At 61.2% G+C, this 55,850-nt stretch carries 57 protein-coding genes and 1 tRNA gene (1 of these 58 running past the window's edge); 24 read left to right on the top strand and 34 right to left on the bottom strand.

Features of this window, described 5'->3' with window-relative positions; genetic code table 11:
* Positions 1 to 725 carry the 5' end (the start) of an amidohydrolase gene (locus AB3N21_RS04360; protein ID WP_367934054.1) on the bottom strand. It extends 904 nt beyond the left edge of the window, so 725 of the gene's 1,629 nt are visible here — the first part of the coding sequence; the start codon lies at positions 723 to 725; its stop codon lies off the left edge, out of view.
* Between the two features lie 96 nt (positions 726 to 821).
* Between AB3N21_RS04360 and AB3N21_RS04355 the strand changes: the two genes are divergently transcribed.
* The 9 genes from AB3N21_RS04355 (at position 822) to AB3N21_RS04315 (ending at position 11,354) form a co-directional block, all read left to right on the top strand.
* On the top strand, positions 822 to 1,745 hold the full coding sequence (locus AB3N21_RS04355; RefSeq protein ID WP_367934053.1) for a LysR family transcriptional regulator: 924 nt from the start codon (positions 822 to 824) through the stop codon (positions 1,743 to 1,745).
* A 179-nt stretch (positions 1,746 to 1,924) separates the two neighbouring features.
* Positions 1,925 to 2,932, top strand: a complete 1,008-nt coding sequence (locus AB3N21_RS04350; protein ID WP_367934052.1) for a TRAP transporter substrate-binding protein — start codon at positions 1,925 to 1,927, stop codon at positions 2,930 to 2,932.
* Between the two features lie 68 nt (positions 2,933 to 3,000).
* Positions 3,001 to 3,540, top strand: coding sequence for a TRAP transporter small permease (locus tag AB3N21_RS04345; protein ID WP_367934051.1), 540 nt, complete (start codon positions 3,001 to 3,003; stop codon positions 3,538 to 3,540).
* Positions 3,537 to 4,826 (top strand): TRAP transporter large permease, encoded by a 1,290-nt coding sequence (locus AB3N21_RS04340; protein WP_367934050.1) that lies wholly within the window; start codon positions 3,537 to 3,539, stop codon positions 4,824 to 4,826. The genes AB3N21_RS04345 and AB3N21_RS04340 overlap by 4 nt, the downstream gene beginning before the upstream one ends.
* Positions 4,827 to 4,835: 9 nt before the next feature.
* Positions 4,836 to 6,434: an amidohydrolase family protein gene (locus AB3N21_RS04335; RefSeq protein ID WP_367934049.1), complete on the top strand. Its 1,599-nt coding sequence runs from the start codon at positions 4,836 to 4,838 to the stop codon at positions 6,432 to 6,434.
* Between the two features lie 149 nt (positions 6,435 to 6,583).
* Positions 6,584 to 8,101 (top strand): 2,3-bisphosphoglycerate-independent phosphoglycerate mutase, encoded by a 1,518-nt coding sequence (gpmI, locus tag AB3N21_RS04330; RefSeq protein WP_367934048.1) that lies wholly within the window; start codon positions 6,584 to 6,586, stop codon positions 8,099 to 8,101.
* A 2-nt stretch (positions 8,102 to 8,103) separates the two neighbouring features.
* A complete protein-coding gene (locus AB3N21_RS04325; protein ID WP_367934488.1) occupies positions 8,104 to 9,231 on the top strand; it encodes a murein hydrolase activator EnvC in 1,128 nt (375 codons plus the stop codon).
* A gap of 6 nt (positions 9,232 to 9,237) precedes the next feature.
* Complete coding sequence (locus AB3N21_RS04320; RefSeq protein ID WP_367934047.1) at positions 9,238 to 10,572, top strand: S41 family peptidase; 1,335 nt, start codon at positions 9,238 to 9,240, stop codon at positions 10,570 to 10,572.
* A gap of 383 nt (positions 10,573 to 10,955) precedes the next feature.
* Positions 10,956 to 11,354 carry an SRPBCC domain-containing protein gene (locus tag AB3N21_RS04315; RefSeq protein ID WP_367934046.1) on the top strand — a complete coding sequence of 133 codons (399 nt, stop codon included), beginning with the start codon at positions 10,956 to 10,958 and terminating at the stop codon, positions 11,352 to 11,354.
* Between the two features lie 4 nt (positions 11,355 to 11,358).
* On the opposite strand, the gene smpB is transcribed toward AB3N21_RS04315, so the two are convergent.
* From smpB to AB3N21_RS04300, 3 genes are all read right to left on the bottom strand, one after another.
* Entirely contained in the window at positions 11,359 to 11,832 is a 474-nt protein-coding gene (gene smpB / locus AB3N21_RS04310) for an SsrA-binding protein SmpB (RefSeq protein WP_171173427.1), read from the bottom strand.
* Between the two features lie 99 nt (positions 11,833 to 11,931).
* Positions 11,932 to 12,201 carry a hypothetical protein gene (locus tag AB3N21_RS04305; RefSeq protein ID WP_171173038.1) on the bottom strand — a complete coding sequence of 90 codons (270 nt, stop codon included), beginning with the start codon at positions 12,199 to 12,201 and terminating at the stop codon, positions 11,932 to 11,934.
* Positions 12,202 to 12,275: 74 nt separating this feature from the next.
* A complete protein-coding gene (locus tag AB3N21_RS04300) occupies positions 12,276 to 12,842 on the bottom strand; it encodes a helix-turn-helix domain-containing protein (protein WP_367934045.1) in 567 nt (188 codons plus the stop codon).
* 113 nt (positions 12,843 to 12,955) lie between these two features.
* On the opposite strand from AB3N21_RS04300, the gene ilvD reads away from it, so the two are divergent.
* Positions 12,956 to 14,788, top strand: coding sequence for a dihydroxy-acid dehydratase (ilvD, locus tag AB3N21_RS04295; RefSeq protein WP_367934044.1), 1,833 nt, complete (start codon positions 12,956 to 12,958; stop codon positions 14,786 to 14,788).
* Between the two features lie 271 nt (positions 14,789 to 15,059).
* Here ilvD and AB3N21_RS04290 read toward each other — a convergent pair whose 3' ends face one another.
* On the bottom strand, positions 15,060 to 15,878 hold the full coding sequence (locus tag AB3N21_RS04290; RefSeq protein ID WP_367934043.1) for a sulfotransferase family protein: 819 nt from the start codon (positions 15,876 to 15,878) through the stop codon (positions 15,060 to 15,062).
* Between the two features lie 146 nt (positions 15,879 to 16,024).
* Here AB3N21_RS04290 and AB3N21_RS04285 point away from each other — a divergent pair, with 146 nt between their 5' ends.
* Complete coding sequence (locus AB3N21_RS04285) at positions 16,025 to 17,602, top strand: DUF5928 domain-containing protein (RefSeq protein WP_367934042.1); 1,578 nt, start codon at positions 16,025 to 16,027, stop codon at positions 17,600 to 17,602.
* 6 nt (positions 17,603 to 17,608) lie between these two features.
* Here the strand turns inward: AB3N21_RS04285 and AB3N21_RS04280 are convergent, their stop codons facing one another.
* The 12 genes from AB3N21_RS04280 to AB3N21_RS04225 form a co-directional block, all read right to left on the bottom strand.
* Positions 17,609 to 18,466: a CopD family protein gene (locus AB3N21_RS04280; protein ID WP_367934041.1), complete on the bottom strand. Its 858-nt coding sequence runs from the start codon at positions 18,464 to 18,466 to the stop codon at positions 17,609 to 17,611.
* A gap of 7 nt (positions 18,467 to 18,473) precedes the next feature.
* Positions 18,474 to 18,812, bottom strand: coding sequence for a copper resistance protein CopC (locus AB3N21_RS04275; protein WP_367934040.1), 339 nt, complete (start codon positions 18,810 to 18,812; stop codon positions 18,474 to 18,476).
* Between the two features lie 9 nt (positions 18,813 to 18,821).
* Positions 18,822 to 19,247 carry a cytochrome c gene (locus AB3N21_RS04270; protein ID WP_367934039.1) on the bottom strand — a complete coding sequence of 142 codons (426 nt, stop codon included), beginning with the start codon at positions 19,245 to 19,247 and terminating at the stop codon, positions 18,822 to 18,824.
* Between the two features lie 63 nt (positions 19,248 to 19,310).
* Positions 19,311 to 19,955, bottom strand: coding sequence for a DUF1523 family protein (locus AB3N21_RS04265; RefSeq protein WP_367934038.1), 645 nt, complete (start codon positions 19,953 to 19,955; stop codon positions 19,311 to 19,313).
* A gap of 11 nt (positions 19,956 to 19,966) precedes the next feature.
* The gene (locus AB3N21_RS04260) at positions 19,967 to 20,233 is read right to left on the bottom strand and encodes a hypothetical protein (RefSeq protein ID WP_367934037.1); all 267 of its coding nucleotides are present in this window, start codon (positions 20,231 to 20,233) and stop codon (positions 19,967 to 19,969) included.
* A 1-nt stretch (position 20,234) separates the two neighbouring features.
* Positions 20,235 to 21,575: a DUF6638 family protein gene (locus AB3N21_RS04255; protein WP_367934036.1), complete on the bottom strand. Its 1,341-nt coding sequence runs from the start codon at positions 21,573 to 21,575 to the stop codon at positions 20,235 to 20,237.
* Positions 21,572 to 22,063 carry a hypothetical protein gene (locus AB3N21_RS04250; RefSeq protein ID WP_367934035.1) on the bottom strand — a complete coding sequence of 164 codons (492 nt, stop codon included), beginning with the start codon at positions 22,061 to 22,063 and terminating at the stop codon, positions 21,572 to 21,574. Before AB3N21_RS04250 ends, AB3N21_RS04255 begins: the two co-directional genes overlap by 4 nt.
* A complete protein-coding gene (locus AB3N21_RS04245; protein WP_367934034.1) occupies positions 22,060 to 23,991 on the bottom strand; it encodes an ATP-binding protein in 1,932 nt (643 codons plus the stop codon). Before AB3N21_RS04245 ends, AB3N21_RS04250 begins: the two co-directional genes overlap by 4 nt.
* Positions 23,992 to 24,047: 56 nt before the next feature.
* On the bottom strand, positions 24,048 to 25,166 hold the full coding sequence (locus AB3N21_RS04240) for a hypothetical protein (RefSeq protein WP_367934033.1): 1,119 nt from the start codon (positions 25,164 to 25,166) through the stop codon (positions 24,048 to 24,050).
* Positions 25,167 to 25,199: 33 nt separating this feature from the next.
* Positions 25,200 to 25,574, bottom strand: a complete 375-nt coding sequence (locus AB3N21_RS04235; protein ID WP_367934032.1) for a hypothetical protein — start codon at positions 25,572 to 25,574, stop codon at positions 25,200 to 25,202.
* 6 nt (positions 25,575 to 25,580) lie between these two features.
* A complete protein-coding gene (locus AB3N21_RS04230; protein ID WP_367934031.1) occupies positions 25,581 to 26,660 on the bottom strand; it encodes a hypothetical protein in 1,080 nt (359 codons plus the stop codon).
* 235 nt (positions 26,661 to 26,895) lie between these two features.
* Positions 26,896 to 28,104, bottom strand: a complete 1,209-nt coding sequence (locus tag AB3N21_RS04225; RefSeq protein ID WP_367934030.1) for an aminopeptidase P family protein — start codon at positions 28,102 to 28,104, stop codon at positions 26,896 to 26,898.
* A gap of 262 nt (positions 28,105 to 28,366) precedes the next feature.
* On the opposite strand from AB3N21_RS04225, the gene AB3N21_RS04220 reads away from it, so the two are divergent.
* Complete coding sequence (locus tag AB3N21_RS04220) at positions 28,367 to 29,842, top strand: NAD-dependent succinate-semialdehyde dehydrogenase (RefSeq protein WP_367934029.1); 1,476 nt, start codon at positions 28,367 to 28,369, stop codon at positions 29,840 to 29,842.
* On the opposite strand, the gene AB3N21_RS04215 is transcribed toward AB3N21_RS04220, so the two are convergent.
* On the bottom strand, positions 29,839 to 30,240 hold the full coding sequence (locus AB3N21_RS04215; protein ID WP_367934028.1) for a globin domain-containing protein: 402 nt from the start codon (positions 30,238 to 30,240) through the stop codon (positions 29,839 to 29,841). The two genes, AB3N21_RS04220 and AB3N21_RS04215, sit on opposite strands and share 4 nt — an antisense overlap.
* A gap of 300 nt (positions 30,241 to 30,540) precedes the next feature.
* Between AB3N21_RS04215 and AB3N21_RS04210 the strand changes: the two genes are divergently transcribed.
* Positions 30,541 to 31,791 carry an Hsp70 family protein gene (locus tag AB3N21_RS04210; RefSeq protein WP_367934027.1) on the top strand — a complete coding sequence of 417 codons (1,251 nt, stop codon included), beginning with the start codon at positions 30,541 to 30,543 and terminating at the stop codon, positions 31,789 to 31,791.
* A gap of 112 nt (positions 31,792 to 31,903) precedes the next feature.
* Here AB3N21_RS04210 and AB3N21_RS04205 read toward each other — a convergent pair whose 3' ends face one another.
* The 6 genes from AB3N21_RS04205 to AB3N21_RS04180 form a co-directional block, all read right to left on the bottom strand.
* Positions 31,904 to 32,371: an Hsp20 family protein gene (locus tag AB3N21_RS04205; RefSeq protein WP_367934026.1), complete on the bottom strand. Its 468-nt coding sequence runs from the start codon at positions 32,369 to 32,371 to the stop codon at positions 31,904 to 31,906.
* 128 nt (positions 32,372 to 32,499) lie between these two features.
* A complete protein-coding gene (locus AB3N21_RS04200) occupies positions 32,500 to 33,309 on the bottom strand; it encodes a serine protease (RefSeq protein WP_367934025.1) in 810 nt (269 codons plus the stop codon).
* The gene (locus tag AB3N21_RS04195) at positions 33,306 to 34,118 is read right to left on the bottom strand and encodes a serine protease (protein ID WP_367934024.1); all 813 of its coding nucleotides are present in this window, start codon (positions 34,116 to 34,118) and stop codon (positions 33,306 to 33,308) included. Before AB3N21_RS04195 ends, AB3N21_RS04200 begins: the two co-directional genes overlap by 4 nt.
* 120 nt (positions 34,119 to 34,238) lie before the next feature.
* On the bottom strand, positions 34,239 to 35,561 hold the full coding sequence (glcF, locus tag AB3N21_RS04190; RefSeq protein ID WP_367934023.1) for a glycolate oxidase subunit GlcF: 1,323 nt from the start codon (positions 35,559 to 35,561) through the stop codon (positions 34,239 to 34,241).
* 3 nt (positions 35,562 to 35,564) lie between these two features.
* A complete protein-coding gene (locus tag AB3N21_RS04185) occupies positions 35,565 to 36,665 on the bottom strand; it encodes an FAD-binding protein (protein ID WP_367934022.1) in 1,101 nt (366 codons plus the stop codon).
* A 69-nt stretch (positions 36,666 to 36,734) separates the two neighbouring features.
* The gene (locus tag AB3N21_RS04180) at positions 36,735 to 38,183 is read right to left on the bottom strand and encodes an FAD-linked oxidase C-terminal domain-containing protein (protein ID WP_367934021.1); all 1,449 of its coding nucleotides are present in this window, start codon (positions 38,181 to 38,183) and stop codon (positions 36,735 to 36,737) included.
* A gap of 81 nt (positions 38,184 to 38,264) precedes the next feature.
* On the opposite strand from AB3N21_RS04180, the gene AB3N21_RS04175 reads away from it, so the two are divergent.
* Together AB3N21_RS04175 and AB3N21_RS04170 are read left to right on the top strand one after the other, a co-directional pair.
* Positions 38,265 to 38,975, top strand: coding sequence for a DUF599 domain-containing protein (locus tag AB3N21_RS04175; protein ID WP_367934020.1), 711 nt, complete (start codon positions 38,265 to 38,267; stop codon positions 38,973 to 38,975).
* A 35-nt stretch (positions 38,976 to 39,010) separates the two neighbouring features.
* Positions 39,011 to 39,358: a hypothetical protein gene (locus AB3N21_RS04170; protein ID WP_367934019.1), complete on the top strand. Its 348-nt coding sequence runs from the start codon at positions 39,011 to 39,013 to the stop codon at positions 39,356 to 39,358.
* A 15-nt stretch (positions 39,359 to 39,373) separates the two neighbouring features.
* Here AB3N21_RS04170 and AB3N21_RS04165 read toward each other — a convergent pair whose 3' ends face one another.
* The 4 genes from AB3N21_RS04165 to AB3N21_RS04150 form a co-directional block, all read right to left on the bottom strand.
* Entirely contained in the window at positions 39,374 to 39,859 is a 486-nt protein-coding gene (locus AB3N21_RS04165; RefSeq protein ID WP_367934018.1) for a flavodoxin family protein, read from the bottom strand.
* Between the two features lie 43 nt (positions 39,860 to 39,902).
* Positions 39,903 to 40,373, bottom strand: a complete 471-nt coding sequence (gene rlmH, locus AB3N21_RS04160; protein WP_367934017.1) for a 23S rRNA (pseudouridine(1915)-N(3))-methyltransferase RlmH — start codon at positions 40,371 to 40,373, stop codon at positions 39,903 to 39,905.
* A gap of 44 nt (positions 40,374 to 40,417) precedes the next feature.
* Positions 40,418 to 40,777, bottom strand: coding sequence for a ribosome silencing factor (gene rsfS / locus AB3N21_RS04155; RefSeq protein WP_171173007.1), 360 nt, complete (start codon positions 40,775 to 40,777; stop codon positions 40,418 to 40,420).
* 165 nt (positions 40,778 to 40,942) lie between these two features.
* Entirely contained in the window at positions 40,943 to 42,292 is a 1,350-nt protein-coding gene (locus AB3N21_RS04150) for a mechanosensitive ion channel family protein (protein ID WP_367934016.1), read from the bottom strand.
* A 266-nt stretch (positions 42,293 to 42,558) separates the two neighbouring features.
* Here AB3N21_RS04150 and leuC point away from each other — a divergent pair, with 266 nt between their 5' ends.
* The 4 genes from leuC to AB3N21_RS04130 all read left to right on the top strand — a co-directional run bounded on the left by leuC (position 42,559) and on the right by AB3N21_RS04130 (position 46,790).
* Entirely contained in the window at positions 42,559 to 43,962 is a 1,404-nt protein-coding gene (gene leuC, locus AB3N21_RS04145) for a 3-isopropylmalate dehydratase large subunit (RefSeq protein ID WP_367934015.1), read from the top strand.
* Between the two features lie 12 nt (positions 43,963 to 43,974).
* Positions 43,975 to 44,580, top strand: a complete 606-nt coding sequence (gene leuD, locus AB3N21_RS04140) for a 3-isopropylmalate dehydratase small subunit (RefSeq protein ID WP_367934014.1) — start codon at positions 43,975 to 43,977, stop codon at positions 44,578 to 44,580.
* Positions 44,581 to 44,895: 315 nt separating this feature from the next.
* Positions 44,896 to 45,729, top strand: coding sequence for a hypothetical protein (locus AB3N21_RS04135; RefSeq protein ID WP_171173003.1), 834 nt, complete (start codon positions 44,896 to 44,898; stop codon positions 45,727 to 45,729).
* Entirely contained in the window at positions 45,726 to 46,790 is a 1,065-nt protein-coding gene (locus AB3N21_RS04130) for an endonuclease/exonuclease/phosphatase family protein (RefSeq protein ID WP_367934013.1), read from the top strand. The genes AB3N21_RS04135 and AB3N21_RS04130 overlap by 4 nt, the downstream gene beginning before the upstream one ends.
* On the opposite strand, the gene AB3N21_RS04125 is transcribed toward AB3N21_RS04130, so the two are convergent.
* Positions 46,740 to 47,648: a sugar nucleotide-binding protein gene (locus AB3N21_RS04125; protein ID WP_367934012.1), complete on the bottom strand. Its 909-nt coding sequence runs from the start codon at positions 47,646 to 47,648 to the stop codon at positions 46,740 to 46,742. The genes AB3N21_RS04130 and AB3N21_RS04125 overlap by 51 nt on opposite strands.
* Positions 47,649 to 47,738: 90 nt before the next feature.
* On the opposite strand from AB3N21_RS04125, the gene AB3N21_RS04120 reads away from it, so the two are divergent.
* Positions 47,739 to 48,635, top strand: coding sequence for a LysR family transcriptional regulator (locus AB3N21_RS04120; protein WP_367934011.1), 897 nt, complete (start codon positions 47,739 to 47,741; stop codon positions 48,633 to 48,635).
* Here AB3N21_RS04120 and AB3N21_RS04115 read toward each other — a convergent pair.
* A complete protein-coding gene (locus AB3N21_RS04115; RefSeq protein WP_367934010.1) occupies positions 48,632 to 49,165 on the bottom strand; it encodes a redoxin domain-containing protein in 534 nt (177 codons plus the stop codon). The genes AB3N21_RS04120 and AB3N21_RS04115 overlap by 4 nt on opposite strands.
* A 91-nt stretch (positions 49,166 to 49,256) precedes the next feature.
* Between AB3N21_RS04115 and leuB the strand changes: the two genes are divergently transcribed.
* On the top strand, positions 49,257 to 50,360 hold the full coding sequence (leuB, locus tag AB3N21_RS04110; RefSeq protein WP_367934009.1) for a 3-isopropylmalate dehydrogenase: 1,104 nt from the start codon (positions 49,257 to 49,259) through the stop codon (positions 50,358 to 50,360).
* Positions 50,361 to 50,582: 222 nt separating this feature from the next.
* Positions 50,583 to 50,659: transfer RNA gene (locus AB3N21_RS04105), tRNA-Pro, on the top strand.
* Positions 50,660 to 50,895: 236 nt separating this feature from the next.
* On the opposite strand, the gene AB3N21_RS04100 is transcribed toward AB3N21_RS04105, so the two are convergent.
* The 3 genes from AB3N21_RS04100 to AB3N21_RS04090 are packed head-to-tail and all read right to left on the bottom strand — an operon-like array spanning position 50,896 to position 53,175.
* On the bottom strand, positions 50,896 to 51,348 hold the full coding sequence (locus AB3N21_RS04100; RefSeq protein ID WP_367934008.1) for a DUF6527 family protein: 453 nt from the start codon (positions 51,346 to 51,348) through the stop codon (positions 50,896 to 50,898).
* Positions 51,327 to 52,523 (bottom strand): ThiF family adenylyltransferase, encoded by a 1,197-nt coding sequence (locus tag AB3N21_RS04095; RefSeq protein WP_367934007.1) that lies wholly within the window; start codon positions 52,521 to 52,523, stop codon positions 51,327 to 51,329. The genes AB3N21_RS04100 and AB3N21_RS04095 overlap by 22 nt, the downstream gene beginning before the upstream one ends.
* The gene (locus AB3N21_RS04090; RefSeq protein WP_367934006.1) at positions 52,498 to 53,175 is read right to left on the bottom strand and encodes a multiubiquitin domain-containing protein; all 678 of its coding nucleotides are present in this window, start codon (positions 53,173 to 53,175) and stop codon (positions 52,498 to 52,500) included. The genes AB3N21_RS04095 and AB3N21_RS04090 overlap by 26 nt, the downstream gene beginning before the upstream one ends.
* Before the next feature lie 169 nt (positions 53,176 to 53,344).
* Here AB3N21_RS04090 and AB3N21_RS04085 point away from each other — a divergent pair, with 169 nt between their 5' ends.
* Both AB3N21_RS04085 and AB3N21_RS04080 read left to right on the top strand, forming a co-directional pair.
* Entirely contained in the window at positions 53,345 to 53,734 is a 390-nt protein-coding gene (locus AB3N21_RS04085) for an antitoxin Xre/MbcA/ParS toxin-binding domain-containing protein (RefSeq protein ID WP_282027640.1), read from the top strand.
* Positions 53,715 to 54,431 (top strand): RES family NAD+ phosphorylase, encoded by a 717-nt coding sequence (locus tag AB3N21_RS04080; RefSeq protein WP_367934005.1) that lies wholly within the window; start codon positions 53,715 to 53,717, stop codon positions 54,429 to 54,431. The genes AB3N21_RS04085 and AB3N21_RS04080 overlap by 20 nt, the downstream gene beginning before the upstream one ends.
* Before the next feature lie 23 nt (positions 54,432 to 54,454).
* On the opposite strand, the gene AB3N21_RS04075 is transcribed toward AB3N21_RS04080, so the two are convergent.
* A partial coding sequence (locus tag AB3N21_RS04075) for a S8 family serine peptidase (protein ID WP_367934004.1) occupies positions 54,455 to 55,850 on the bottom strand: 1,396 nt, incomplete at its 5' end.

The following is a 55,850-nucleotide window of genomic DNA, read 5'->3' as shown; positions in this document are numbered from 1 at the left end:
TCCTCCATCTCGGCAAACAGATCGGTCGCCGTGGTCACCCCGGCCCGGCGGCAGACCTCGGCATAGGTCTCGATCACGTCCGGGCGCTGGGTCAGCGCGCGGAAATCTATGCCGGTGCGCCGCATCACCGGGAACATGGCGGCCATCTCCTGCAGCTCGCCCGTCGGCGCGCCGTCCGACCCTTTGACCACGCCCTCGATGTTGCTGTGCCGGTCGTAACCCGCAAGCGCCAGCGCCGCCGAGTTCGCGCACATCAGGTGAAAATTGGAAAACAGCACCACGATGGGCCGGGTGGCCGAGATCCGGTCAAGATGGGCACGACCCAGCCGATCCCCCTCGATGAAGATCGGATCGAACCCCCAGGCCACCAGCGGCTGGCCCTCGGGCAAACCGGCCTCATGGCCGCGCAGCCGCTCGATCACATCCGCGATGTCGGTCATACCCTTGTGCAGCACCCCCTCGGGATCGATCCGGTCATGATACCCGACATAGGCATAGCGCCACATGGCCCCTGCCATCATATGCGCATGGCCCTCGACAAATCCCGGCATCAGCACGGTATCGGCCAGCCGGTCGTCAAGCACCACCTCCTGATCCGGCCAGACACAATCCGCATCGCCCACGGCCAGAATCCGGCCCTCGCGCACCGCGACATGGGTCGCCTCGGGGCGGTTGGGGTCCATGGTGATGATCCTGCGACAGCGGAAAAGCGTGGTCGATGCCATGAGATCCTCCCGGGTTGACCCCCGGCGTAACGCAACTTCATTCCGCTGCAAAATGGATTTACTGTCTGATTAAGGCTTAGGAAATGTGGTAATCAGATGAACTTCACGCTCAAACAGCTGCGATATTTCGATGCCGCCCTGCGCAGCGGCTCGATCGCCCGCGCCGCCACCGAGATGAATATCTCGCAATCCTCGATCACCGCGGCCATCGACCAGATCGAACAGACCATCGGCGCGGAACTGTTCCGCCGCATACCCGCAAAAGGGCTGATCGCAACCGAGCTGGGGCGCGCCGCAGGCAAACATATCGCCGCCTTTCTCGACCAGTCGCGGGTGTTCGAATCCGATCTGCTGTCTCTGGTGGGCGATCCGACCGGCACATTGCGGCTGGCCTGTTACGAACCCACCGCGCCCTATGTCCTGCCGCCCCTGCTCCGCAAGATCGCCGACAGCTACCCCGAGGTGCGCATCGACGTCATGGAGGGCGACATGCTGGTGGTCAACGACCTCTTGCGCTCGGGCTCGGTCGATGCGGTGCTGACCTATCGGCGCTACACGCACCCGGATAACCGCTTCGTGCCGCTCTTCCGCGCCCGGCCCTGGGCGCTGATACCAGAACATTCGCCGCTGTCGGGACAGGCCTCGGTCACGCTCAGGGATCTGGCCGCACAACCGCTGATCATGCTCGACGTGCACGGCACCCGCGACTATTTCCTGACCATGTTCCAGCACCAGAGCCTGACACCCGACATCGTGCACTCCACCAAATCCGGCGCGGTGCTGCGCGGGCTGGTGGGGGCACAGTTCGGCCACGCGATCCTGAACATCTGCGGACCCAATGACCGGGACCGGCAGGGCGGATACATCGCCACGCCCATCGCCGGAGAGGTGGACGTACCGCTCTACGGCATCGCCTATGCGCCGCAGCTTGAAAACTCGGCCGTCGTGCGCGCGATCATCGACACCGGCACGGCGCTGGCGCGTCAGGGCACGTTCGAGCACCTGCTGATGGAGCCTTGAGGACCGGCCTTAACCACAAAAAATAGACCTTTACGCAACAGAAAACCCTGTTTTCTAGCGGTATGCCCATCGGTTACCGTCTGATCAAAGCTGATCGGCCTCCGGTAACGAACAAGCCTGCCCAACCAAAAAAGTGCTCTCCGGCCGATGGGCGAACCGTGCTGCCAGGGAGGAATGACATGCACAGACGAACCCTACTCAAGTTTGCAACCTCGGTGTCGCTTGCCGCCGGGCTGACGCTCTCGGCCCTGCCGGCGGCGGCGGCGGACGTGACGATGAACCTCGGCTTCGGCGCGCCGGAGGCGTCGATCTACGGGCGTTTCGGCACCATCTTCAAGGACAAGCTCGAGGCCCTGTCGGACGGCACGATCGAGGTCAAACTGCGCTGCTGCAACCAGATCTCGTCCGAGGACGAGGCGTTCAAGGCCATGCAACTCGGCACGGTCGACGGTTTCTTCATCACCGCCAACAACGTCTCGCCGCACTGGCCGCTGATGGACGTGACCGTGCTGCCTTACATCTTCCAGGACACCGCGCATCTGGAAAAGGTGGTCGATGGTGAGGTCGGCCAGTTGATGAAGGACAAGCTGCAGGCGGAAACCAGCGTGCACCTGCTCAGCTTCGGCCCGGCGCTCTATCGCGACTTCTACAATTCCAAACGCGCGATCAACACGATGGCGGATATGGAAGGCCTGAAAATCCGGGTGCCCAAGAACGAGGTGATGATCGCCACGTTCGAGGCCTTCGGGGCCGAGCCGGTGCCGCTCGCGTGGTCGGAAACGCCAACCGCCCTACAGACCGGCACCGTGGATGGCGGCGACAACGGCACCTCGTTCATCCGCGACATGAAATTCTATGAGTTCGAACCGCATCTGGTGATCCTCGAACATTTCGTGGCGATGGCACCGCTCTTTGCCTCGGACGCGTTCATGAAACGGCTCAGCGACGAGCAGCGGGCGCAGGTGCAGCAGGCCGCCGACGAGGCCGGCGCGGAACTGCGCCGCCAGGTCCAGAACGAGACCGAGGAAATCCGCGACTGGCTGGTGGCCGAAGGCGGCATGGCGATGACCCGCCCGGACAAGGCGGATTTCATCACCGCTTCGCAGGCGATCCAGCAATCCTTTGCCGAAGAGCGCGGACAGGAATTCATCGATCTGGTGAACGCCATCCAGGCCGCCGCCAACTGATCGCCAAACACCCGGCGGGGCGCCCACCGGCGCCCCTCACATGCCCACATCTGAACAGGTAAACCCCCATGTCTGCCCTGAAATGGCTTGAGCGGCATTTCGAGGAAGTGATCTGCTGCAGCGCGCTGGTGGTGATCTCGGTCTGCGTCTTCGCGCAGGTGGTCGCCCGCTACATGTTCCAGACCGCCCTGCACTGGTCGGAAGAGATCGCCTCGATCAGCATGGTCTGGGCCGTCTATATGGGTGCCGCACTCTGCGTGCGCGAACGCTTCCACATCCGCATCCTCGTCGGCATCAAGGCACTGCCGGAACGCGCGGGCCGGATCGTGATCTTCGGCGCCGACCTGATCTGGGCGCTGTTCTCGATCTTCATGATCAAGGTCAGCTGGGACTACCTGGCGGTACTGTGGAAATTCACCTCGCGCAGCCCCAGCCTCGGCATCGACCAGTTCTACCCGCAATCCATCCTGGTGATCGGCTACGCGCTGATGCTGGTGCGGCTGATCCAGACCTATATCGCCTGGTACCGGGACGGCGGTGAAGGCATTCCCGGCATGCTGCACGAGGAATGGGATGAAACCGTCAAGGACCAGGAGCATCAGCTATGAGCGCGCTGCTGATCCTCGCCATCGCCTTTGTCGCCCTGACCGTCATCGGCACCCCGCTCTTTGTCGCGGTCGGGGTGACCACCGCGCTGGCGCTCTACCTGATCGAGATCCCCTACACCCTGATGGCGCAGACCGGCTATTCCAGCCTGACGCCCTTTCCACTGCTGACCATCCCGCTCTTCGTTCTGGCCGGGCGGCTGATGGAGGTCGGCGGCATGGCCAACCGCATGATCGCCATCGCAACCAAACTGGTCGGCGCCTATCGCGGCTCGATGGGGCTGGTGACGGTCTTTGCCTGCATGCTGTTCGCCGCGCTCTCGGGATCGGGGCCCGCCACCACGGCGGCCATCGGCTCGGTCACCGTCCCGGCGATGCGCAAGGACGGCTATGACGTCCCCTTCGCCGCCGCGATCACCGCCAGCGCCGGCGCGCTGGGCAGCCTGATCCCGCCCTCCAACCTGATGATCATTTACGGGCTGGTCTCGGAAACCTCGATCCCGCGCCTGTTCCTGGCGGGCCTCATTCCGGGGTTCCTGGTCACCGTGCTGCTGATGATCACCACCTACATCATCGCCCGCAAACGCGGCTATGGCGGCACCGGACACCCGTTCTCGTGGAAACCTTTCCTGAATGCGGCGTGGGAGGGGAAATGGTCGATCGGCGCGCCGGTCCTGATCCTCGGCGGTATCTATGGCGGCGCCTTCACCCCGACCGAGGCGGCGGGCGTCGCGGTGTTTTACGCGCTCTTTGTGGGCCTCTTCATCTATCGCGAGCTGACGGTGGAAAAGATCGTCGATGCGCTGCGCTTCACCGCGCTCTTGACCGGCATCCTGATCCTCCTCACCCCGACGCTCGCCTTCGGGCAACTGACCGCGTTCTACGACGTGCCGACGGCGGTGCAGCAGGGCATCACCTCGATCACCGAAAACCCGATCCTGGTCATGCTGCTGATCGGCGTCTTCTACATCTTCATCGGCACCTTCATGGAGTCGCTGGCCCAGATCGTGCTTTTCACCGCCGTCTTCCTGCCGCTGGCGGTCTCGCTCGGGATCGACCCGGTGCTGTTCGGCGTCTTCACGGTGATCACCTGCGAGATCGGCTTTCTCACCCCGCCGCTGGGGGCCAACCTGACGGTCGCGGCCCGCATTTCCGGCGTGTCGATGGAGCGGATCTCGGTCGCGGTCCTGCCGTTCATCCTGGCCTATATCATCGGCATGGTGATCCTGATCCTCATCCCCGACCTGACCCTGTTCCTGCCCGACTGGGTCTATGGGGCAGCCAAATAGAGGTGCCACATGTTCGATCTGATCCTCAAAGGCGGCGATGTCGTGGACGGAACGGGGGACAAGGCCCATACGGGCGACATCGGCATCACCGGCGACCGCATCGCCGCGATTGGCGAGCTTGAGGTCAACGAGGCCGCGCAGATCGTCGATGTGACCGGCCTGACCGTGTCGCCCGGCTTCATCGACATGCACACCCATTCCGATTTCACCCTGCTCGCCGATGGCCGCGCCGAAAGCCAGGTCCACCAAGGGGTGACCACCGAGGTTGTCGGACAATGCGGCATCAGCTGCGCCCCGGTCTGCGATCACCACGCGATCCCGTCGGTCTCTCCCTGGTACACCGACAAGGCCGACCACCCGCACTGGCACAGCTTCGGCGAATATCTCGACGCGCTCGACCGCACCGAGCTGGGCGTGAACGTGATGGCCTTTGTCGGCCATGGCAGCATCCACCGCGCGGTTCTGGGCGAAGCGCTGCGCGCGGGCGAACCCGATGAGATCGCCCAGATGAGCAAGATGGTCGATCAGGCGCTGGAGGAAGGCGCCGGAGGCTTTTCGACCGGGCTGGAATACTGGCCCGGCATCCTCGCCGCGCCCGAACATATCGTGCCGATGTGTGAACAGGCCGCCCGACGCGGGCGGCTCTATGCCACCCATGTGCGCAACCGCGACACCCAGTACGACCTGGGCTTTGCCGAGGCCATCGCCACCGCCCGACAGGCGGGCGCCAAGCTGCAGATCTCTCACATCCAACCGAAATTCGGCGCCCCCGACTATGCGATGGATCATACGCTCGACATGATCGAGGCGGCCCGCCGCCACGACGTCGATATCGCCTTCGACGTCATCCCCCATGACTGGAACCACACGCTGATGGCCGCCATCCTGCCCAAATGGGCGCAGGCGGGCGGGCTGGACGAGGTGCTGAAACGGCTGGCCGACCCCGAACAGCGCGAAAAGATCAAGGCCAACCCGCAGCCGATGTGGCTGATCGTCAAGGCCCGGCACTGGGGCGACATCGTGCTTTTGAACGCCACCGTAAACAAGGATCTCGTCGGCGCCGACTTTGCCGAGATCGGCCGGATGCGGGGCGTCGATCCCTACGATGCCGTCCTCGATATCCTGCTGGAAGAGGGCGAAAACCTGATGAGCGTGTTCTGGTCCTCCAAATCCTTCCGCGATCAGGACATCGACCTCTGCCTGCAACAACCCGAATGCGCGGTGATCTCGGACACCGTCGCGGTGGCACCCGATGGCATCCTCAAGGACCATGTCGGATCGCTCAGCGGCTACGGCTGGGCCGCGCGGTTCCTTCAGTATTATGTCCGCGACCGCGCCGTGCTGTCCCTGCCCGACGCGATCCGCCGGATCACCTCGGTCCCCGCCGACCGGCTGGGCCTGAAGAACCGCGGACGGCTCAAGCGCGGACACAGGGCCGATATCTGCGTGTTCGACCCGGCCAACATCGCCAGCAACTGCTCGGCCCGCCACCCCAGACGCTACGCCTCGGGCATCGCGCATGTTCTGGTCAACGGACGCTTCGCCATGCGCAACGGCACCCGGACCGGCCAGAACGCAGGCGAGGTCCTGCGCGACTTCGCCGGATAAAAAACTCCGGGCAATTGGCGCAGGGCGGGCGCATCGGGAAGGGTGTACAAACCGGAAGATCCGCCATTTGAACCCTGTACAAAAAAGAAGGTTCACGCCTGCGCGGGCACGGGGTAGAAGGCGGGCAGAGCAGTTTCCGGAGACCGATCATGACCGCCCCCAAGCCCGTTGTCCTGTGCATTCTCGATGGTTGGGGTCTGTCCGACGGAACCGAGGCAAACGCCCCCCACCTGGCCAACACCCCCACCTTCGATGCGATCATGGCCAAAGGTCCGCACGCACAACTGATCACCCATGGCCCGGACGTGGGTCTGCCCAGCGGTCAGATGGGCAATTCCGAGGTTGGTCACACCAATATCGGCGCCGGCCGGGTGGTGGCGATGGATCTGGGCCAGATCGATCTGGCCATTGAGGACGGCTCGTTCTTCGAGAACAAGGCGCTCAGGGATTTCATTGCGAAAACAAAGACTTCCGGGGGCACCGCGCATCTGATGGGGCTGGTCTCGGACGGCGGAGTGCACGGGCATCTCAACCATATCGTCGCCGCCGCAAAGGCCATTACCGGGGCTGGCGTGCCGGTGGCCCTGCACGCCATCACCGATGGCCGCGACGTGGCACCGAAATCGGCCTACGGCTATATCGGTGAACTACAGGACCGCCTGCCCGACGGCGCCCGTATCGTGACGGTATCCGGGCGCTACTTCGCCATGGACCGCGACAACCGCTGGGAGCGTGTCGAAGAAGCCTACAACGTCATGGTCAAAGGCGCCGGCCGCCATGAATCCAACGCCCATTACGCCGTCGACCACGCCTATAACCAGTCCGAAACCGATGAGTTCATAGCACCAACAATCCTTGCCGATTACGCCGGAATCAAAGACGGCGACAGCTTTTTCTGCCTCAATTTCCGCGCCGACCGGGCGCGCGAAATCCTCCGCGCCATCGGCGAGCCGGGCTTTGGTGATTTCGACACCGGCACACGGCCCAAACTCGCGGCACTTCTGGGCATGGTCGAATATTCCGACGGGCACAACGCCTATATGACGACCGTGTTTCCCAAACGGGATATCGTCAATACGCTAGGGGAATGGGTCGCCAAGCAGGGCCTGCGCCAGTTCCGCCTGGCCGAGACCGAGAAGTATCCGCATGTGACGTTTTTCCTCAACGGCGGCAAGGAAACGCCCGAGGCGGGAGAAGACCGCTACATGCCGAAATCGCCCAAGGTGGCGACCTATGATCTGCAGCCCGAGATGTCGGCGGGTGAGGTGACAGCGAAATTCGTCGAGGCCATCGAGGCAGGCTATGACCTGATCGTTACCAACTATGCCAACCCGGACATGGTGGGCCATACCGGCGATCTGAACGCAGCGATCAAGGCCTGTGAGGCGGTGGATCAGGGGCTCGCGCAGGTCGTGGCCGCGCTGGAACAGGCCGGCGGCGCGATGATTGTGACGGCGGATCACGGCAATTGCGAGGTGATGGTGGACCCCGAAACCGGCGGACCCCACACCGCACATACGCTCAACCCGGTGCCCGTGGCGCTTGTCGGTGGTCCTGACGGGGCCAAGCTGCGCAATGGGCGGCTGTCCGATCTGGCCCCCACTCTGCTGGCACTGATGGGCCTTCCCAATCCGCCCGAGATGACCGGCGAGAGCCTGCTGGCATGAGGATGCGCGCCGCCCTGCTTGCGGCGGGCCTTTGGGCTGGCGCCGCGAGCGCACAGACCGATCCGGGTGAGGCCGCGCGGGCCGCGGCGCAGATGCTGGAACAGGCGGCAATCGGGCTGAGCGAGGCCGACAGCGCCCGCGACCGGGTGCGCGCGCTGACCACCACGGTCCGCGCCTATGAGGCCGGTCTGGCCGCCATGCGCGACGGCCTGCGCAAGGCCGCGACCCGTGAGGCGCAACTGACCGCCGAATTGCGGGCGCATGAAGGTGAGGTCTCGCAGCTATTGGGTATCCTGCAAACCATCGAGACCTCATCTCCACCGATCCTGATGCTGCATCCGTCGGGCCCCCTGGGCGCAGCGCGGTCGGGCATGATGCTGGCCGAGGTCACACCTGGGCTGAACGCGCAGGTGCAGAGCCTTGCCCGGGATCTCGAAGAGGTGCGCACCCTGCGCCAGCTTCAGCAGAGCGCGGCGGAAAAACTGGAAGAGGGGCTGTCGGGGGTGCAGACGGCGCGCACCGAGCTGAGCAAGGCCATTGCCGACCGTACCGACCTGCCGCGCCGTTTTACCGAAGACCCGGTGCGCACGGCGATCCTGATCTCGTCCACCGAAACGCTGGACGGGTTTGCCAGCGGCCTCTCTGAGACCGCAGACGGCGAGATCGCGGCGACCAATGCGGACGTCTCTGCGAAGAAGGGGCAGATCGAGCTGCCGGTGCAGGGCGTGCTGCTGCACCGCGCCGGTGAGGCCGACGCCGCCGGGATCACCCGGCAAGGCCTGATCCTCGCCACACGACCCCGCGCGCTGGTGACCTCGCCCACCGCCGCCACGATCCGATATCGCGGGCCGCTCTTGGATCTGGGCAATGTGGTGATCCTTGAACCCCAGCCCGATCTGCTGTTCGTCCTGTCCGGCCTGCAAGAAGTGTTCGGCGACCCCGGACAGGTCATCCCGGCGGGCAGCCCGGTGGGTCTGATGGGAGGTGCCGCGCGGGAAATCGGCGCAATTCTGTCAACAAGCGGTGATGGCACTGGAACTGGCCAGTCAGAAACGCTCTATATAGAGGTCAGAGAGGGCGGCAGCCCGGTGGACCCCGAAACGTGGTTCCGAACCGATAAGGATGGATAAACGAGCATGAAGAAATTCGTGATGGCCGGACTGGCCGGAACACTGGCGGGGATCATCGCCACAACGCAAGTGGCAGGACCGCTTGTGGCGCAGGAAGCCAAGGCCAATGCCGGGGTCTATGAACAACTTGATCTGTTCGGCGATATTTTCGAGCGCATCCGCGCGCAATATGTGGAAGAGGTCGGCGCGGATGAGCTGATCGAGGCGGCCATCGACGGAATGCTGACCTCGCTCGATCCGCATTCGAGCTACCTCTCGCCGGACGATGCCGAGCAGATGCGGGTGCAGACGCGCGGCGAGTTCGGCGGTCTGGGCATCGAGGTCACGCAGGAAGAGGGCTTCGTCAAGGTGGTCTCGCCCATCGACGGCACCCCTGCCGATGAGGCCGGGATCGAGGCCGGGGACTTCATCACCCATGTGGACGGCGAAAGCGTTCTGGGCCTGACGCTGGACAAGGCGGTTGAACTGATGCGCGGTCCGGTCGGGTCCGAGATCATCATCACCGTGGTCCGCGAGGGCGAGCAGGAGCCGTTCGACGTCTCGATCATCCGCGATACCATCAAGCTGACCGCCGTGCGCGTGCGCACCGAAGGCACCAGCGTTGTGCTGCGCGTCACCACATTCAACGACCAGACCTATCCCAACCTGAAAGAAGGGCTGGACAAGCAGATCGAAGAGGCCGGTGGCATCGACAAGATCAACGGCGTGGTGCTGGATCTGCGCAACAATCCGGGCGGTCTGCTGACCCAGGCGATCAAGGTTTCGGATGCGTTTCTTGAGGAAGGCGAGATCGTCTCGACCCGGGGCCGCAACCCGGCGGATGGTGAGCGCTTCAATGCCGAGCCGGGCGATCTGGCGCAGGGCAAGCCGGTCGTGGTGCTGATCAATGGCGGGTCCGCCTCGGCCTCCGAGATCGTGGCCGGCGCGCTGCAGGACCACCGCCGCGCGATCGTTGTGGGCACCAAGAGCTTTGGCAAGGGGTCGGTTCAGACCGTGATGCCGTTGCGGGGCGAAGGCGCGATGCGTCTGACCACCGCGCGCTATTACACGCCGTCGGGCCGGTCGATCCAGGCGCTGGGTGTCAGCCCCGATATCGTGGTGGAACAGCCGCGCCGCCGTCCCGAGGAGGAGGAAGAGGAGGCAAACTCACCCCGCACCCGCTCCGAGGCCGATCTGCGCGGGCGTCTGAACAATGACAGCCTCAGCGAGGATGAAATCCGCCAGATCGAAGAGGACCGCGCCAAGGCCGAAGCCACCGCCGAGCTACGCGAAGAGGATTATCAGCTGGCCTATGCTATCGACATCCTCAAGGGTCTTTCGGCCTTTGGTACACCGGAGTAAATCCACAGTCGAACCGAGTTGAGGCAAGGGCCGCGTGCGACGCGGCCCTTTTCTTGTGCAGGCCGGTTGTCGCCAACGAGCGTTCAAACCCCTCGCCTAACGGAGCCTCGGGTGGGCGCTCACAACGCATGCGGTCAGCGCTTTATCAAAAAGCCCCGGACGACAGCCAAGCGACGCGCGACATCGCCAATGCGCCCTCCGTCACGCCGGAGGCGTGCCAATCATAATGTGGCGCACCTCCGGTGCGACGGGAAGGGAGGGCGCGGCCCGGCGGCACTGCTACCTTGATTCCGGGCCATCGGCATGGCCGCAGAACCGCGCGAGTATTGACCCAACGCGGCGCGGTACCTGACAATAGGGTCATCCCATTCTCCGGTGCCCGCATGAACATCGACAAGGAATACGAACTGCCCTTCCCGGTTTCCGAGGTCTTCACGGCCTGGGTTTCATCCGAAACCATAATCCCTCCGGCCAGCCGCATGAACATCGAACCGGTTCCGGGCGGGTGCTATGAGCTGTTCATGGATGGACCCGATGGCGGGGCCAGCAATCGTGGCCGGTTTCATCTGGTCCAACCAAACGAGCGGCTGGTCTATACATGGGAATGGAACGGTGACGGCGAAGTGACCGTCATTGATGTCACGTTCCAAAGTGACGGCCCGCAAACCCGACTGCGCCTGTCTCACCGGGGCTTTCTGTCCGAAGACAGCGCCAAGATGCACGATGCCGGGTGGGACAGCTATATCCAAGGCCTGACGGATCACATCCGGCGCCAGCGCTGAAAGGTCAGTGATCCTTCAACAGCCGCTGTTTCTGCCGCGACCAGTCGCGTTTGGCCTGAGTCTCGCGCTTGTCATGAGTCTTCTTACCCTTGGCGATGCCGATCTTCACCTTGGCCAGACCCTTGTGGTTGAAATACAGAACCAGCGGCACCAACGTCATGCCCTTGCGTTGGGTCGCATTCCACAGGTTGGACATTTCCTTGCGCGAGACCAGCAGCTTGCGCCGCCGCCGTTCCTCGTGCTTGAAGACCTTGGCCTGCTCATAGGGCGGAATGTAGGAGTTCACAAGCCACAGCTCGCCCTCTTCGACCGCCGCATAGCTGTCGGCGATGTTCGAGCCTCCGGCGCGCAGGGCCTTGACCTCGGACCCGTGCAGCACGATGCCGCATTCGAGGTCCTCCTCGATCGCGTAATCGAAACGGGCCCGCCGGTTTTCGGCGATCACTTTATAGTTCGGGTCTGTCTTCTGCTTGGCCATGGGGCGCAGATGTATGCGCCCTTTGGGGGCCATGCAAGCGGGCGTTGGCGCTTTCGGCAGGCAATGCGGGCCGGACGTGGTGTGCCGGCATGCCACGGATCATCGGGCGCGGCGTGCCCGGACATGCTGGACGATCCCCAGCAGGCTGATCGCGATCCAGAAGCTTTCGATCAGCATCGATGCCAGATTGAAGTTCTGTAGCAGAGAATAGACGATCAGCACCGAGCCCAGCAGGTTCAGGACCGGAAAGGCCAGATCCTCGGAATTCATGATCCGCATTTGCGTCGCAAAGTAAGCCGCCACAACGATCAGCGCACCAAAGGAACCCACGGCATCGGCCAGTGTGAGGGTGTCAATAAAGGCGGCCATTTCAGAGCTCCGGCATAATGAATTCAGAGGCCCCGGATACCGGTCCTTTTTGTCCTGAGCAACCGGTGCTGGCCTCAGGCCTCGGCCACCGCCCGCACCTGCTGCGGATAGTGATGCATGTTGAGGAAAGCCGCACCAGCTTCGCCCGCGCGGTAGCCGTGCGGCAGGTCGGCGGAAAACCGCAATCCCTGCCCCGCCTGCAGAGGCGTCCATTCCCCATCCCGCAGAATGTCCAGCGCTCCGTTGAGCACAAAGACCTCCTCAGTCACACCGGCAGCATGGGCGGCGGACTCGTGGCTCTGGTTCGGGGCAAGCTCGACGTGAAACGTCTCGGCCCCCAAGGCCGGGTCGAAGGGAAAGACAATCTTGACTTCGATGCTGCCGGGAAAAGTCACGGTGCGAAACACGGATGCATCAGCCGGATCGCGCATCGCTGACGTACCGATCAGAGCGCTCAGCGGCAATTGGAACCCTTTTGCGATCTTCCACAGGGTGGCAATCGTCGGGCTCGATTCGCCGCGTTCGATCTGGCCCAGCATGGCTTTGCTGACACCGGTCAGTTCGGCGACCTTCGACAGGCTCAGCCCCGAGGCTGCCCTTACATCCCTTAGTTTCAGTGTAATGTCGCCCGTATCCGTCATGTTTCCATGCCTGCGCTTGCAAATTCTCCTGTACGTTATAACGCACATGTGCTACGTGCGCTATAACGTCCGCATCCCGAATATCGCAACCGGGGCAAAAGGGAAACAGCATCATGCCATTGTACCGATCCAGAACCTCTACCCATGGCCGCAACATGGCCGGTGCCCGTGGCCTGTGGCGCGCCACCGGCATGGGCGACGACGATTTCGGCAAACCGATCATCGCCATCGTCAACTCGTTCACCCAATTCGTGCCCGGCCACGTTCACCTGAAGGATCTGGGCCAAATGGTCGCCCGCGAGGTTGAGGCCGCTGGCGGCGTCGCCAAAGAGTTCAACACCATCGCGGTGGATGACGGGATTGCAATGGGTCATGACGGAATGCTGTATTCCCTGCCCTCGCGCGAAGTGATCGCGGATTCGGTCGAATATATGGTCAACGCACACTGCGCCGACGCGATGGTCTGTATCTCGAACTGCGACAAGATCACCCCCGGCATGCTGATGGCCGCCATGCGCCTGAACATCCCGGCCATCTTTGTCTCAGGCGGACCGATGGAGGCCGGTAAGATCGACATCGCCGATCTGGATGCCAAGAAGATCGACCTTGTGGATGCAATGGTGGCTGCCGCGGACGACAAATACACCGATGAACAAGTCCAGCACATCGAGGAAAACGCCTGCCCCACCTGCGGGTCGTGCTCGGGCATGTTCACCGCGAACTCGATGAATTGCTTGGCCGAAGCGCTGGGTCTGGCGCTGCCGGGCAACGGCTCGACCTTGGCCACGCACGCGGACCGCAAAGAGCTGTTCCTGGAGGCCGGCCGCCGGATCGTCGAGATCACCAAACGTCATTACGATCTGGACGAGAAAGGCTTTCTGCCGCGCGAGATCGCGACCTTCGACGCGTTTGAGAACGCCATGAGCCTGGACATCGCCATGGGTGGGTCGACCAACACGGTGCTGCACCTGCTGGCCATCGCCCACGAAGGCAGCGTTGATTTCACCATGAGTGACATGGATCGCCTCAGCCGCCGTGTGCCCTGCCTGTGCAAGGTCGCGCCCAACACCGAGAACGTGCATATGGAAGACGTCCACCGCGCCGGTGGCATCTTCTCGATCCTCGGCGAGCTCAGCCGCGCGGGGCTGCTGCATGAAGAGTGCAGCACGGTGCATTCGGCCACAATGGGCGAGGCGATTGCCAACTGGGATATCAAAATCGCCAACAACCCCAAAGCGCAGGAGCTGTTCAAGGCCGCCCCCGGCGGAGTGCGGACGACGCAAGCGTTCAGCCAGTCGAACCGGTACAAAGAGCTGGACACCGACCGCGAAGGTGGCGTGATCCGCTCCAAGGAGCACGCCTTCAGCCGGGATGGCGGTCTGGCGGTTCTGTTCGGCAATATCGCGCGCGATGGCTGCATCGTGAAAACAGCGGGCGTGGATGAAAACATCCTGAAATTCACCGGCTCGGCCTATGTCTGCGAAAGCCAGGATCAGGCCGTCAGCGACATCCTGACCGGCAAGGTCAAGACGGGCGATGTGGTCGTGATCCGCTATGAGGGGCCGCGCGGCGGTCCGGGGATGCAAGAGATGCTCTATCCCACCAGCTATCTGAAATCCAAAGGCCTGGGCAAAGCCTGCGCACTTCTGACCGATGGGCGCTTTTCGGGTGGCACATCGGGCCTGTCGATCGGCCATGTCTCTCCCGAGGCGGCCGAAGGTGGCCTGATCGGGCTGGTTCTGCACGGCGACACGATCGAAATCGACATTCCGAACCGGTCCATTCACCTGGCCGTGGATGACGCCGAGCTTGAGGCGCGCCGCAAGGCTCAGGACGAAAAGGGCTGGCACCCGGCTGCGCCGCGCAAACGCAAGGTATCCACTGCGCTCAAGGCCTACGCCAAACTGGCCACCAGCGCGGCAAAAGGGGCCGTGCGTCAGGTCTGACCTCGGATACCGGCCCGCCCAAGCCGCGGGCCGACTTCGCTTCACCAACCCGGCGATTCTTTCAAGGGCCATCGCCCTCCCGCGCCCGCTGCATGTCGTCGGCTGACGCCGACACCCCTTGCGGACTTGGGCCCGGCACCGCGCTTTTGCGCGGTGCCGGGCCCAACGGGAGGAGGGTATCGCAAGATACCTGACGACGGGCGGGAGCCCCCCGGGACCCCGGTCTCACCAACAATTACCTGAATGCTCAACAATGCGGCGGAGCGGGGTGCTATTCGCCCAGCTTCGCGTGCACTTCGTCCAAGTCAATCTCGTCGATGGGCATCTTGTTCCCGGGATTCTCGAAATCGTATTTGAACAACTCGAAGTCGCGTTTGTAGATCTCATAGACCAGATGCATCGACAGATCGTCGAAATAATCCTCGACCGGATGCGCGCGCGTGGGACCGTGGCCTTCTGATTCGTTGAAGCGGGGGATCTCTTTCAGGTCCACCGAGTGCGGCGTCTGGATGTGATCAAGGACATCCTGCATGCCGTCGTTGAACGCCTCGGTCCAGAAAATCCGGTCATACTGTCCACCATTGGCGATAAAGGTCGCAACATGGCCCGACATGGCCGACCAGTGGATATCCGGATCCATGGGACGCCGCCACCGGATGGTGTCGCGGGCAAACAGCAAAAACCGCCGGAAGCTCTTGATCTGATCGAACTCCTGCTTGCCATCGTCTCCACCGACCTCGATCCCGTAATTGTAGATCAGCGTCGGCACCAGATTGCCCCGGTACCGCTTGCCGTTGCGCTGAATGCCACAGATCTTGTCGAAGAAGGAGCTGAGGATGCGGGTATACGGGTTGCGCACGCAGGTGAACGCATAAGACTTGTGCGACTGCACATTCCGGGTGATCAGATCCTGGCTGTTCTCCAGCGCCCATTTATGCATCCCCGACTGCGCGTCGTGAATGTCGCCGTCAAAGAACGTGCCATGGTCCGAGTAAAACATGATCTGACCGATGGTCGAGCAGGCACATTTCGGCACCACGCGGTACACCACGCTTTCGCTTTCCGTCATCCAGGTGCCGGGAAACCCCATGCGCCGCGCCTCCTCAATCTTTTTTGCTCTCGAACCGAGCCACAGACCTGCCCGCATCAAAAAACCAAAGAAATCCTGTTTATTCAATTGCTGATCGGCTTTATCAAAGCCATTCAGGAGCAGAAACAGGGGCCATCGTTTCGAGAATGGCGAAAGTTGCCTATATCCTTTTGTGCCACAAGGACCCGGAAGCGATCATAACGCAGGCCGAGCAGCTTACGGCCGTGGGCGATTGCATGTCGATCCATTTCGACGCGCGGGCGCGCTCTGCCGACTACAAGCGCATCGTCGATGCGCTGGCGGACAATCCGAACGTCACCTTTGCCCGCAAGCAGATCAAATGCGGCTGGGGCGAGTGGTCGCTGGTCGAAGCGACACTTTATGCGATCGAAGCGGCGGTTGACGCGTTTCCAAGGGTTACGCATTTCTACATGCTCTCCGGCGATTGCATGGCCATCAAGACCGCCGAGTACACGCACAACTTCCTTGATGCCCAGGACAAGGATTTCATCGAAAGCTACGATTTCTTTGAAAGCAACTGGATCAAGACCGGCATGAAGGAAGACCGGCTGATCTATCGCCACTATTTCAATGAACGCACTCAGAAGTGGTGGTTCTACACCGCCTATAACCTGCAGAGGCGGTTCGGCCTGACCCGCGACGTGCCTGCCGACATCCAGGTCATGATCGGCAGCCAGTGGTGGTGTCTGCGCCGCCGCACCATCGAGCAGATACTGGATTTCACCCGCGACCGGCGTGACGTGATGCGGTTCTTTGCCAGCACCTGGATTCCGGACGAGACGTTTTTCCAGACCCTCGTGCGTCACCTGATCCCCGAACGCGAGGTTGAAAGCAGGACGCTAACCTTCCTGATGTTCTCGGACTACGGAATGCCCCTGACCTTCTACAACGATCACTACGATCTGCTGCTCAGTCAGGACTTTCTGTTTGCCCGCAAGATCAGCCCCGAGGCGCTGGAGTTGAAGACGCGGCTGGGTCATCTGTATGCCTCCGAAGGCGTCGAGTTTCAGATTTCGAACGAGGGGCGCAAGCTCTATGCGTTTCTGGCCGGCCGGGGCCGGATCGGGCGTCGTTTCGCGCAGAGATTCTGGGAGACCGAGAATACACTGGGCCCGGAACGCGAATTGATGATCGTAATCTGCAAGAAATGGCACGTAGCCAAGCGGCTGCTGGATCAGATCACGCAGGTCAGCAACGTGCCGGCGATCGAATATCTCTTCAACGAAGAGGATACCGCGCTGCCCGATCTGGGCGGTATTCAGACCACCCTGCAAAAGCGCCAGCGCCATCGCAGATCACTGCTGCGGATGCTTTTCGACTATTTCAACACGGACCGGATGATCATCTGCCTCGACCCGTCCAGCACCGATTTGATGCACGATTTCTGCTCGGACGCCGCGACGACCCGGCTGCTCGAGATCGAATGCGAATATTCCGACGACTATCTCGCCGGGCACGCCCAGCGGGTCGGGCTGGCCGGAGAGCAGACGGCCCCGGCGGCGCTCGAGCGGCTGCTGCCCACCATTCGCAACGATATTGCCTATGAATCCGACCAGATCCGCAGCGGAGGCTTTGCCAATGTCGGCCGGATCAGTGAAACCCGCTCGCGTGAGGAAAACGCCGAACAGTTGGCGGAGTTCCTGTCGATCACCGAGGAACACGCCATGCAGGTGATGCAGATAGACTACCTGTTCAGCGACTAGCTGGCCTCAGATCGGCTCTGGCAGGCTGGGCCCGCCGGTCAGGATTGCCGTCACCAGCAGAACGGCTGCGGCAATAAACATCTCTAGCCGCACTGAGCTGACGAGATGCCGCGCCGCCTGCCGCTCTCCCCGGCGCATGGCAGGTACAAAGCGCAGCTTGTTGGCGGCGCCGAGGCCGAGCAGCACGGACACCAGCACTAGCTTGCCGATCAGAACCAGCCCATAGGCCGAGGTCAGGGCCGACAGCGATCCGAGCAGGCCCCACGCCATGACCAGCCCGGCCAGCAGCAACAACGGCACAACCACCGCAGCGATCTGACCGAACAGGTGGCCAACGCGGGCGGCTTCCTCGAAATAGGCCTCTTCCCGTGCAAGGCGGAACAGCGGCGGCAGAACCCCGATCCAGAACGCGATTCCCGCAAGATGGAGCCCCAGCACTACCCGCAAACCCGGCCAGTCTGAGCTGGCAACGTGGCCCGACTGCGTGAAGGCGGCGATCAGGATGGCAGCCCCGATCAGGTCCAGACCCCGACCCGTTATCAACCCGATCAGGATCAGCGCCAGACCAGCAACCCGCAGCACCAACTCGGTGCCAACCGGAGTTTGCCACAACAGCATGAGCATTTCCGGATCGGTCAGGCCCGAGGCGTCTCCGGTCAGCGCCGCTGCCCGCAGAGCGAAGCCTAAGGCAGTCAGGACCAGGGCCAGCACGGCGCATACCGCGATCTGTCGGGCGGTCGCAGCCTGCACCTGCGCCGGAAACGGCCCAAGAAACGCGCCCACGACAACGAGCCCCATCGCCAATAGCGCCGAGGCATAGAACAGAAAACCGACAGCTATTGCGCTGAGTGCCCAGACATCCATTCCGGTCTTACTTCACTTCGAACCCGAACTCGCCCTGCATGACGTGCCCATCCTCGCCCAAGCCCCGCCAGTCCACCTGGAACAGCCCGGTGCCGGACACATCGACCGGCAGCATGAATTCGGTGCCAAACCCCTTGTGTTCGCTCAAATCCAGCGACGTGCCGCTGTCCCCGAGCGTCAGTTCCACACGGGTCAGGCGGATCTTCTTGGTGAAGGTCAGCACCACTTGCGACGGCATCTCGGCCAGCACGTCCCCATCGGCTGGGGCGCTTTGTTTGATCACTGAATGCGCCAGCGCCGGCATTGCAATCAGTACCATCAGAGCGGCAATCAGAACCTGTTTCATAGCGACCCCCTATTGGATGCCATTGGCCTGTTGGGTCTCCCGAATATAGGCGACGATCATGGCGACGTCGCCCCGGGAAAGCCCCTCGACCGGGGGCATGTTGCCAAAGGGCCAGTGATGCGCCTGCACACCAAGTGCTACGGCCCGCTGGAATGCCTCGTCCCCGTGATGAGATGGCTCGTAGATCTTGTGGATCAACGGCGGTGCCACACCCTGCTGCCCCTGCGCATTCTCGCCGTGACAGGAGGCGCACTTGGCCTCGTACACGCGGGCGCCAATCTGCGCATTCCCCGAATAGCTGCCCGGCGGGCTGACCGATGCCATCGGGCCCTCATCAGCGGTTGCCACATCTGAACCAGTCGGCTGTGCCCTGTTCCACAGATAGGCCCCGGCCAGACCGGCCAGAACCACGACGATCACTGCGATTCTCTTCACGCTGCACTCCTCACATCTGCTGACCCCGGTTCTCGGCGTTCCAGCAGGGGGAGGGTCAAGAGCCTATTTCGACTTCCAGCTATCCAGCCAGCGACGAAAGCGGCCGCGGCGCTCGTCGATCGCCTCACCGGCAGCATAGAACCCGTCTTCGACATTTTCGATCATCGGGTCGATCCGCGCCACGCGGAACCGGCGCCAGCGGACCCAGATGGCCCAGAGGATGGCAAAGAAGATGATCAGGAAGATGATGTTAAACCACGGGATGATGCGCGCATCCGGCCCCTCGACCGGCTTGATCGACACAGCATTGGGGAAGATCGACAAGAACTCGTTGCGCCAGCCGTAATGCGTGACTGAAACCCATTCCGGCGCATCCTTGGTCGAGATCGCATCGTTGGCCTCGGTATACAGGTTGGCGGTGTCGAACTTGAAATAGGGCGGCCAGCTCCAGCCTGTATCCTCGTTGCGGTAGACGATGGGGCGCCCGTTGGCCCGCACCGCTTGAATGAACTGCACATCCCGGTTGATCAGGTTTGCCGACTGATCGTCCGGCACCGCCCAAAAGATGCGGGTCCAGTCGTTCAATTCCTGCCGTTCCTCATAGGTGTTGACGATCCGCACCACGTCATGCTGCGGCAGCGTGTATTGCAGGAACGCGCCAAGCGTGATCCAGAAGATCAGGATGAACGCCCATTTGACATAGCCCATGGTCCGGGTCCTCACATGAAATTCACAACATAGATCAGGGCCGCGATCGCAACCCACGGCACGATAAAGACCCCGAGGATCAGCTTGCGGCGGAACGAGCTGTCATAGGCCTTGAGCCCGCGCACCACAAATGCCTCCTCATCCCCGGTCCGGCCTTTCTCCCGCCAGCGCGCCCTCAGCTTGCTGCGCCGCACAGCGCGGGAATAGAGCGACAGGGCCACATAGGCAATCGTCTGCAGCACCAGCAGAACCAGAACCAGCCGCATCACTCCGAACATATCAGCCCCTCCTTACCGCGCCCCAGGGGCCGACACGGCGGATGACCTGCTCGGACGCGCGGTCATCGCCGCTCATATCCTGCTCGTGCCCGAACAGTGCGGCCCGGGCACCTGCCTTGTCCACCTGATACTCGCGCGCAAGGAAATCAGCAACGAAGGCCTTCTTGGCCTCGGGCCAGGCGGCGTAGGTGCGATAGAACAGCTCCTTGTGGCAGATGAACAGCTGGCGCACGTCCAGCGGCGCCAGTTCCGCCAGCAGCATGTTGACCAGATCGCGCTGAGGCGTGTCGGCGGCGCGCAGCGTGTAGAAATAGGCCGGATGGTCCGAGGTGATGCGCGGCCATGCCCCGCCGTCGCTGGCCCAGCGCAAGAGCTGCGCCAGCCCGTGATACGCCTCGGGCAACCGGTCCGCATGGTTGCGGGCCAGCCGCCGCATGTCACTGCGGTCGAGCCCGGTCAGGTCCAGCCCCGCATTGGCGGCGGTGTCGATGGTGATGAAATCCATCTTCTGCTGCAGGATCGCCACCGCGTCGATCCCGCGCGCCTTGACGATGGGTTCCACCAGATCGTTGTAGTCGAAGAACTTGGCGATACGGTTCCGCTGCGAGAGGTCAAAGACATATTTGACCGGCATCTCGCCCTCGGGCTTTTCGCCGGAACAGATCATCGCCGGGTGGTCGAGATCGGGGAACAGGTACAACCCGCCATAATGCGCGGTCCAGAAACTGCGCTGCTCGAACACGGTGTGTTTCAGCCGCACCGGGTTGCGGGTCACGTCTCCGGTTTGTTTCGCCGTGTCGATCATCTGCGCGATCAGCACGTCGTCGAACCAGGCATCCTCTTCGGTTTTGAACCGCTCGACCATACCCGCCAGTTGCTCGGCCTTGCGCAGGGTGCCGCCAGCGGTGTCGGCCTCGATCTCGATCTTTTGCAGGTTGAACAGATCGCGGGCCGACGTGAGTTTGATGACCGAGTTCACCAACTCGCCGGCCACCGCATCGGTGGCGGTCAGGGCAAAGAGCTGCGCCTCGTTCATCTCGATGAATTCGCGCAGGATATCGCGCGAGGTCGAGAATTTGACGTTCAGCAGAGGCGCCCGTTTCTGCTCGGTCGTCAGCAGGATGAACTGCCGGTTGACCCCGTTGGGGTTGAGGTAGAGCTCATCCTCCAGCTCAATCCCCACCTCCGGCGAATAGCCCGAGATATCGACGTGGAAATCCGTCAGCGCCGTGGTTTTGCCCGACAGATGCTGCAGCGCTCGGTTATAGCGCTCGACCAGAGCCGGGCTGGAGATGTGGACGAGGTTGCCGAACATCAGGCCTTTTTCGATGAGGCGGATCATTTGACCTCTGCCATCGAGATTTCCTGCTTCACTTTTTGCCATTCCTTTCGAAGGAACTTCTGCATAATTTTGGTTAGTTCTGAAAAGTCGAACTCTTTGCCTTCGGACAAACAATCAAACATATTTATTAGCGTTTTCAAAAGTGGGGCGAAGTCCTCGTCCTCTTGGTTTATGAGCAACATTATACGACAGATTTTCCTAGACATTTCTTCAACGCGCTCTTTTTCAACTGGGTGAGTTGCCCTTGCTATCGAAAGAACTTCGGCGAATTCGTCTCGCAGAGACTCTATCCAGTCTCTGCGAAATTCGGACATCTTCAACGCTTTTTGCAGTTCTCTTTGTTCTTGTCTGTCTTTGGCAGTTCGCTTTTCGGAAGCTAAGGTCGTCAACCAAGTCACAATTAGAGTCAGGACAGGTATACCTACGGTTACAACCAGGGCCTGATGGCTGATGATCCAATTGTTTACTTGCTCCAACCCTCCGATCACTCCTTCCCCTCCAGATACCGCCGCTTGGCCTCTTCCATCCGGCCCATCTCACGGACGGCGTTTTCGATGGCGACCTCGTCGCTCTTGTCGGCATAGCGGAACTCGCTGTCGGCGTAGCGGTTGATCTCTTGCATCACCATCTCGACCGTGATCGGCTGGCGCAGGTCGTCGATCATCGCCTTCTTGGTGTCGTAATCGCGGAACAGGAACAGGTCGGGGTTTTCCATCCATTCGTCGGGCAGTTCGAAATCCATCGCACGGACCTTGACTGCGTCGGTGATGTTCTTGATCGCACGGCCAGTGAAGCGCTCATCCGCCTGTTGGATCGCCTTGAGGTAGGTGCCCAGCTTGGCGATGGTGTCCATCTGGCCAATCTCGCCCGAGACCCGGTCATAGACCTGCAACAAAGCGTCCTCATGCGGGCGGGCGTGGCTTTCGAAACTGGCGGCGACGGCTTTCTTGATCTCCTGCGCGGCATAGGCTTCGTGTTCGCCCAGCGGGATGTCGTGGTTGCGGCCCATCAGCAGGTGCAGGATGTCGATGTAATCCTCGCGCGTCTGCGGCCCGTCCACCAGAAACCGCGCGCCCGCCCGCTGGCGCAGGGCGTCGTCAACATTTTCGGGGTAGTTCGAGAACATGCCAAAGGTGCAGTTGCCGCGCACGACGGTGTTGGCGCCCGCAAAGCTCTCCATCAGCACAGCGGTGATTTCCAGCTGCCCGGCCGAGGACTGCCGGTCGCCACGTTTGCCCGCCAGCTGGTCGATATCGTCAATGGTGCCAAAGCCGATGACCGAGGGGTCGATGATCGTGTTGATAAAGGCCTTGGCATTCTGGCCGGATTTGCCCTGATAGCTGTCGATATTGTCGGTGCTCAGGTTCTGATAGCGGAACGGATAGCCTGCGTTCTGACAATAGTCGTTGATCAGTCCGGCCATCATCTGGATCAGCGTGGTCTTGCCGGTGCCGGGTTTGCCGTCGCCCATGAAAGTGAAGATGAACCCGCCGAGTTCCGCGAAAGGATTCAGGCGGCGGTCGAAATCATAGGCCATCACCATCTTGGCCAGCTTCATCGCCTGATATTTCGCGATATGGTTGCCGACCACCTCATTCGGTTTCTTGAACGTCATGGTCAGCGTGGTGGATTTCGCCTTTGACGCCGGTTCAAAGCCCCGGATCGTCAGATCATCGGCCTCGATATGCCAAGCGGCGTTTTGGAACGGGGCCAGATGGCTTGCGGACCCTACGCGCAGGGTGACTTTGTCCATCAGTTGTTCGGCATAGGCGCTGGTGGCGGCGATCAAGTGGGCGTCGTCGGGGGCGTGTTTGGCCAGCATTTGGTCCAGCTCCCACAGAGCACCGTGCAGGGCCAGTTGGCCGTTGTCGGTCAAGACCTCTTCGATCTCACCGATATCGACGGTGGTTTCGCCCAGATGCGAGGACATCAGGTAGGCCAGCGCGTTGCCGAAGGTATGAGAGGTGATCAGAGCCTCCGCCGTAAGCAGTTCTGAAAACTCTGCCTTGCGGGCGGCGGGCAGATCACCTGCGAGGTTCGCACGTTTCAGATCGGCCAGCAGCGTCTGTTCTGTATAAGCCTCGGCCACAGCCAGTGCGATAGAGATGGCGCGGCGGATTGCCTGCTGCGTGGTGGCCTGAGGCGGCGACACCAGCGTGTCGCCATCATCTGACGCTTCGATCCGCTCAACTAGATGCACTCCGTCTGCGCGCACGCTGCGACGGGTCACAAGACCGGGTGTGGTGGATCGGAACCGGCGCGTGATCGACACGCCCGGAGACCGCTCCACCGCAGCCTCAACGGCTTTGGCAATCCTAGGCGCGTGCTCAAATCCGCTCAACAAGGCCGTCGCAGCGGGATAGTGCTTACGAATATCCGCCTCGCGCAACTCCATCTGATCTGACGTCAAACCCATCTCAAAACCGCCCTTGCTTCATCTTTTCTAAAATACTCTCGCCGAAGGCGAAAATCTCAATACCGCAACACCTGCCCGGCTTTGCTGACGACAAACTTGCGCACATCGCCAAAGCCCGGCGGGTTGCGTTCGACCAGCACCTGAAACGGGCGCTGGGGCAGGATGATCGAGCGCTGGGTACGGGTGGCCCCGGTTTCGGCCCCCTGCCCGCCAAATGGGTCCAGCGCAAAGACCTCACGCTCGACGGTCGAGAACCACCCAGCGCGCTCTTCGATGACCTCTTCGCTTTCCAGTTCCTCGGTGGTCCAGGCCAGCGCCCAGTCCTGACCCTCGGGCGCTTGCGCGTCCTCCAGCACCTGCCGCAGGGGGCCGGATTGCTCGGTATAGGCCGAGGAATACATCGGCCCCACATGGATGCGGCGCATGTGTTTGGGATGCAGGTCGTCGAAATCCTGATCGAAGCCCTTGGCGATGGTCACCAGTTTCAGCCCGCCCAAGGACTGCGCCATCAGATGCGCCTGTACCTCGGGCCAGCGGCGCTGATCCTTGGGCAGGGCGGTTTTGCCGCTGTCCTCCAACTGCATCAGGTAGATGACCGGCAGGTTGATCTGGCTGTCATAGACCGCCCAATGGATCAGGAACTTGCGCCGCTCGCCCTCATTCCCCATCCAGTGGCATTCGGGGTCGTTGCGGGCCCAGAACAGCTCTCCCTTCAGCAATTCCTCGTAGTAGAGCCTTTGGGACAGCGCGAATTGCAGCTTGGTGGGGATGTCCCGGTCGCCGATGATGGTGCGGACCATGTCTGTTTTCAGATCATCCTCGGACGGCATATTCGCCAGATGCACTTGCGCCTGCTGCGCGTCATTGGCCATGGTCAGCAACTCGGCCGCCACCGGAAACCCGCTGTCGCGCTTGTCCATGGCGAGGCTGCCAAAAAACCGCCCCGTATCGCGCCCGACCAGCAGGTATTTCATGCTGAGCGCGCGGAAGGTGTAGAGCAGCCCCGAGAGGTGGCGCGATACGATCCGCACCTCTTGTTTGCTGATCGCACCCTCTGCCTCCATCGTCGCAGCCACGCGCAGCAGGTGGACGGTGATCACCTCGAACTTGCGGAAATAGCGGCGTGAGGCGAAGGTGTCGGTTAGGCCGACATGGTCTTGGGTGGGGTTAGTCATTTGCGGTTCTCGGCAGCCTTTCAACTTCTGAAATCACTGCCCTTCATCCTTGACGGAAGGCACTCTTCCGAATGCATCAAGTTCAAAGAAGCTAAAGAGCATATTAGCCTCCGATTGGCGCACATTGAAGAACTGTGGCTCGCGGCTCCGAATGGTGTGAGCAGTCATTAAAAAAAGCGCGCGGGCTAGGTTTCCGAAGCACCCTACCAAAACAAACAGAATTGCTAGAAAGACTGCCGCGAACAAAATCCCGTTTATGTCGTCCTGACTGGCGACTTGAAATGGCGCGTCAGCACCAATGTCCGCCAGAGAAACACCACGGCCAGAGTACAACGAGACGAGTCCCCCTGCAATCGTGATCAAAGCGCCCAAAACGCCAAATTTGCGAAATACCTTCCAGCTCCACATCAGGGGTTAACCCCCATACAAATTCTTATCATGCTTCTCGACAATCGACGCGAAGCGGCGGGCAAAGCGCTCGTCCGCCTTGGCCTTTTTCTCCAAAACGTCGCGGGCAAACACCATGTGGTCCTCATGCGCCTCAAGCATGTCGGCCATCTTCTGGTTGGTCGCGGTGCCGATGGCGGCCATGGCGGTTTGCGCCTCCTGATCCGTCTGCACACCAATCTCGTTGATGCGGTGGGCCACGTCCTGTTGCTGCGCAGTTTTCAGCGATTTGGTCAGGGCGTCATACAGCACCACGCGCTGCTGCGTGTCTGTCTGCAGCTTGTTGATCAGCACCATCTGCGTCGCCGCCTGGTTCTGCAGTGAATCGACCCAGGTCTTGCCCTTTTCGATATAGCGCTCCAGCGTCTGCGACTTGGCCAGCTTGACCTGCTCGTCTTGAACCTTGGCGTTGTATGCCTTGTTCAGATCCGCCAATTCGGTCTCGAGCTTTGTACGTGCGGCGGCGTCCTGTTCGACGCTGATCTTATTCTCTAGCTCGATAATCTTGGGGTCCATCGCGAGGATTTCGGCGCGCACGCCCTCCAGCTCCTGCACCGTGAATTCCCGGTCATCCAGCGTTGAAGTCAGGTTGGTTTCGACCTTCTCGCGCTGCTCTTCCAGCACCGCCAACTGCCCCTCCAGCAGCTTCACGATCACGTCCGATTTGGCGATCAGGTCCTGTAGCTTGTCGTCGATATTGGCACCACGCATCCGTTCCTGCCGCAGAGACTCGGACTTACCCTTGGAAAAGATGCCGACAAAGCTCTCCCACCCGGTTTTCGAGCGCATCTCGTCGAAATCCTTGGAAAAGGCCGCCGTGACATCGTCCAGCCCCATGATCAGCTCGGCAATATTGGCGTTCATCACCTCGGTATGGGCATGCACGTCCTCAAGCGTGGCGTTCTCGATGTCGATATCCGCCTCGGCCGTCCCGATCTTGCCCCGCGCCGCTTCGATCCGGCTGGTCAACCCCTCGATCTGCGACTGGCTCTCTTTGACCCGACGCTGAGTTTCCCTAATCATCATCTCGAATTCGGTGTCCGACATCCCGCTGCATCCTTTTCTTGTTATATCACTAACAGATAGGGAATGTTACGAGCGCTTACATCCCCTGAATTGCAATTTTCACACGAACTCTGGCAAACCGACCCCAAAAAGAAAAGGGACTTGGCCGTTAATCATGCAGCACGACAACGACAAAAGACCGCCCGATCCCGGACGGCCTCCTTCTTCTTGTTAAAGTATGGTCGCCGAAGGTCTGGCCCGTCCGGGCCAAACCTGTTCAGCCAACCACGTTGAACTCCGGCCCGTAAGGATAGCCGGTGATGTTCTCGTTACCATCCTCGGTGATGACCAGAATGTCGTGCTCGCGATAACCGCCCGCGCCCGGTTCGCCATCGGCGATGGTCAGCATTGGCTCCATCGAGATCACCATGCCCGGCTCGAGCACTGTGTCGATATCCTCGCGCAGTTCCAGCCCCGCCTCACGGCCATAGTAATGCGACAGCACCCCGAAGGAATGACCATAGCCAAAGGTGCGGTATTGCAGCAGGTCGCGATCAGCGAAGAACTCGTTGATCTTGTGGGTGACCTCGGCACAGCTCACGCCCGGTTTCAGCAAGGACATGCCATATTCATGGGCGGCGACATTGGCCTCCCAGATCTTCAGGCTGGCCGGATCGACCTCTTCCACGAACATGGTGCGCTCCAGCGCAGTGTAGTAGCCCGAGATCATCGGGAAGGTGTTCAGCGACAGGATGTCGCCCCGCTGCAGTACACGGCCGGTCACCGGGTTGTGGGCGCCGTCGGTGTTGATGCCCGACTGGAACCACACCCAGGTGTCGCGGTATTCGGCATCGGGAAAGCGCTTGGCGATCTCCAACTCCATCGCATTGCGGCCAGCCATGGCCACGTCGATCTCGCGCACCCCGGCCCTGACTGCGTCGCGGATCGCATAACCGCCCACATCCGCCACCTGTGCGCCGTGCCGGATCAGCGCGATCTCGGCGGGGGACTTCATCATCCGCTGGCGCATGGTGGTTTCGAACAGATCGACCATCGCCGACGGTTTCAGGAAATCCTCCAGCTTATCGCGCTGCAGCAGGTTCAGGTGGTCGCTTTCGTACCCGATCACCTGCCCCTCGCCGGTTACCGACTTGATCGCGCGCCAGTAGTTGTCCCGCTGCCAGTCGGTATAGGTGATGCTGTCACCGTGGCTCCAGCGCCAGGGTTGACCTGCATCGATACCGGCACTGATGGTGATGCTCTCAGTCTCGGTCACTACCAGCCCGTAGGGCCGCCCGAAGGCGCAATAGAGAAAGCCCGAGTAGTAGGCGATGTTGTGCATCGAGGTGAAGACGGCGGCGGTCACGCCTGCCTCGGCCATCCGGGCGCGCAGCCCGGCAAGGCGTGCCTCATACTCGGCGGCCTCAAACGGCAGCTTGGCCGGCTGGCCGTTATGATAACGATAGAAGTCAGGACGTGCGGTCATGACAGACCCTCCTTTGCAGAAAGGTCCCGGCGTTCAGGACGGAAAACGGGCGCATGCCGCACGGCATGAGGCGACGCCATCGCCAGGGCCCGCGCGCAATCTGGCGCATCCTGCGGAGTCGATCAAGCGTGACTTTTGCCACTTAACTTGTTAAGTTAAATATGATCAAATCTGGATTGATTTCACATTCAGAGTGGCCATAGACAAACACCGCCCCACCTGTTTGGGTGCGCGCAACTGAATGCTAGCCGGAGGCTCAACCATGCTGGACGCAACAACCGATCTGAAATCGCTCCTTTCGAAGCCAGAGTTGATGGTGACCAAGGCCTATATCGGCGGACAGTGGGTCGATGGCGACCATGGCACCTTTGCGGTGACCAACCCGGCGCGCGGCGATGTGGTGGCCGAAGTGGCGGACGTTAGCCGCGCTCAGGTCGCGGGTGCCATTGCACAGGCCGAGGCGGCCCAGAAAGAGTGGGCGAAGTACACCGGCAAGGAGCGTGCCTCGATCCTGCGTCGCTGGTACGACCTGATGATGGAAAACGCGCAGGATCTGGGCCGCATCCTGACCGCCGAGCAGGGCAAACCGCTGACCGAGGCGGTGGGCGAGGTCGCATACGGCGCGTCATTCATCGAGTTCTTCGGAGAAGAAGCCAAGCGCATCTATGGCGAGACCATCCCCGGCCACCAGCGTGACAAGCGCATCACCGTGCAGAAACAGCCGATTGGCGTGGCCGCCTCGATCACGCCGTGGAACTTCCCCAACGCAATGATCACCCGCAAGGCGGGCCCGGCACTGGCCGCAGGCTGTGCCTTTGTTGCTCGCCCGGCGGCTGAAACCCCGCTGTCGGCCTTGGTTTTGGCCGCACTGGCTGAAGAGGCGGGCATTCCGGCAGGGGTGTTCAACGTGGTGCCCTCATCCCGCTCAAGCGACATCGGCAAGGAGTTCTGCGAGAACCCTGGCGTTCGCAAGCTGACCTTCACCGGCTCGACCGAGGTGGGCCGCATCCTGCTGCGGCAAGCCGCCGATCAGGTGATGAAATGCTCGATGGAGTTGGGCGGCAACGCGCCCTTCATCGTGTTCGACGATGCCGATCTGGACGCCGCGGTCGAAGGCGCGATGCTGTGCAAGTTCCGCAACAACGGCCAGACCTGCGTCTGCGCCAACCGCATTTATGTGCAGGCTGGGGTCTATGACGCCTTCGCCGCCAAGCTTAAAGCCGCCGTTGAAGCTTTGCAGGTGGGCGATGGACTGACCGACGGCACCACCACCGGCCCGCTGATCAACGCCGAGGCGGTCGCCAAAGTGCAGGAGCACATCGCGGACGTCACCGCCAAAGGCGGCGCGATCCTGACCGGCGGTTTGCCGCATGATCTGGGTGGCACATTCTTTCAGCCAACCATCGTGACAGGCGTCACACAAGACATGATGGTCGCTCAGGACGAAACCTTTGGCCCCCTCGCCCCACTCTTCAAGTTCGAGGACGAGGATGACGTGATCGCCATGGCCAACGACACCATCTTTGGCCTTGCGTCCTATTTCTACGCCAAGGATCTGAGCCGGGTCTACAAGGTGGCCGAGGCGCTGGAATACGGCATCGTCGGGGTTAACACCGGCATCATCTCGACCGAGGTCGGCCCATTCGGCGGCGTCAAGCAATCCGGGCTGGGCCGCGAGGGCAGCCATCACGGCATCGAGGATTATCTGGAGATGAAATACGTCTGCATGTCGGTCTAACCGGGCCGGGCCATCATCCCGGTCAGGCGGGTGACGGCCTCGTTCCACGCGCCTTCTTCCTCGGGCGTCAGATCGTCCCCCATCACATCCCGCAGCGCGGCCATCAGCGAATTGGCCGCGCATTGCAATTGCGTTGCACTCAGGTTGAACCGCGCGTGGCTTTCCGCCAGCGCGGTGCCGACATCGTGAAAGCTGCCCTTATCAATCAGGCTGCGGACTGACGCCGCAAGCATGGTGGCGAACATCTCCTTCTGCACCATGAAGTCGCCGTGAAACAGCCCTTCGGCCTCGGGCATGTTCTTGAAAAGATGGCGATAAAACCGCTCGGTCAACTCGCCCTTGCGGGCAAAAACGCGGGCAAAGCTGTTCTGAACCAGGGAAATCGGAGCACTCATCATCGCGTGTCAGCCTTCGGTTTTGCAACCGCGCGCAAAACAGCACGGCCCGCAGCGCCAGTATCACCGCCAGCAGTTAACGGGATGTTTCGGCGGATCGGTTTTGTCACGAAAAATGCCGATATTGGGCCCTTCCCCATGGTGGCGATCCCATTGACCTTGGCGAGCCACGAAAATCCGACTGAGGACACGTTCAACACAGGAAGTTTGCCCGGGGCTAAAGGCAGACACTTCGCGATTGACGGTCTATTCGCGCAACCCTAAACAGGCGCCTTTCTGTCTTACCGTCGGGAGGAATCGGGCATGGCACAGCATGGCCCCATATTGGGTATCGATTTCGGCACCTCCAACTCGGCAGCGGGCTATCTGCGCGACGGCAAACCCCACCTGATCCAGATGGAACCGGGTCAGACGACGTTGCCCACCACGTTCTTCTTCGATTTCGAGACGCGACAGACTCTGGTCGGCGAACCGGCCAATCGGGCACTGCTTGACGGGGCCGAAGGGCGGTTCATGCGCGCGCTGAAACGGGTGCTGGGCACCGGTCTGATGCACGAGAAACGCCAGATCCTGAATGAACGGGTCACCTTTGTCGACATCATCGCCCGCTTCCTGCGGGAGATCAAAATCCGCGCCGAAGCCGAGACCGGGTTGACCTTCGACCGCGCTCTGTCGGGCCGCCCGGTAGTGTTTCACGGCACCGGTGATCGGCGCGAGGCGCAGGCCGAGGCGGATCTGCGCGCCTGTTACATCGCGGCGGGTTTCAAGGAGGTCGGGTTTCTGTTCGAACCTGAGGCCGCTGCCATTGCCAGCGGCGCCCTGGATCAATCGGGCGAGATCGGGCTGATCGTCGATATCGGCGGCGGCACCTCGGACTTTTCGCTGTTCAGGTCGGGCAATGACGGGGTCTCGATCCTTGCCAACCACGGGGTTCGCATCGGCGGTACCGATTTCGACCGCTCGATCAATATCGACCGGGTGATGCCGCTCTTGGGCAAGGGATCTACCTTGCGCAAAGCCATCGGCCCCGGCACCACGCCTGCGCCCAACGCGATCTTCAACGATCTGGCGACGTGGGAGAAGATTCCCTTTCTCTACACCGCGCAAACCCGTCGCATGGTCGAGGAGATGGCGCAGCTGTCCGAAACGCCAGAGAAGATGAACCGCCTCGTCACCGTTTTGCAGGATGAGTTGGGTCATGATCTGGCCTTTGCCGTCGAGCGCGGCAAGATCGCCGCCAACAACGGCGCAACCTGCCCACATATCGCGCTGGACCAGATCGAACGCACTCTGACCGTTCCGCTTCCCGCCGAAGAACTGGCACAGATCCTCGCCGTCCACACCCAAGCACTGGCTGGCGGAGCCACCGAAACCCTGCAAATGGCAGGCGTGACCACAAAACAGGTCGACCGCGTGATCTATGTCGGTGGGTCCAGCCTGATGTCGATCGTCTCACACACGATGGAGGCATTGTTCCCGGATGCCCGGCATTCCTTCACCGAAGTATTCACTGCCGTTACCGATGGCCTTGCCATCGCCGCCAACCGGGCCTGAGCCGATACGAAAACACCCCGCGCCGTATTCGGGCACGGGGTGCAGCGATAACCAAGGGAGGGAGGAGATTATCGCATCTAGGTTCTGCGGAGGATTACCGCAATGCGGAACCTCAGTTTACGGCCTTGGCGTCAACCACATCCTTTTCGATGGCTTTGGACGAGGTGATCTCGATCCGGCGCGGTTTCAGTGCCTCGGGCACTTCGCGCTGCAGGTCGATATGCAGCATACCGTTCTCGTGGCTCGCACCTGTCACGCGCACATGATCGGCCAGCGTAAAACGGCGTTCAAAGGCGCGGGTTGCGATGCCACGATGCAGATAGGTACGCTCCTTGTCTTCGGCGGCTTTCTTGCCTGCCACGACAAGGGAATTCTCTTTCAGCTCAACCGTCAGATCCTCTTCGGCGAATCCCGCGACAGCAACCGAGATGCGATAGGCATCAGCAGCGGTCTTTTCGATGTTGTAGGGGGGATAGCTCGGCTGGGCCATGTCACTGGTCAGCACCCGGTCCATCATGTCTGCGATCTGGTCGAAACCGATGGTCGCACGGTGCAGGGGTGCAAAATCAAAGCTACGCATGTGTCGTTATCCTCATCTCTTGAGCGATTTACGAGTTGTGCCCTCCATCCGGACGGGCGTTCATAGGTCATCGGACCCCGGTTAGTGGCGATCCGATACCGATGAGATGGGAAAAGGTGTGGGGGGTTTCAAGACCCGCCGGAACTGATGAATTTTGCGCCCGAGCTGGATTTGTCCGAACCCACCTGCAATCGGCGAATCGTCGCCTTGGGCTGCGGCGCGTCCTTGCGCAGGATGGCTTTGAGCTGGCTGACGATACCGGGCAGTTCCATGCCATAACCGACAGGCGTTCCCCGGCTTCGGGCGCCCGCGGATACAACCGACAGGATCTGCCAGCGCGAGCCGGATTTGGCCAGGATCGCCGAGCCCGACGATCCGAAGGTGATATCGCAATCGAAGGCGACCAGCCCCTGCTGCCGGAACAGAATGCGACAAGACCGTTGCCTTGTGATCGCCTCGGACCGCCCGCGCCCGTAAGAGGCAACGCTGACCTCGGCGCCAGAGACGTTTCCGTTATGCAGGGCGAAAGGGTTGGCCAGTGACAGGGGGATGGGCTCATCCAGCCGCATCAAGGCCACATCGACCCGGACACGCTCGGCCGAGACCGGTGCGTTTACAACGAATTTCGGATGGGCGGCTATCTGGATCACCTTGCGGTCCGCCAAGGACTTGCCGTCGCTCAGCCCCGCCCGAAACGTAAGCTCTCCTGCCGCAAAGGGCCGGCCGGTTTTCCTGTCCAGCGCACAATGTGCAGCCGTCAGAACAAGGTCCGGGGCGATCAGGGTTCCGGTGCAGAACCCGGATTCACCGATATCGAGACGGCCCACCGCCTCCCATCCCAGCAAATCCTCCCGATCGGTAAGGCGACGCGAAATCGCCTGGGCATGAGCGGACGTGGTTGAGAGCAGAATGCTGAACAGGACAAACAGGCGGATCATGGTTTAACGAACTTGGCTCCGGTTTTGTTGCGAGGACCACCCACCGTGATGCGGCTGGAGCGCGGTGCATCAGCCTGATTGAACCCGCCGCCGGCATCCAACTCGGCCTGGAGCAGGCCCAACGCCTCTTCCAGCGTTGACCCAAGCGCCACACGTTCGCCCTGCAATTCGGCCTTTGCGGACACCACGGACACGATCCGCGGTCGCTCGCCCGAGAAGGAAAAAACCGGCGCACCGGAGGACCCGAAATCCACATCGCAGGACATCACCAGAATGCCCTGCTGCCTTGCCATGACTGAACAAACCTCTTGCAGTGAAGGTGCTTCGGACCGGTCCATCGCGTATGAAACGACGCCCACTTCTTCACCGCGCGCCGGGCGCTCTCCGGTCTCGAATGGGATCACGGTGGTGTTGCGGATCGGTTGCTGCAACTCGATGAGGGCCACGTCGTTGCGCACCCGCTGGGTCGACGCATCGGCACCGTATTCATAGTCGGGATGCACCACCGCGCGGCGCACCGAGCGATAGGCCGACGCGCGGCCCCGTCGCCATCCTGCCAGAAACTCGATCCGCGCGGGGTCGATCCTTTCGTCGGTGGCTTTGTCGAACAGGCAATGCGCAGCGGTCAGAACCAGATTTGGCGCGATCAGCGCACCGGTGCAAAACCCGGTGCCGTCGATGTCGAGGCGGCCAACCGCCATCCATTCGCGACCGGAATCACTGGTGTCGAGGCTTTTCAGCCCCGAGTCCTGCGCCACAGCTGCTGCAGGCAGCAGGACCAGCGCCATCACCTTGACCCAGTTACGCACCAACATCTCCGGTTCCCGTCACAAGGCTATATTGATATCGGTTGGGTGAGGCGAAAATAGGGCAGAAAGTATAACATGACGGTGAGTGACGCTGTGTTGCACAGGCCCTACACCTGTTTCTCAACGCAGGATCGGGACGTCCTTTATGGCTTGGACCCGTGCCTCCATCGCGGGTGGTTTCGGGCCGCCGGTCGCCCAGTCGAGCAATTCGACCGTGTGCACGACTGGCAGATTCGTCCCCGACCCGATCTGTATCATGCATCCGATGTTGCCGGCGGCGATCAGATCGGGTTGCTTTGCCTCGAGCGCGCGCACTTTGCGCGCCTTGAGCTGCGCCGAAATCTCCGGCTGCATCAGGTTATAAGTGCCCGCGCTGCCACAACAGAGATGACTGTCCACAGGCTCGACCACCTTGAACCCGGCGCGTTTCAGCAGCGTCTTGGGGTGGGTCTTGATCTTTTGCCCATGCTGCAGCGAACAGGCGGCGTGGTAGGCCACGGTCAGTTCCTTCTCCGCTCCCACAGGCAGATCGAGCTGCATCAGCAACTCGCTGACATCCGCTGCAATGTCAGACACCCGCCGGGCGTCCTCGGCCAGTGGATCGTTGCGGAACATATGCCCGTAGTCCTTGACCGTCGTACCGCAACCGCTGGTGTTGATGACGATCGCATCCAGCCCCTGGCCGTCCATCTCGCGCGCCCAGGCCCGGATGTTTCGGGCGGCAGTGCGATGGCTTTCCTCCGTCTTACCCATGTGATGGGTCAGTGCCCCGCAGCACCCCGCCCCCTCGGCCACCACCACCTCACAGCCCAGACGGGTCAGCAGCCGGATGGTGGCATCGTTGATGTCGGTGTTCAGCGCCTTCTGCGCACACCCAGTCATCAGCGCCACACGTTTGATCCGCTGGCCTTGGGGCGCAAAGCTCTGCGGATCGTCATTTCGGCTGACCGGAGGGATGCGCTTTGGCGCCATGTCCAGCATCGCGCGCAGCCGCGCGTCCGGCATCAGGAGTCGGAAGGGCCGCCCGATCCTGGCCCCGAGCAGCGCCAAACGGAACCGGGTCGGATAGGGCAGTATCCGCGCCAAAATCCAACGCAGGGCCCGATCCGAGAACGGGCGCTTGTAGTTGGCCTCGATATACTCACGCGCGTGATCCACCAGATGCATGTAGTGCACGCCCGAGGGGCAGGTGGTCATGCAGGCCAGACAGGACAGGCACCGGTCGATATGCTTGACCGTCTTCTCATCCGGCACCCGCTCGTTTTCCAGCATGTCCTTGATCAGGTAGATCCGCCCGCGCGGGCTGTCGAGCTCATCCCCCAGCACCTGATAGGTCGGACAGGTGGCGGTACAGAACCCGCAATGCACACAGTTCCGCAGGATCTCGTTCGAGCGTTGGATGGCCGGGTCTTTCAACTGTTCCGCTGTGAATGTCGTCTGCATGACCTACCCCATCAGCCCCGGATTGAAGAGCCCGCGCGGATCGAACCTTTGCCGCAGCCCTTTGGAGAGTGCTGCAAGCGCAGGTGGATCCGGCTGGAACATACCCACGCCGGCACGCGTGTCCTCGCTGGCCCTAACCAGCGTGGCATGGCCGTCAAACGCCCCCAACCGCGCTCGCACGTCGGTGCCTTCGGGCACCAGCGCCCAGATCAGCCCTCCGCCCCAATCGAATAGCAGCTTCTCGGCCTCGGCCCGCGCTACAATTCCGGGCGCTTCCGTCGGCTTCACAGATATCCGCCAAACGTCGCCGGTCGTCCCGTGAAACATCTCGACATCACGAATGGCTCGCCATACCGCCCCGGATTCACCAACACGCTCAACGTCACCATGCTCGGCCAACAGCGCCTCAAGCCGCCCGGTCCGATAGTCCACCGAGTCCGCAAACCCCTCGATCCGCAACAGCGCCTGCCCCGCCGAGGGATCATACGCCGCCCCGGTCACCTCAAAGGGTGAGCCCAACCCGACCGACAACACCTGCACCGCACGTTCCACATCGGGCACTTTGACAGCCAGCGTTGTCTCAGCCTCAGACTGCGGCAGCACCTTGAGCGACACCTCGCTCAGTACCCCCAACGTCCCCCAGGACCCGGCCATCAGTTTGACCAGATCATACCCGGTGACGTTCTTCATCACCCGGCCACCGTTCTTGACGACCTGCCCGGTGCCATCGACATACCGCACCCCCAGCAAAAAATCCCGGCACGCCCCGGCCTGCACCCGGCGCGGACCCGAGATATTGGCCGCCACAACCCCGCCAATGGTCGGCTCACCACTGGTCCCGAGCAGCCCGCGATGATCCATCGGCTCGAAGGCCAGCCTCTGCCCCTCAGCCGCCAGCGCCACCTCGATCTCGGCCACTGGCGTCCCCGCCCTCGCCACCAGAGTCAGCGCGCCCGGCTCATAAAGCTCGATCCCGCGCAACCCGGCCGCACACAGCTCCGGCCCTTCCCCGGACGCCCCCCGGGTGCCGCCCCCGACAATCCGCACCGGCCCATTCAGCCCGGCTACGGCCTCGGCCAGTTCAGCCTCAGTTTCAGGTCTCATCCCATATCTTCTTCTGTTCAAAAATATCCCGGGGTGAATTGGGCCAACGGCCCAAGAGGGGCTGGCCCCTCACTCCGCAGCCATCTGCGCCACCCGCCGAGTCTCCGAGGCCTCCAGCGGAAACACCTTGGCCGGATTCAGCAACCAAGCCGGATCGAACACATCCTTCACCGCCATCTGCGCCTCCAGATCGGTCATATTGTACTGATGCAGCATCAGATCGCGCTTTTCGATGCCCACCCCGTGCTCACCGGTCAAACACCCGCCAGCATCGACGCAGAGCTTCAGGATCTCCGCTCCGAATGCCTCGCATTTCTCAAGATCGCCGGGCTTGTTGGCATCAAACAGGATCAGCGGGTGCATGTTGCCATCGCCCGCATGGAACACGTTGCCGACGGCCAGGCCATACGCCTCGCTCAACTCCCCGATCCGCCGCAGCACCATCGGCAGCGCGGACACCGGGATCGTGCCATCGAGACACATGTAATCGTTGATCTGCCCCATCGCGCCAAAGGCAGATTTCCGCCCCAACCAGATTCGGGCGCTTTCTTCTTCCGACTGGCTTTCGCGCAGCTCAACCGGATTGTGGCGCCGGGCAATCTCGATGATCTTGGCTAGCTGACTGTCGATCTCGGCCTCTGAGCCCTCGACCTCGACGATCAGCAACGCCTCGCAATCGGGATAACCAGCACCGGCGAAATTCTCGCAGGCCTGAATACACAAGCGGTCCATGAACTCGATCGCCACCGGCAGGATGCCTGATTTAATGATGTCCGAGACACATTGCCCCGCCACCTCATTGTCATCGAACCCCATCAGCACCGGGCGCGCGCCCTCGGGCTTGCGCAGGATGCGCAGCGTGGCCTCGGTCACCACGCCCAGCTGCCCTTCGGACCCGCAGATCACCCCCAAAAGATCCAGCCCGCCCGCATCCAGATAGGCCCCACCGATCTCGACCACGGTGCCGTCCATGAGCACCATAGTCACACCCAGCAGGTTGTTGGTGGTCACCCCGTATTTCAGGCAATGCGCTCCGCCCGAGTTCATCGCGATATTGCCCGCGATGGCACAGGCCAGCTGCGACGAGGGGTCGGGGGCGTAGAAGAATCCTTGTTCCTCTACCGCGCCGGTGACGCTCAGATTGGTGCGGCCCGACTGCACCCGGATAGTGCGGTTTTCGTAATCGGTCTCGAGCACCTCGTTCATTCTTGCCACGCCAAGGATCACGCTATCTGCCGTCGGCAGCGCCCCACCCGCCAGTGAAGTCCCGGCCCCGCGCGGCACCACCGGCACGCCCGCCGCATGGCAGATGCGCAGCACCTCTGAGACCTCTTGCGTCGAGGATGGCAATACCGCCAGCATCGGCGCGCATTTATAGGCGGTCAGCGCGTCGCACTCATAGACGCGTGTCTCGGCCTCGTCATGGATCACCGCGTCCTTGGGCAACACCTTCAACAACCGGTCGACCAGCTTCGCCTTGCGCGCCAGCACGCCGGGATCGGGTTTCGGCATCTCCATGGAACATCCTCCGTTTGGTAAAGTAATATTACCAATTTCACGATCTGGCAAGTTGAACTGGTAAGGCTTACTGTCGCAGCCATGACCTGGATCGACCGTGCCCTGCTGTTTTCGCCTTACGACTTTGCCGCCGTTGCCCTGCTGGTGGCCGCCTGGATGTGGATCGGCTGGCGCATCGACAATCCGGCGCCCGGCAAACCCTCGGTCACCGCGCTGATGGCGGAGTTCCGGCGTATCTGGATGGTGCAGATGGTCACCCGGCAGCCGCGCATGTTCGACGCGCAACTGGTGGCAAACATGCGGCAGAGCACGGCGTTCTTCGCCTCGACCTCGATGATCGCCATCGGCGGGGCGCTCGCGCTTTTCGGCAATACCGAGCGGCTGGCGGGCGTGGCCAACGATCTGGCCATCGGCAGCGCCCCGGCGGTGGTGTGGGAGATCAAGATCCTGATCACACTGTTGTTTCTGTCGAACGCTTTTCTGAAATTTGTCTGGGCGCATCGGCTGTTCGGCTATTGCGCGGTGCTGATGGCAGCTGTGCCAAATGACCCCGAAGATGCGCTGGCCTATCCCCGCGCGGGCCAGGCTGCCGAGGTCTGCAACACCGCCGCGCGCAGTTTCAACAAGGGGCTCCGGGCGATCTATTTCGCGCTGGCCGCCGTTGCCTGGATGCTGGGGCCGGTGGCGCTGATCCTCGCCACGCTGGCGACGCTGGCGCTGCTCTACCGGCGCGAGTTCGCCTCGCACTCGCGCGGGGTCCTGCTGACGATCCCGCCGGACACGCAGTCGTGATACCGCAGTCCGCAACCGCACAGTAAGGTCACCTCATGAAACATCTGACCATGCTCTTCCTGCTTGCCTCCCCTGCCCTGGCCGACGGGCCGGTTGTCGAAAAAGCCACCGCCCAGCGCGCCGGAGATGGCTGGCGATTCGACGTTACGATCTCGCACCCGGATACCGGCTGGGAGCACTATGCCGATGGCTGGCGGGTGCTGGATATGGAAGGCAACGAACTGGGTCTGCGCGTGCTTTACCACCCGCATGAACAGGAGCAGCCCTTCACCCGCTCGCTGGGTGGTGTTCAAATTCCGGAAGGTGCCACGCAGGTTCAGATACAGGCGCGGTGCATCGTCGATGGCTGGAACACCGAGACCTACATGCTCACGCTACCCTGATCGGCCTTAGCCCGCTCAGAAGACGCCCATGCTCAGCCCGGCGGCCAGGGCCTGCCCGATGTCGCGGCATTGATCCAACTCTGCCTCTGGAATGGTTTTCTCGGCCAATATCTGTTCGGGCGTCTGGGCGTGAGTGCAGACGATCAGCGGCGGCTGCACCTCTTTCAGCCGCCAGCCCTGAGCGATCCGCGCGATCTGGCGCACCGCGTTTTCCCCGTCGGAGCCCGCACAGACCATCTGTGCGTAGGGGCGGCCTTGGATACGGCCCAGAACCGGATAGTAGCAGCGGTCGAAAAACTCCTTCATCGCGCCCGCAATCGCGGCGAGGTTTTCCGGAGCACAGAAAATATAGCCATCGGCCTGCAAAAGGTCCTCGGGGCCAGCCTGATCCGCGGTCTTGAGAACGGTCTGCGCCTCGCCGCGCGCGGCAACCGCCGCGGCCTCGGCCATTTGCCGGCTGCCGCCGGTTCTTGAGTGATATACGATCAGAAGCTTTGCCATCCTTGCCGACCTTATAGCCTGGCCAAATCGGAAACCAACGCAATCACACCCGGTGATACGGGCCACCCGACAGGATGTTGGCGGCGCGGTAGAGCTGTTCGGCCAGCATCACCCGCACCAGCATGTGCGGCCAGACCATGGCGCCAAAGGACAGGGAAAAATCCGCCTCGGCCCGCAGGCTGGGGTCGATCCCGTCTGCCCCGCCTATGACCAGCGCCAGATCCTGACGCCCGGCATCGCGCCAGTTGGCCAGCCTGTTGGCAAATTCGGGCGAGGACATAACCCTGCCGCGTTCATCCAGCGTGCAGATCACCGTCCCCTTTGGCAGCGCCTTGCGCAGCAGCACCGCCTCGGCCCCCATTCCGGCGTTCTTCTTGTCCTCGACCTCGACCACGCGCGCAGGACCAAGGCCCAGGCCACGGCCTGTGCGGTCGAACCGGGTCAGATAGTCGTCAATCAGAAGTTTTTCCGGTCCGGCCCGCAATCGGCCGACCGCGCAGATACTTATGCGCATTCTCTCTCGCCTCCGGGCCGCTCAATACCGGCCGGGATGGCGCCTCAGTTAGCCGAGGCGCTGCTGCCCTGCGGCAGCCACATCTTTTCCAGCTGGTAGAACTCGCGAACCTCGGGGCGGAAGATATGGACGATCACGTCGCCCGTATCGATCAGCACCCAGTCGCCGGCATCCTTGCCTTCAACCTTCGAGGTGAACCCGAATTCATGCTTGATGCGATCCGTCAGCTTTTCCGCCATGGCCGAGACCTGACGTGTCGAACGCCCGGATGCGATCACCATGTAATCCGCAACCGAGGATTTCCCGCGCAGATCAATCTGCACAACGTCTTCGGCCTTGTCATCGGTAAGTGAGGAAAGGATGCGCTCAAGCAGCTTTTCGCTGATAAGCTGAGAGTGGGCCATTACACCGGCCCGGTCTTCAGCGGGCAAACCCGCCTGCGTATGAAGTGACAGGACATAGTCCTCCTTTGTGACGCGCCGTCAGCCCCCCGGCGCTGGGGTACTTAAAAGGTAGCAAGCCACCTGTGACATTTCAATGAAGCCCAAACGCCGTGGCGCCACGTTCCGTCACTCTTTCGGGAGCTGTTGCGCGTCCGCCCCGCTGTCATCGTCTTCCAGCAGGCGCACCTCTCGCTGCGGGAAGGGGATCGAAATGCCTTCGGCCTTAAACGCATCCCACAGGGCCAGAAAGACGTTGCCCCGGATGTTCATCAGACCGGCGGTCGGATCGCTGATCCAGAACCGCAGGACATAGTCGACGCTGCTGTCGCCGAAGCCCTTGATGTGGCAAACCGGGTTGTGGCCGGGGCCGCTGAGCACCCGGCTCACGGATTTCACGGCCCGGATGGCCACAGCGCGCACGAGATGGGGATCGTCGCTGTAGCTGGTGCCAAACTCAAGATCCAACCGCACGAACCGATCCGAATGCGACCAGTTCACCACCTGGCTGGTGATCAGATCCTCGTTGGGGATCAGGTATTCACGCCCATCTCGCGTGACCACCGACACATAGCGCGCGCCCAGCGCGTTGATCCATCCGAAGGTGTCACCCAGCGAGATGACATCGCCCGGTTTGATCGACCGATCCATCAGGATGATGATGCCCGAGATCAGGTTCGACACCACCTTTTGCAGACCAAAGCCGATGCCGACACCAACTGCACCCGAAAGCAGCGCAAGCCCGGTCAAATCGAACCCTAAAGTTCTGATCGCAATCAGAAAGACGATGCCGTAGAGCCCGACCTGCAACGCCTTGGCCAGCAGCACCTGCATCGAGGGTGAGATGTCGTCATTGGCCTCCAACCCGCGCGACGCGGCATGCGTTGCCAGTCGAACGACGGTCAAGAGAACCCCGATCAGCAGACCCGCCTTGAGGATGCCCAGAACCGAAATATGCAGATCGCCCAGCGAAATGGCGATCCCGTCGAGGAAGCTCGCTACATCATCGGTCAGGCGCAGCGCCACCAGCGTGGCATAGATCCACATCGACCACTGGAAGATCTTGCGCAGGGTGCGGTTGCGCACGAACCACGCCAGCAACGCGATGGCGAGCCATGCCGAGGCGAGCGTCGCCAAAACTCCGACGATATAGCTGCGTGAAGGCCAGGTGAGCTGCTGCATCACAAGATAGACCAGCCAGCAAAGCAGAACGAAATAGACCAGCGTCAGGCGGCGCATGACCTGAACCAGAATGCGCAGCCGCCATTTCGGCCAGCCTTCGCGCGCGCGGGCCCATGCCGACCAGCGGTTCTTGGTGGCCGCCTTCAGGCACAGAGCGACCAGAAACACGATCAGCGCGATCACGATCTGGTACTGTCGCCAGCCCGGCGTCAGGAACAGATCGACAAGCCTGCTCCATTGCTGGGCAAAGGCGGCCATCAGTTCCTCGAACGTGAATGGCAAAAGCTCCTGATCCATCCGTCAGCCTCCTGACACGCAACATGACGGTCTTGGGGCGCGATGTGCAAGGGCCCAGCCCAGCGCCGGGCATATCCAAGCTTGATTGACCCAATGGCGCGATATATCTGATGCGCATGAGATGCCGACCGGCCCCATCACCGATTCTTCAGGACCGCGCACGCCTGCGCGAGCGGTTCTTTGGGGCTGCCCGCACGGTTCTGGCCCGCCTATAAGCGGCACCCAGCCACTCGCCAGCTATTCTCAATACACACGGGAGAGGACCGATGTCCCCCAAAACACTCTATGACAAGATCTGGGACGCGCATGTCGCGCATGAGGCAGAGGACGGCACCTGCCTGCTCTATATTGACCGCCACCTCGTGCATGAGGTGACCAGCCCGCAGGCCTTCGAGGGTCTGCGCATGGCGGGCCGCAACGTGCGCGCGCCGGACAAGACCATCGCCGTGCCGGATCACAACGTGCCCACGACCGAAGACCGCGTGAACGGCATCGACAACGAAGAAAGCCGCATTCAGGTCGAAGCGCTGGACAAGAACGCCAAGGATTTCGGCATTCACTACTATCCCGTGTCGGATATCCGTCAAGGCATCGTGCATATCGTCGGCCCCGAGCAAGGCTGGACCCTGCCCGGCATGACCGTGGTCTGCGGCGACAGCCACACCGCCACCCATGGCGCATTCGGCGCACTGGCGCATGGTATCGGTACGTCCGAGGTCGAACATGTGCTGGCCACGCAGACGCTGATCCAGAAGAAGTCCAAGAACATGAAGGTGGAGATCACCGGCAAATTGCAGCCAGGCGTGACCGCCAAGGATATCACTCTGGCCGTGATCGGTGAAACCGGTACCGCTGGCGGTACCGGCTATGTCATCGAATATTGCGGCGAAGCGATCCGCGATCTGTCGATGGAAGGCCGCATGACCGTCTGCAACATGGCGATCGAGGGTGGCGCCCGCGCCGGTCTGATCGCGCCGGACGAGACCACGTTCGAATATGTCAAGGGCCGCCCGCACGCCCCGAAAGGCGCCCAGTGGGAAGCCGCTCTGGACTGGTGGAAGACCCTCTACACCGACGAGGGCGCCCATTTCGACAAGGTCGTGACCATCCGTGGCGAAGACATTCAGCCGGTCGTCACCTGGGGCACCTCGCCCGAGGACGTGCTGCCGATCACCGCAACAGTGCCACACCCCGAGGATTTCGAGGGCGGCAAGGTCGAGGCCGCCAAGCGCGCCATCGACTATATGGGCCTCACCCCGGGCCAAAAGCTGACCGATATCGAGATCGACACCGTCTTCATCGGGTCCTGCACCAACGGCCGGATCGAAGACCTGCGCGCCGTCGCGGATGTGGTGAAGGGCAAGAAGGTCAAGGATGGCATGCGCGCCATGATCGTGCCGGGCTCGGGCCTGGTGCGGGCGCAGGCCGAGGAAGAGGGTCTGGCCGATATCTTCAAGGAGGCCGGTTTCGAATGGCGCCTTGCGGGTTGTTCCATGTGTCTGGCGATGAACCCCGACCAACTGGCCCCCGAAGAGCGCTGCGCCGCGACCTCGAACCGGAACTTCGAAGGGCGACAGGGCTATAAGGGCCGCACCCATCTGGTCAGCCCCGCCATGGCCGCCGCTGCCGCGCTGACCGGCAAACTGACCGACGTTCGCGAGTTGAAGTAAGGAGCCAGCAGAATGGACAAGTTTGAAAAACTCACCGGCATCGCCGCGCCTATGCCGCTCGTGAACATCGACACCGACATGATCATTCCCAAGGTGTTCCTGAAGACCATCAAACGCTCGGGCCTGGGTGTGAACCTGTTCGACGAGATGCGGTATGACCGCGAGGGCAATGAACTGCCCGACTTCGTGCTGAACAAGCCTCAGTACCGCAGTACCGAGATATTGGTGGCGGGCGACAATTTCGGCTGCGGCTCGTCGCGCGAGCACGCGCCATGGGCGATTGCGGATTTCGGCATCCGCTGCGTGATCTCGACCAGCTTTGCCGACATCTTCTTCAACAACTGCTTCAAGAACGGCATCCTGCCCATCGTGCTGCCGCAGGAGCAGGTCGACATCCTGATGCAGGACGCCGAGAAAGGCGAGAACGCCCGCATGACCGTGGACCTCGAAGCGCAGGAAATCACCACGTCGGATGGCGAAGTCATCAAGTTCGAAGTGGACGCGTTCAAGAAGCACTGCCTGCTGAACGGTCTGGACGATATCGGGCTGACCATGGAGAATGTCGGCGCCATCGACAGTTTTGAGGCACAGGCCGCACAATCACGCCCCTGGGTTTGATCTGATTCTGAGACAAAAGAGGGCGGGCGGGCTCGTTGTATCGAGTTCGCCCCCTTTCTGTATGGGGTTACCCTTACGTCAACCACAAAATGTAGAAAACTTTTTTCAATACACGTCATATTTGATGCAAACTCGCACCACTGTCGCCATGATTTTGCCTGGAATCATGTGCTAGTTATCCCGTGACTTGAGTGAAATACCGATAGACGGCACAACTAAAGCCCAAAAAGGGGCATCCGCCAGCATAAGGTGGGCACAAGTTGGAAGAAAGGCACGGCAAAGAACCGGCCTGTCCAGTTTGAAAGGGTTCGGAAAGTGATTGCACGCACATCAGGGGCGGCGATTCGTGGATTACTTGTGGCACTTCTGGTGCTCACACCCGCGTTGTATCTGCCCAGTTCAACATCGAATGCAACCGAGATCGTGGTCTTTCTCGCGATACTGGCATTTGTTCTGACTTTCGCGGAATACAACTCAACCTTCCCGAGTTTTATCGAATTCCGGGATGCGCCGCCTCTCAACAGGCTGCGGTTCGTTGGCCTGATGTCGATGGTCACTTTCCTGACGCTGATCTGCAAACACATCTATGCCCCCTCACACGTCACGGCTCTGTTCAACGGGATGGGTCTGCTGGTCGCCAATGTGGTCGATTTCCCCTATTCGCCGGTGCGGCTGGTTGTTCTGATGCTGTCCTCCGATGCCAGCCTGGAGCTGATCAACCTGGTTCGGATGACAGCCGGGGTGGCCTATGTCGCGGCGCTGGTGACCATTGCGAGCTTTGCTTATGCGCTGCGCATCAAAGGCTGGCCAACCGCTAACGGTGCCTTCAACGTATGGGTCAACCTGCCGCTCTTCGATCCCACAACCGGCGGCGATGTGGTGGCACGCCTGCAACGTGACGGGCGTATCAACATCACACTTGGGGTGCTGCTGCCCTTCCTCATTCCCGCGCTGATCAAACTGGCGTCCGACTTTGTCACCCCGATCTCGCTCAACAATCCGCAGACGCTGATCTGGACCATGTGTGCATGGGCCTTTCTGCCGGCCAGCCTGATCATGCGGGGCATGGCGATGATGCGGATCGCGACCCTGATCGAGGCCAAGCGCCGCCGCGCCTACTCCACGACCGAGACCGCACAAACGGCATGATCCGCGCCCTGCCGTTTCTGCTGCTGCCGTGTCTGGCGCAGGCGGAGACACTGCGGATCGCCACATTCAACACCGAACTCAGCCGCGATGGACCCGGCCTGCTGTTGCGCGATATTCAACGCGATCAGCAACAGGTGCAGGATGTGGTCGCCGTCATAACCGCCACCGCGCCTGACGTGCTTGCCCTGCAGGGCATAGACTGGGACCTTGACGGTCAAGCGCTCAAAGCGCTGGCCGAACGTCTGGATCAGGCGGGCCTGTCCTATCCCCACAGCTTTCACAGCCGACCCAACAGCGGCATGGAGACCGATCTGGATCTCGACGGCGACGGCCGCCGCTTTGGTCCCGGTGACGCGCAGGGCTGGGGAGAGTTCTCGGGTCAGAACGGGATTGCCATCCTGTCCCGCTTCCCGATTGCTCAGAACGAAGTGCAGGATTTCTCGACTTTGCTTTGGCGGGACCTTCCCGATGCGGATCTGCCGTCGAAAGATAGCCAACCCTTCCCCTCCCCCGTCGCGCAGGACCATCAGCGATTGTCGTCCACCGCCCATTGGGTGATCCCGATTGACACGCCTGAAGGGCGGGTGACTGTGATGACCTTCCACGCCACCCCGCCGGTTTTTGATGGCCCCGAGGATCGGAACGGGCTGCGCAACAGGGACGAGATCCGGTTCTGGCAGGCCTATCTAGATGGTCAGTTGGGGCTAGCCCCCGCCGATCGTTTTGTCATCGCCGGAGATGCCAATCTGGACCCTTACGACAGCGCCGGGCTGATTACAGGCATTCAAAACCTGCTGGCCGACCCCAGAGTGCAAGACCCTGCCCCGGCCAGCGCAGGGGCAGCGCAGGCCGGGACGCAGGGGCATCAGGGGCCGGATAGTCTCGATACGGTCGAGTGGGAGGGCGCAGGGCGGCTGCGGGTCGACTATGTGCTGCCCTCTGCCGATTGGCAGGTCACCGGGTCGGGTGTCTACTGGCCAGCCCCCAACAAGGACGGCCATGCGGCGGCTTTAGGTGCCAGCCGCCACCGCCTTGTGTGGGTCGATCTCATGGCGCCGTAGCGCAGCGGGAATTGCGTTGCGCATCACATCATCCAGATCGGTGTCGCGGAACCCGGGCAACAATGTCTTAGAATACTGTCCATCCAGCGCATGGGGAGTGTCCCACAGATAGCGCATTTCGAGCAAGTGCGGCGCCAGCCGCCACAAGGGCCGCGCGAGCTGGATTGGCCACCACCCCATCTGCCTGACCTCGATGCGCTGACCGGTCACGCGCGACAGAGCATCGGCAATCTCGCGCCCTGTCAGCGTGTGGCCCGGGAAGGGTACGTCAGTGAAACGGGGCAGATTGCCCCGCATCTCGGCCAGAGCCACCGCTGCACGGGCCAAATCGGGCAGATAGGCCCAGGCATGCGGAATGTCGGGATCGCCGGGATAAGTCAGCCGCCCGCGCGCGAGATGTTTGATCATGATCTGGTCGAACCAGTTTCCCGAGGCTTCGGTGTCGATGAAATCCCCGGCCCGCAAAATGACGGTCCGCACGCCCGAGGCGCGATACGCCTCCTCCATCGCGATCCGGATACGCCCCAGCGGGTTGGCGGCCTGATGCGGCGTGCTCTCGGACCAAGGCGGCGGCATCTCGGCGCCGAAGACATAGACATTGCCCGGCACGATCACCGTCGAACCACTCAGCCGCGCAGCCTCGAGTACCTGCGCGTGCAGCTTCGGCACCTGATCCGCCCAATCCGGATAGGCCGGGTTCCAGGCGTTCACGATCACATCCGCGCCTTGCGCGGCGGATATCAGCGCATCCAATTTGCGGTCAAAGCGGCGGACGGTCCAACCGGCTGCCTCAAAGGCCTGCGCGGCGTTGCGGCCAAATCTGCCGGTCGCACCGAGAACGAGAACGGTCTGAGACATGTGGTCCTCCCTTGCGGTACAGGCCCACTTTAGCCATTCACATTTCCCTATGATATTGCCTCCATTCGCATATCATGTATTCATCGGTGAATGGACAAAGGGCTTACTTCTGCTGACTGGTCACTGGTCCAGAGCTTTCTGGCCGTGGCCGAAACCGGCTCACTCTCTGCAGCCGCCCGCAAACTCGGGCGCAGTCAGCCCACACTCAGCCGTCAGGTTCACTCACTGGAGCACTCACTGGGCGTAAGCCTGTTCGACCGCCACGCGCGCGGTCTGAAGCTAAGCGAAACCGGCCTTCAGCTCATGCCGATGGCCGAGCGGATGCGCGAGGGGATGCACGGGATCTCGCTGATCGCCGCCGGGCAGTCCACGCGGCTTGAAGGCACTGTGCGGATCACCGCCTCGGTCTTTGCCTCGCACCACATTCTACCGCCGATCCTGGCCGATATCCGCCGCGAGGAGCCTGACATCCAGCTGGAACTGGTGCCAACGGACACCAGCGAGAACCTGCTGTTCCGTGAGGCGGATATCGCGATGCGTATGTATCCGCCCCGGCAGATGGACATCATCGCACGCCATATCATGGACCTCGAACTGGCGGCCTTTGCTGCCAAATCCTATCTCGACCGGGTGGGCCGCCCCACCACGGTCGAGGACATGATGGACCATGATCTGGTCGGCTATGACGCCAACGAGATGATCATTGCAAAGATGCGCGAACTGGGCTGGCCCGCGACACGCGAGCTGTTTGCGGTCCGCTGCGACAATCATTGCACCTACTGGGAACTGGTGCGCGCCGGCTGCGGCATCGGCTTCTGCCAGCGCTCGATCGGGCGTGCCGATCCGAGCGTTGAAGAGATCCCCATCGAACTACGCGTGCCGCCGCTACAGGTGTGGCTGGCGGCACCGCAGGCCATGCGGCAGACCCCGCGCATTCGCCGCGTCTGGGATCTGATGGCCGAGGGCTTGCTGTCAAGCGAAGGTTAGGCGGCAATCGGGCCAGTATAGGTGCCGCGCGGCGGATACTTGTTGTCGAGCGCGTATTTGATGCCGCCCTTGATATCCGCAATGGACGGGCGCGCGAACGGCGTGCTTTGCGTCCAGCCGAAATAAAGCGTGCGGTCCGGTGCGATGAAGAAATGCCCAGGCTCGGCAAAGAACGGCGCCTCAGCCGTGCCTTCACGCCCTTCAGACAAGTAGAGCCCCCATTTGTCGCGCGCCTCCGCCAGAGGCAAATCGTGACCCACGCGCAGCCGGGATGTTCCCGCCTTTTCGACCGTCTGCCCTGCCCGCTCGCCTGTGTCGGTGCTGATCATGATCACTTCGATACCCAGTTCGGCGAAGTCATCCAGCGCTTCCTCAACCTCGCCCATCTGCCGGATGCAGATCGGACAATGCAGGCCACGATAGTTGATCACCAATGTCCCGTTTTCCCCGTGATCGCGGTCCAGATCGAAAGTTCCGTGCCCCAAAGTCTCGATTTTCAATTCAGGGACGGATTTTCCCGGTATCAGCATGTATTTTCCTCGTGTTTTGGCCGGATCGTCTCATTGACCCGTTGCGGCGCAGACGCTAGGGCCTTTGCGACGAAACGCAAGGAGACCGTTCATGTCCAACCCCTCGCTCCTCATCCTGCCCGGAGACGGAATCGGCCCGGAAGTCATGGCCGAAGTGCGCAAAATCATCGATTGGTTCGGCGCCAATCGCGGTCTTCAATTTGACGTGAGCGAGGATCTGGTCGGCGGTGCCGCCTATGACGCGCACGGCGTGCCGCTGGCGGATGAGACCATGGCCAAGGCACAAGAAGCCGACGCGGTCCTGCTGGGCGCCGTGGGCGGCCCGAAATACGACGATCTGGATTTCAGCGTGAAACCTGAGCGCGGGTTGCTGCGCCTGCGCAAAGAGATGGACCTCTATTCCAACCTGCGCCCGGCCCAATGCTTCGACGCGCTGGCCGATTTCTCGTCGTTGAAAAAAGACGTGGTCGCGGGTCTGGACATCATGATCGTGCGCGAGCTGACCTCGGGCGTCTATTTCGGCGAGCCGCGCGGCATCTTCGAAGAAGGCAACGAGCGTGTGGGCATCAACACCCAGCGCTACACCGAGTCTGAAATCGAACGCGCTGCGCGTTCCGCCTTTGAACTGGCGATGCGCCGGAACAAGAAGCTGTGCTCGATGGAAAAGGCCAACGTGATGGAATCGGGCATCCTGTGGCGCGAGGTGGTAACCCGTGTTGCCGCCGACTACCCCGAGGTCGAACTGTCCCACATGTATGCCGACAACGGCGCCATGCAGCTGGTGCGCGCGCCAAAACAGTTCGACGTGATCCTGACCGACAACCTGTTCGGTGACATCCTGTCCGATTGCGCCGCCATGCTGACCGGCTCCCTGGGCATGCTGCCATCCGCATCGCTGGGCGCACCGATGGCCAACGGCCGACCCAAGGCGCTCTATGAACCGGTCCACGGCTCGGCCCCCGACATTGCGGGTCAGGGCAAGGCAAACCCGATCGCGTGCATCCTCAGCTTCGCCATGGCGCTGCGTTATTCCTTCGACCAGGGCGCCGAGGCCGACCGTCTGGAAGCCGCCGTCGAGCAAGTGCTGGCCGACGGCATCCGCACCGGCGACCTGCTGGGCGAAGAGGGCGCAACACCAGTCTCAACCTCCGAGATGGGCGACACCATCGTGGCCGCACTCCACGCGAGTCTCTGACCAGCAGCACCCGCGGCACCCAACCCGCCGCGGGTGTTTTTTCGCCCGGACAACACGTCTGGTGTGGCGCTTCCTACACTATTGAGAACCCCGCCGATGCAACCTTAGGCACGCCGATATTTCATTGATTTGCGAGCGGCGGATTGCCGTCATGCACCGTCAGAATTGAGCAGAATCACTCTTGCAAATGCGCAGGGACGGGTATAGTTCACCCCGCACGGTCGGAGTGTAGCTCAGCCTGGTAGAGCACTGTCTTCGGGAGGCAGGGGTCGGAGGTTCGAATCCTCTCACTCCGACCAGATCAACTGCTTGATGTGTTGAGTTGCAGGGACTTTGTCCCAGGAACCACTAAAGTGTCCTTTATCTGCACACACTTTGTCCAACTAATCAAAAACAAAAGATCGCTTTTCGGGCCCTATTTCAGAGACTTTTGAGCTTTTCATCTAGCGTCGGGCGGGAAGCCGTCATTCGCTGCGGTTGCATAGATTTGGCCGATGACACCTTGAAGCGGACATTTCCATAAATGCGCTTAGCGCTAGGAGCGAATCCAAGCCAAAATTCGGACTAGAATGCCATTATCGCGTTTTGTGGTTTGATGCTCTTGTGAGCTTTCCAGAGCCTCATGAGATTTGGATTGTTCTTCCTCGCCATAGTACCGTTTCTTTGATGCTCTATCCTGCCGTCTTCCCTTCGCGACCTGTTCCTCGCTCCAATCGCCAGCCCACCGGACTTTGCCATGCTTGATCACGTAGTGAGATCGACACGGAAGGCTCCAGTTGCCAATCGACGGGTGCAACGAGACGTTCACCCCGTCATAAGTCAGTTTCCAATCGGTCGGCGAGAGCGGGGCCGCAATCTCGGATTGGCAGCCACAGCAACAGAGATGTGCCGTCGATGCAAAATCAATGGAGACATAGAGCTTCCCCGGCTCCAGGACCTCCGGCAGGTGCTCTACGAAACTGGGCTCTAGGCGACGGATTGGATGCATGGCAATGCCTCGTTGAGGAGATGGTTGCCATCTACATTGAAGATCGTAGATGTCTCGCCCTCGAGATCACAGTAGAAGCCGCGCAGCTTCTTCCATTTGAGAATGGCCAGCATTGCGCCCAGGGCGTTCAGTTCCAGCACTTGGATATTGCGGTCGTAGAGGTTGGCATCGCCGAGGCCGCCAAGTGGAATGCGCTGCAGGCTGGACGCGCGGTTGCCGGCATGGCTTGTCGTGATCCGAACAGAGCCAATGAGACCGCCGTCAACAAGGTCCAGACCGAGGCCCACATCGATGAACGTGGTGCCAAACGCGGTCAGGGCGTCAATGATGGCCTTTTTGTCAGGGCTGGCGTCCATGCACAGGAAGACGAAATCCATTGGGCGCAGGAGGTCCACGTTGTCTTTCGTCACGCGCACCGCATTGGGATAAATCCCTTTGTGCATTTTCCCGTACATGTCGGCGTAGTAGTGGACCTTCTTTGGCAAGGCTTGCAGGTCCTCGACGGAAGCCGCGCCAGGTGACCGAAACACATTGTGCTGCAGATAGGTATCATCGTCGAAGGTGTGGATCCGCTGGATCGGGCATTTCACCAAACCATCATGGACATAGGAACCAGTGCCCCCTAGACCAACGATGGCAACATCTTCCGTTTCCAACTTTTTGGACAAGGATGTGATGCCGGCGCGGCTTGAGGCGGTATCGACATAGCGGAAGGGGCTGTCTCGATCACTTGATGCAATGACGCGGAATGTGCGCGCTGTGACATCGCTGTCGATGGCTTGGGCCTGGCTCTCCAGGATGTCGGCATAGGTCTTCATCTTTGCGTAATAGTCGTCGAAGTAACCACAGGACGGTTTGCTGGAGAAGGAGAACTGGGCCACAAGCCCCTCGGCGATCCTGTTTGGGCTTTCGGAATTGATGATCTTTTGCAGCGGACGTCCAAAGCGGTCGCATGGACGCGCCCCGGCAAACATCATCACATGGGTAGAGGGCCGCGTTGTGCGGTTTCCGGCCAGTGTGAGCTCGGAAATCAGCTTACCACGACGCACCTCCCGATCCTCGGTGACATACGGCACCCCATGCATGATGAGGTGCCCATGTTTTTGTTCGATCTCGTAGCCTTCAGAGATCAAGCGGTTGAGATCGGGATTAGGATTTGTCGGTTGAGGTGACATTGAACACCATGCCTTTCTTGATGCGCACGCGATCCCCTTCAACAAGCGATCCTTCGGGGCGGTTGCGTGGTCCGTTTCGATACGTGACAGTGAAGCAGATGTTCTCCCCCGTCGGTGGGTTGGCAAAGGCGAGTGCGATCAGCTTCTCGAAGGTCAGTCGGCGCACTTTGATGGTCTTCTGCCGCGCATTGACGATGATGCAGATCTCAAGCTCTTCGGCCTGTCGCGAAAGAACGCGCTCGACGCCTTTCCGTTTGAGATTGACCGTGTCGTCCGGTTCGAGAACTCGGTCGCCTTGCGAGTCCAGGATGAGCTCATGATCGTCTGGGATCTGACCGTATTCACGGAGCTCAGGCTCTGAGATCTCTGGGGCGCCCCAGGCGAACCCGCGTTCGTTCAGGGTCAAGCTGAAGACACGGTCACTCTTGAAGCTTCGGAAGACAGCGTCGCCAAGTGTGGTGAGATCGAGTTCTCGGTCCAGTCCGATGGATTGCGCGCCCCCATCGTCGATGAGGATCAACACGTAGGACGATGCCGGATTCAGTCCGGCAGCGGATCGGATTTGGCGTCCGGTCACTTTGGGGTCGTCAACGGAAATTTTACGCGCATCGACATCGAGTTCGAATGACGCTTCACAGATAAGATCGGCCATGGGGATCTCCCTTTTTCAGCCATGCCAGAGACGGTCTGGCGCCGTTTGGACTCTTGAAGCGTCATTCGACTTGGACTAATATGGCTTCTGAGTCCCGATACGGACAAGTCTACATCGAGACTCAATATGCCCGCAAGTCCAAACTTGGATTTTTAGGAGGATGACATGCATGACATATGAAAGCCCTGCGGCCGAAGCGGTCGTGGGAGAGGTTTCGATTCCCGCCGCCATGGAGGCATTTTCGAATTTGGCTGACCTTTGGGAGCTCACAACAGATGATCAGATCAGGCTTTTGGGGTCTCCGGGGAGATCGACGTTCTTCAAATGGAAAAAGTCCGGCGGCAACCTACCGCAGGACACGGTGGAGCGGATTTCGCACCTGATCAGCATCTACAAGGCGCTGCAGATCCTTATCCCGGACGATGCCCAAGCTGATGCCTGGATCCGACGCCCCAACAAGTACTTCAAAGACCGAACAGCGCTGGACGTCATGCTCGATGGACAGTTCTACAGCATCTATCAGGTAAGGCAGTATCTCGATGCCCAACGCGGTGGCTAACGCCCCAATACTGCAGAAAACCCTAAACACGTTTCTGCTCATTCCCTCGCGGTTTCCGCCGATCCGGCTCTATGAGCGGATCGCGGGAGATTTTCATGATGCCGTCACTGACTTAGAGGCTCTGACAAATCCCCGTTTGAGGCAGAAAGAGCAGATTATCGATGCCTCCGGCCTCGATGATAAAAGCCCCAGTCTTCAGAACTGGAACCATGCTCCCTTTGCGTATTTCAATCCGGAAGGGAGCTGGTTTTTTCCTCCGCAGACACCGTGCCTAGAGGTCTCCGCGGACATTCAAACCGCGCTCGCCGTGTCCGTCGCAAAGAGGACGCGTTTTTTGTCGCAAACGGATCAAGACAAGCTCAATCTGGATATGCGCGTTCTCTCGAGGCGTGTATCGGGTCGCTTCTTGGACGCGCGTGGGCCCGCGATGTCGGTGGACCAGGTCAAACGTTGGGCGCTCGGAGAGGAGATCTTGGCGCACGATGTCGACGGGGTGATTTTCAGCTCTCCAGAACGCCCAATAGGCGACCGCTATGCGGTGTTGAACGGAGACTGTCTTGAACGTGCCATTCAAGGCGACCACTACCGCTATGTTTGGGACGGCAAAGAGATCAAAGAGCTTTATTCCTTCGCCAAGGGCGACGTGATTGATCCAAAGGATCTTCAAAGTGAGGATCTCATTCTACCGGCCGCATAAACGAAAGCGCTAAGGGCTGCCCTCTAGCCGACCGGGTTTTGAACCCCAATCCGCAGCCGCGCTTGCAATTCTTCATGAACATCAAGGTTGGCTTCACTTTCAACCTCGAGGGTGACAGCGAGGGCAAAGCGGATGTCGTCATCCGGACTGAGACTGTTCTTTCCCGCGCCTTCCCGACACTGAACTCGGATGGGGAGCACTTTGTTGCCATTGAAATTCGGCACGGTTGCGCCGTTGTGGACCATCCTGTGGGACCAGACAGTGCCCCGTTTGATGATATTCTTGTTGAGCTGGCCAACTTTCAAATCGAGCGCCCATCCGTCATCGGCAATCAACCCGCCAGAGAGGTCGTGACCATGGGCGACAGCCTCAAGAAGCGCGAGGCGATAGCGGGCGCGGGTCGCGAGCACTGGGGAGAACCACGCGATGGTGACCAACATGGATCGGCCGATACGTTCTCCCGCGAGCGACGGCGGCATAGGGACATTGAAAATGGCGGCTTTGTCTCTGCGCAGCGTTCCAGTGCCGATGAGTGTGGCGCCATAGTCCGGGGATTCCCGCATCAGAGCGTCGTTGAGCGTTCCATGCCCGTAATATCGGCAAACTTCTTCTCGCGCTTGGTTGTGATTGCCCTCGAGGCGGACCATTTCCCGTTCGTATCTCGCCAATGCAGCCTCCGGCCACCGAGCCGCGTTGACACTTAGGGCCTTTGAGATCAGCGCTTGATCTCGCGTTGTTACATCAAGCCCATCAAATGGACCGTCAGGTGCGGTGAGGGCGGCGGCTGCGAAGAGCGAGGCGCGCGACGCCATCGCATTGGCACAACTTGTTCCGCGCGTGCGATAGGTCGATGGATTGCCGCGTTGAACAGTTGCGACGTTGAGCCCGGTCCTTTGCGTTTGCGTTACAACAGTCAGTCGAATGTCTTTCGCTGCTGGCGTTGCCCTGACCTCATGCGCTCCAGACACAGCCAGGAAATCAGGCTTGATTGATCGAAACGCGCCGAGGCCAATCGCTGAGGACAGCGCTGGTGTGAGATCGCCATCTTCATGAACCGGGATGACACCAGCTTGGAGCGGTGCGCGAGGCGCAGTTTCATCCAAGGATGCGGCACCAACTGTCACAATGTTCATCGCTTCGGCCGGTGCCATCAATGTGCGCTTGTGTCTCGAATCCCGTTGGGCAGCTTCGATGTGGTCGCGTCGATCTTCAGGTGATGCGTCCTCGAAGGCGGATACTGTCATATCGGAGATCGTAAGCGCGTCCGGGACATTGCCCGCGGAGACATGAAACAAGATGCCCTGCTGATCCGCCCACCAATCGAGAAGTCTGGCCAGCGAGCTGATCCGACCAGCAAAATGGGACCCTTTGATGCCAACGGAGAAATTGACCAAATATGCCTCTGGTGCCAGCGGGGTT

This window comes from Ruegeria sp. (assembly GCF_040830605.1).
Classification (GTDB): domain Bacteria; phylum Pseudomonadota; class Alphaproteobacteria; order Rhodobacterales; family Rhodobacteraceae; genus Ruegeria.
Note: the sequence above shows the minus strand (reverse complement) of the source record. Positions and strands in the feature narration are given on the sequence as shown.

Bases quoted from the DNA above. Each gene is read 5' to 3' on its own strand.
- AB3N21_RS04355 (WP_367934053.1), top strand. From the start codon at position 822: ATGAACTTCACGCTCAAACAGCTGCGATATTTCGATGCCGCCCTGCGC.
- AB3N21_RS04350 (WP_367934052.1), top strand. From the start codon at position 1,925: ATGCACAGACGAACCCTACTCAAGTTTGCAACCTCGGTGTCGCTTGCC.
- AB3N21_RS04345 (WP_367934051.1), top strand. From the start codon at position 3,001: ATGTCTGCCCTGAAATGGCTTGAGCGGCATTTCGAGGAAGTGATCTGC.
- AB3N21_RS04340 (WP_367934050.1), top strand. From the start codon at position 3,537: ATGAGCGCGCTGCTGATCCTCGCCATCGCCTTTGTCGCCCTGACCGTC.
- AB3N21_RS04335 (WP_367934049.1), top strand. From the start codon at position 4,836: ATGTTCGATCTGATCCTCAAAGGCGGCGATGTCGTGGACGGAACGGGG.
- gpmI (WP_367934048.1), top strand. From the start codon at position 6,584: ATGACCGCCCCCAAGCCCGTTGTCCTGTGCATTCTCGATGGTTGGGGT.
- AB3N21_RS04325 (WP_367934488.1), top strand. From the start codon at position 8,104: ATGCGCGCCGCCCTGCTTGCGGCGGGCCTTTGGGCTGGCGCCGCGAGC.
- AB3N21_RS04320 (WP_367934047.1), top strand. From the start codon at position 9,238: ATGAAGAAATTCGTGATGGCCGGACTGGCCGGAACACTGGCGGGGATC.
- AB3N21_RS04315 (WP_367934046.1), top strand. From the start codon at position 10,956: ATGAACATCGACAAGGAATACGAACTGCCCTTCCCGGTTTCCGAGGTC.
- smpB (WP_171173427.1), bottom strand. From the start codon at position 11,832: ATGGCCAAGCAGAAGACAGACCCGAACTATAAAGTGATCGCCGAAAAC.
- AB3N21_RS04305 (WP_171173038.1), bottom strand. From the start codon at position 12,201: ATGGCCGCCTTTATTGACACCCTCACACTGGCCGATGCCGTGGGTTCC.
- AB3N21_RS04300 (WP_367934045.1), bottom strand. From the start codon at position 12,842: ATGACGGATACGGGCGACATTACACTGAAACTAAGGGATGTAAGGGCA.
- ilvD (WP_367934044.1), top strand. From the start codon at position 12,956: ATGCCATTGTACCGATCCAGAACCTCTACCCATGGCCGCAACATGGCC.
- AB3N21_RS04290 (WP_367934043.1), bottom strand. From the start codon at position 15,878: ATGGGGTTTCCCGGCACCTGGATGACGGAAAGCGAAAGCGTGGTGTAC.
- AB3N21_RS04285 (WP_367934042.1), top strand. From the start codon at position 16,025: ATGGCGAAAGTTGCCTATATCCTTTTGTGCCACAAGGACCCGGAAGCG.
- AB3N21_RS04280 (WP_367934041.1), bottom strand. From the start codon at position 18,466: ATGGATGTCTGGGCACTCAGCGCAATAGCTGTCGGTTTTCTGTTCTAT.
- AB3N21_RS04275 (WP_367934040.1), bottom strand. From the start codon at position 18,812: ATGAAACAGGTTCTGATTGCCGCTCTGATGGTACTGATTGCAATGCCG.
- AB3N21_RS04265 (WP_367934038.1), bottom strand. From the start codon at position 19,955: ATGGGCTATGTCAAATGGGCGTTCATCCTGATCTTCTGGATCACGCTT.
- AB3N21_RS04260 (WP_367934037.1), bottom strand. From the start codon at position 20,233: ATGTTCGGAGTGATGCGGCTGGTTCTGGTTCTGCTGGTGCTGCAGACG.
- AB3N21_RS04255 (WP_367934036.1), bottom strand. From the start codon at position 21,575: ATGATCCGCCTCATCGAAAAAGGCCTGATGTTCGGCAACCTCGTCCAC.
- AB3N21_RS04245 (WP_367934034.1), bottom strand. From the start codon at position 23,991: ATGGGTTTGACGTCAGATCAGATGGAGTTGCGCGAGGCGGATATTCGT.
- AB3N21_RS04240 (WP_367934033.1), bottom strand. From the start codon at position 25,166: ATGACTAACCCCACCCAAGACCATGTCGGCCTAACCGACACCTTCGCC.
- AB3N21_RS04235 (WP_367934032.1), bottom strand. From the start codon at position 25,574: ATGTGGAGCTGGAAGGTATTTCGCAAATTTGGCGTTTTGGGCGCTTTG.
- AB3N21_RS04230 (WP_367934031.1), bottom strand. From the start codon at position 26,660: ATGTCGGACACCGAATTCGAGATGATGATTAGGGAAACTCAGCGTCGG.
- AB3N21_RS04225 (WP_367934030.1), bottom strand. From the start codon at position 28,104: ATGACCGCACGTCCTGACTTCTATCGTTATCATAACGGCCAGCCGGCC.
- AB3N21_RS04220 (WP_367934029.1), top strand. From the start codon at position 28,367: ATGCTGGACGCAACAACCGATCTGAAATCGCTCCTTTCGAAGCCAGAG.
- AB3N21_RS04215 (WP_367934028.1), bottom strand. From the start codon at position 30,240: ATGATGAGTGCTCCGATTTCCCTGGTTCAGAACAGCTTTGCCCGCGTT.
- AB3N21_RS04210 (WP_367934027.1), top strand. From the start codon at position 30,541: ATGGCACAGCATGGCCCCATATTGGGTATCGATTTCGGCACCTCCAAC.
- AB3N21_RS04205 (WP_367934026.1), bottom strand. From the start codon at position 32,371: ATGCGTAGCTTTGATTTTGCACCCCTGCACCGTGCGACCATCGGTTTC.
- AB3N21_RS04200 (WP_367934025.1), bottom strand. From the start codon at position 33,309: ATGATCCGCCTGTTTGTCCTGTTCAGCATTCTGCTCTCAACCACGTCC.
- glcF (WP_367934023.1), bottom strand. From the start codon at position 35,561: ATGCAGACGACATTCACAGCGGAACAGTTGAAAGACCCGGCCATCCAA.
- AB3N21_RS04185 (WP_367934022.1), bottom strand. From the start codon at position 36,665: ATGAGACCTGAAACTGAGGCTGAACTGGCCGAGGCCGTAGCCGGGCTG.
- AB3N21_RS04180 (WP_367934021.1), bottom strand. From the start codon at position 38,183: ATGGAGATGCCGAAACCCGATCCCGGCGTGCTGGCGCGCAAGGCGAAG.
- AB3N21_RS04175 (WP_367934020.1), top strand. From the start codon at position 38,265: ATGACCTGGATCGACCGTGCCCTGCTGTTTTCGCCTTACGACTTTGCC.
- AB3N21_RS04170 (WP_367934019.1), top strand. From the start codon at position 39,011: ATGAAACATCTGACCATGCTCTTCCTGCTTGCCTCCCCTGCCCTGGCC.
- AB3N21_RS04165 (WP_367934018.1), bottom strand. From the start codon at position 39,859: ATGGCAAAGCTTCTGATCGTATATCACTCAAGAACCGGCGGCAGCCGG.
- rlmH (WP_367934017.1), bottom strand. From the start codon at position 40,373: ATGCGCATAAGTATCTGCGCGGTCGGCCGATTGCGGGCCGGACCGGAA.
- rsfS (WP_171173007.1), bottom strand. From the start codon at position 40,777: ATGGCCCACTCTCAGCTTATCAGCGAAAAGCTGCTTGAGCGCATCCTT.
- AB3N21_RS04150 (WP_367934016.1), bottom strand. From the start codon at position 42,292: ATGGATCAGGAGCTTTTGCCATTCACGTTCGAGGAACTGATGGCCGCC.
- leuC (WP_367934015.1), top strand. From the start codon at position 42,559: ATGTCCCCCAAAACACTCTATGACAAGATCTGGGACGCGCATGTCGCG.
- leuD (WP_367934014.1), top strand. From the start codon at position 43,975: ATGGACAAGTTTGAAAAACTCACCGGCATCGCCGCGCCTATGCCGCTC.
- AB3N21_RS04130 (WP_367934013.1), top strand. From the start codon at position 45,726: ATGATCCGCGCCCTGCCGTTTCTGCTGCTGCCGTGTCTGGCGCAGGCG.
- AB3N21_RS04125 (WP_367934012.1), bottom strand. From the start codon at position 47,648: ATGTCTCAGACCGTTCTCGTTCTCGGTGCGACCGGCAGATTTGGCCGC.
- AB3N21_RS04120 (WP_367934011.1), top strand. From the start codon at position 47,739: ATGGACAAAGGGCTTACTTCTGCTGACTGGTCACTGGTCCAGAGCTTT.
- AB3N21_RS04115 (WP_367934010.1), bottom strand. From the start codon at position 49,165: ATGCTGATACCGGGAAAATCCGTCCCTGAATTGAAAATCGAGACTTTG.
- leuB (WP_367934009.1), top strand. From the start codon at position 49,257: ATGTCCAACCCCTCGCTCCTCATCCTGCCCGGAGACGGAATCGGCCCG.
- AB3N21_RS04100 (WP_367934008.1), bottom strand. From the start codon at position 51,348: ATGCATCCAATCCGTCGCCTAGAGCCCAGTTTCGTAGAGCACCTGCCG.
- AB3N21_RS04095 (WP_367934007.1), bottom strand. From the start codon at position 52,523: ATGTCACCTCAACCGACAAATCCTAATCCCGATCTCAACCGCTTGATC.
- AB3N21_RS04090 (WP_367934006.1), bottom strand. From the start codon at position 53,175: ATGGCCGATCTTATCTGTGAAGCGTCATTCGAACTCGATGTCGATGCG.
- AB3N21_RS04085 (WP_282027640.1), top strand. From the start codon at position 53,345: ATGACATATGAAAGCCCTGCGGCCGAAGCGGTCGTGGGAGAGGTTTCG.
- AB3N21_RS04080 (WP_367934005.1), top strand. From the start codon at position 53,715: ATGCCCAACGCGGTGGCTAACGCCCCAATACTGCAGAAAACCCTAAAC.